The sequence below is a fragment of the Halomonas flagellata genome, from assembly GCF_022487945.1.
GTDB classification, from domain to species: Bacteria; Pseudomonadota; Gammaproteobacteria; order Pseudomonadales; family Halomonadaceae; genus Halomonas; species Halomonas flagellata.
This window is the reverse complement of sequence record NZ_JAKVPY010000012.1, coordinates 56118-113440: the sequence shown is the minus strand read 5'-3', so window position 1 is coordinate 113440 and position 57323 is coordinate 56118. Positions and strand designations below refer to the sequence as shown.

The 57323-nt window shown below is 69.0% G+C and carries 48 protein-coding genes (2 of these 48 cut by a window edge); 16 read left to right on the top strand and 32 right to left on the bottom strand.

The window, feature by feature from the left end; translation table 11 throughout:
• Both MKP05_RS11790 and MKP05_RS11785 read right to left on the bottom strand, forming a co-directional pair.
• On the bottom strand, window positions 1–62 hold the beginning of the coding sequence (locus MKP05_RS11790) for a Na(+)-translocating NADH-quinone reductase subunit A (RefSeq protein ID WP_110283812.1). The gene continues 1288 nt to the left of window position 1, outside the view; the window shows 62 of its 1350 coding nt (coding positions 1–62); its start codon is at window positions 60–62; the stop codon falls past the left edge of the window.
• Window positions 63–379: 317 nt separating this feature from the next.
• The gene (locus MKP05_RS11785; protein WP_240568445.1) at window positions 380–1843 is read right to left on the bottom strand and encodes a glyceraldehyde-3-phosphate dehydrogenase; all 1464 of its coding nucleotides are present in this window, start codon (window positions 1841–1843) and stop codon (window positions 380–382) included.
• 216 nt (window positions 1844–2059) lie between these two features.
• Here MKP05_RS11785 and mfd point away from each other — a divergent pair, with 216 nt between their 5' ends.
• Window positions 2060–5509: a transcription-repair coupling factor gene (gene mfd / locus MKP05_RS11780; RefSeq protein ID WP_240568463.1), complete on the top strand. Its 3450-nt coding sequence runs from the start codon at window positions 2060–2062 to the stop codon at window positions 5507–5509.
• 184 nt (window positions 5510–5693) lie between these two features.
• Window positions 5694–6749, top strand: coding sequence for a L,D-transpeptidase family protein (locus MKP05_RS11775; RefSeq protein ID WP_439108986.1), 1056 nt, complete (start codon window positions 5694–5696; stop codon window positions 6747–6749).
• Window positions 6750–6875: 126 nt separating this feature from the next.
• Here the strand turns inward: MKP05_RS11775 and MKP05_RS11770 are convergent, their stop codons facing one another.
• The 6 genes from MKP05_RS11770 to coxB form a co-directional block, all read right to left on the bottom strand.
• Window positions 6876–7139, bottom strand: coding sequence for an Lpp/OprI family alanine-zipper lipoprotein (locus MKP05_RS11770; protein WP_102626103.1), 264 nt, complete (start codon window positions 7137–7139; stop codon window positions 6876–6878).
• A gap of 177 nt (window positions 7140–7316) precedes the next feature.
• Entirely contained in the window at window positions 7317–7931 is a 615-nt protein-coding gene (locus MKP05_RS11765) for a L,D-transpeptidase family protein (RefSeq protein WP_110284026.1), read from the bottom strand.
• Between the two features lie 79 nt (window positions 7932–8010).
• On the bottom strand, window positions 8011–10293 hold the full coding sequence (locus tag MKP05_RS11760) for a heavy metal translocating P-type ATPase (RefSeq protein WP_240568444.1): 2283 nt from the start codon (window positions 10291–10293) through the stop codon (window positions 8011–8013).
• A 22-nt stretch (window positions 10294–10315) separates the two neighbouring features.
• Window positions 10316–10672 (bottom strand): hypothetical protein, encoded by a 357-nt coding sequence (locus MKP05_RS11755; RefSeq protein ID WP_240568443.1) that lies wholly within the window; start codon window positions 10670–10672, stop codon window positions 10316–10318.
• Entirely contained in the window at window positions 10669–13194 is a 2526-nt protein-coding gene (gene ctaD, locus MKP05_RS11750) for a cytochrome c oxidase subunit I (protein WP_240568442.1), read from the bottom strand. Before ctaD ends, MKP05_RS11755 begins: the two co-directional genes overlap by 4 nt.
• A complete protein-coding gene (coxB, locus tag MKP05_RS11745) occupies window positions 13191–14150 on the bottom strand; it encodes a cytochrome c oxidase subunit II (protein ID WP_240568441.1) in 960 nt (319 codons plus the stop codon). The genes ctaD and coxB overlap by 4 nt, the downstream gene beginning before the upstream one ends.
• Window positions 14151–14243: 93 nt before the next feature.
• On the opposite strand from coxB, the gene MKP05_RS11740 reads away from it, so the two are divergent.
• On the top strand, window positions 14244–14714 hold the full coding sequence (locus MKP05_RS11740) for a DUF2231 domain-containing protein (protein WP_240568440.1): 471 nt from the start codon (window positions 14244–14246) through the stop codon (window positions 14712–14714).
• A gap of 46 nt (window positions 14715–14760) precedes the next feature.
• On the opposite strand, the gene MKP05_RS11735 is transcribed toward MKP05_RS11740, so the two are convergent.
• The 7 genes from MKP05_RS11735 to MKP05_RS11705 form a co-directional block, all read right to left on the bottom strand.
• Window positions 14761–15183, bottom strand: a complete 423-nt coding sequence (locus tag MKP05_RS11735) for a CopD family protein (RefSeq protein ID WP_240568439.1) — start codon at window positions 15181–15183, stop codon at window positions 14761–14763.
• 99 nt (window positions 15184–15282) lie between these two features.
• Window positions 15283–16875, bottom strand: coding sequence for an ABC-F family ATPase (locus tag MKP05_RS11730; RefSeq protein ID WP_110283807.1), 1593 nt, complete (start codon window positions 16873–16875; stop codon window positions 15283–15285).
• A gap of 387 nt (window positions 16876–17262) precedes the next feature.
• The gene (locus MKP05_RS11725) at window positions 17263–17688 is read right to left on the bottom strand and encodes a GIY-YIG nuclease family protein (RefSeq protein ID WP_110283806.1); all 426 of its coding nucleotides are present in this window, start codon (window positions 17686–17688) and stop codon (window positions 17263–17265) included.
• 190 nt (window positions 17689–17878) lie between these two features.
• A complete protein-coding gene (locus MKP05_RS11720) occupies window positions 17879–18352 on the bottom strand; it encodes a LabA-like NYN domain-containing protein (RefSeq protein WP_240568461.1) in 474 nt (157 codons plus the stop codon).
• Window positions 18353–18372: 20 nt separating this feature from the next.
• Window positions 18373–18837: a DUF6586 family protein gene (locus MKP05_RS11715; RefSeq protein WP_110283805.1), complete on the bottom strand. Its 465-nt coding sequence runs from the start codon at window positions 18835–18837 to the stop codon at window positions 18373–18375.
• Complete coding sequence (topA, locus tag MKP05_RS11710; protein ID WP_240568438.1) at window positions 18834–21479, bottom strand: type I DNA topoisomerase; 2646 nt, start codon at window positions 21477–21479, stop codon at window positions 18834–18836. The genes MKP05_RS11715 and topA overlap by 4 nt, the downstream gene beginning before the upstream one ends.
• A 264-nt stretch (window positions 21480–21743) precedes the next feature.
• Window positions 21744–24359, bottom strand: coding sequence for a DUF3141 domain-containing protein (locus tag MKP05_RS11705; protein ID WP_240568437.1), 2616 nt, complete (start codon window positions 24357–24359; stop codon window positions 21744–21746).
• A 306-nt stretch (window positions 24360–24665) separates the two neighbouring features.
• On the opposite strand from MKP05_RS11705, the gene lipA reads away from it, so the two are divergent.
• Window positions 24666–25718 (top strand): lipoyl synthase, encoded by a 1053-nt coding sequence (lipA, locus tag MKP05_RS11700; protein WP_110283802.1) that lies wholly within the window; start codon window positions 24666–24668, stop codon window positions 25716–25718.
• 187 nt (window positions 25719–25905) lie between these two features.
• On the opposite strand, the gene lipB is transcribed toward lipA, so the two are convergent.
• From lipB to MKP05_RS11645, 11 genes are all read right to left on the bottom strand, one after another.
• The gene (lipB, locus tag MKP05_RS11695) at window positions 25906–26619 is read right to left on the bottom strand and encodes a lipoyl(octanoyl) transferase LipB (protein WP_240568436.1); all 714 of its coding nucleotides are present in this window, start codon (window positions 26617–26619) and stop codon (window positions 25906–25908) included.
• A complete protein-coding gene (locus MKP05_RS11690; protein ID WP_110283800.1) occupies window positions 26619–26933 on the bottom strand; it encodes an HP0495 family protein in 315 nt (104 codons plus the stop codon). Before MKP05_RS11690 ends, lipB begins: the two co-directional genes overlap by 1 nt.
• 65 nt (window positions 26934–26998) lie before the next feature.
• Complete coding sequence (locus MKP05_RS11685; RefSeq protein ID WP_240568460.1) at window positions 26999–28141, bottom strand: D-alanyl-D-alanine carboxypeptidase family protein; 1143 nt, start codon at window positions 28139–28141, stop codon at window positions 26999–27001.
• Window positions 28142–28262: 121 nt separating this feature from the next.
• On the bottom strand, window positions 28263–29279 hold the full coding sequence (locus tag MKP05_RS11680) for a septal ring lytic transglycosylase RlpA family protein (protein ID WP_240568435.1): 1017 nt from the start codon (window positions 29277–29279) through the stop codon (window positions 28263–28265).
• Window positions 29276–30343 (bottom strand): lytic murein transglycosylase B, encoded by a 1068-nt coding sequence (mltB, locus tag MKP05_RS11675; protein ID WP_439108985.1) that lies wholly within the window; start codon window positions 30341–30343, stop codon window positions 29276–29278. Before mltB ends, MKP05_RS11680 begins: the two co-directional genes overlap by 4 nt.
• Before the next feature lie 27 nt (window positions 30344–30370).
• Window positions 30371–31531, bottom strand: coding sequence for a rod shape-determining protein RodA (gene rodA, locus MKP05_RS11670; protein WP_240568433.1), 1161 nt, complete (start codon window positions 31529–31531; stop codon window positions 30371–30373).
• 3 nt (window positions 31532–31534) lie between these two features.
• The gene (mrdA, locus tag MKP05_RS11665; protein WP_240568432.1) at window positions 31535–33442 is read right to left on the bottom strand and encodes a penicillin-binding protein 2; all 1908 of its coding nucleotides are present in this window, start codon (window positions 33440–33442) and stop codon (window positions 31535–31537) included.
• 84 nt (window positions 33443–33526) lie between these two features.
• Window positions 33527–33994: a 23S rRNA (pseudouridine(1915)-N(3))-methyltransferase RlmH gene (gene rlmH / locus MKP05_RS11660; RefSeq protein WP_240568431.1), complete on the bottom strand. Its 468-nt coding sequence runs from the start codon at window positions 33992–33994 to the stop codon at window positions 33527–33529.
• Window positions 33991–34368, bottom strand: a complete 378-nt coding sequence (rsfS, locus tag MKP05_RS11655) for a ribosome silencing factor (protein ID WP_240568430.1) — start codon at window positions 34366–34368, stop codon at window positions 33991–33993. Before rsfS ends, rlmH begins: the two co-directional genes overlap by 4 nt.
• A gap of 70 nt (window positions 34369–34438) precedes the next feature.
• Window positions 34439–35068 (bottom strand): nicotinate-nucleotide adenylyltransferase, encoded by a 630-nt coding sequence (gene nadD, locus MKP05_RS11650; protein WP_240568459.1) that lies wholly within the window; start codon window positions 35066–35068, stop codon window positions 34439–34441.
• A gap of 65 nt (window positions 35069–35133) precedes the next feature.
• A complete protein-coding gene (locus MKP05_RS11645; RefSeq protein WP_240568458.1) occupies window positions 35134–36372 on the bottom strand; it encodes a glutamate-5-semialdehyde dehydrogenase in 1239 nt (412 codons plus the stop codon).
• 179 nt (window positions 36373–36551) lie between these two features.
• Between MKP05_RS11645 and MKP05_RS11640 the strand changes: the two genes are divergently transcribed.
• The 3 genes from MKP05_RS11640 to MKP05_RS11630 are packed head-to-tail and all read left to right on the top strand — an operon-like array spanning window position 36552 to window position 39776.
• Window positions 36552–37421 (top strand): hypothetical protein, encoded by an 870-nt coding sequence (locus MKP05_RS11640; protein WP_240568429.1) that lies wholly within the window; start codon window positions 36552–36554, stop codon window positions 37419–37421.
• Window positions 37414–38343 (top strand): GGDEF domain-containing protein, encoded by a 930-nt coding sequence (locus tag MKP05_RS11635; RefSeq protein WP_240568428.1) that lies wholly within the window; start codon window positions 37414–37416, stop codon window positions 38341–38343. Before MKP05_RS11640 ends, MKP05_RS11635 begins: the two co-directional genes overlap by 8 nt.
• Window positions 38344–38372: 29 nt before the next feature.
• Complete coding sequence (locus MKP05_RS11630) at window positions 38373–39776, top strand: bifunctional DedA family/phosphatase PAP2 family protein (RefSeq protein WP_240568427.1); 1404 nt, start codon at window positions 38373–38375, stop codon at window positions 39774–39776.
• A 150-nt stretch (window positions 39777–39926) separates the two neighbouring features.
• Here MKP05_RS11630 and MKP05_RS11625 read toward each other — a convergent pair whose 3' ends face one another.
• Window positions 39927–40559 (bottom strand): flavin prenyltransferase UbiX, encoded by a 633-nt coding sequence (locus MKP05_RS11625; protein WP_110283788.1) that lies wholly within the window; start codon window positions 40557–40559, stop codon window positions 39927–39929.
• A complete protein-coding gene (mpl, locus tag MKP05_RS11620) occupies window positions 40552–41943 on the bottom strand; it encodes a UDP-N-acetylmuramate:L-alanyl-gamma-D-glutamyl-meso-diaminopimelate ligase (protein ID WP_240568426.1) in 1392 nt (463 codons plus the stop codon). Before mpl ends, MKP05_RS11625 begins: the two co-directional genes overlap by 8 nt.
• Before the next feature lie 268 nt (window positions 41944–42211).
• On the opposite strand from mpl, the gene MKP05_RS11615 reads away from it, so the two are divergent.
• Entirely contained in the window at window positions 42212–43471 is a 1260-nt protein-coding gene (locus tag MKP05_RS11615; RefSeq protein WP_240568425.1) for a 6-phosphofructokinase, read from the top strand.
• A gap of 161 nt (window positions 43472–43632) precedes the next feature.
• Here the strand turns inward: MKP05_RS11615 and MKP05_RS11610 are convergent, their stop codons facing one another.
• Both MKP05_RS11610 and MKP05_RS11605 read right to left on the bottom strand, forming a co-directional pair.
• Window positions 43633–43845 (bottom strand): hypothetical protein, encoded by a 213-nt coding sequence (locus MKP05_RS11610; protein ID WP_240568424.1) that lies wholly within the window; start codon window positions 43843–43845, stop codon window positions 43633–43635.
• Entirely contained in the window at window positions 43830–45557 is a 1728-nt protein-coding gene (locus tag MKP05_RS11605) for a bifunctional protein-serine/threonine kinase/phosphatase (protein ID WP_240568423.1), read from the bottom strand. Before MKP05_RS11605 ends, MKP05_RS11610 begins: the two co-directional genes overlap by 16 nt.
• Before the next feature lie 269 nt (window positions 45558–45826).
• On the opposite strand from MKP05_RS11605, the gene ppa reads away from it, so the two are divergent.
• The gene (ppa, locus tag MKP05_RS11600) at window positions 45827–46357 is read left to right on the top strand and encodes an inorganic diphosphatase (protein ID WP_110283784.1); all 531 of its coding nucleotides are present in this window, start codon (window positions 45827–45829) and stop codon (window positions 46355–46357) included.
• 61 nt (window positions 46358–46418) lie between these two features.
• On the opposite strand, the gene MKP05_RS11595 is transcribed toward ppa, so the two are convergent.
• Window positions 46419–47702, bottom strand: coding sequence for a DUF2333 family protein (locus tag MKP05_RS11595; protein WP_240568422.1), 1284 nt, complete (start codon window positions 47700–47702; stop codon window positions 46419–46421).
• Window positions 47703–47895: 193 nt separating this feature from the next.
• On the opposite strand from MKP05_RS11595, the gene dsbD reads away from it, so the two are divergent.
• From dsbD to purH, 7 genes are all read left to right on the top strand, one after another.
• Window positions 47896–49755, top strand: coding sequence for a protein-disulfide reductase DsbD (gene dsbD, locus MKP05_RS11590; protein ID WP_439108987.1), 1860 nt, complete (start codon window positions 47896–47898; stop codon window positions 49753–49755).
• Between the two features lie 248 nt (window positions 49756–50003).
• Entirely contained in the window at window positions 50004–50465 is a 462-nt protein-coding gene (accB, locus tag MKP05_RS11585) for an acetyl-CoA carboxylase biotin carboxyl carrier protein (protein WP_240568420.1), read from the top strand.
• 29 nt (window positions 50466–50494) lie between these two features.
• On the top strand, window positions 50495–51838 hold the full coding sequence (gene accC / locus MKP05_RS11580) for an acetyl-CoA carboxylase biotin carboxylase subunit (protein ID WP_240568419.1): 1344 nt from the start codon (window positions 50495–50497) through the stop codon (window positions 51836–51838).
• A gap of 103 nt (window positions 51839–51941) precedes the next feature.
• Window positions 51942–52853 (top strand): 50S ribosomal protein L11 methyltransferase, encoded by a 912-nt coding sequence (gene prmA, locus MKP05_RS11575; protein ID WP_240568418.1) that lies wholly within the window; start codon window positions 51942–51944, stop codon window positions 52851–52853.
• 268 nt (window positions 52854–53121) lie between these two features.
• Complete coding sequence (gene dusB / locus MKP05_RS11570) at window positions 53122–54183, top strand: tRNA dihydrouridine synthase DusB (protein ID WP_110283778.1); 1062 nt, start codon at window positions 53122–53124, stop codon at window positions 54181–54183.
• Window positions 54180–54524, top strand: coding sequence for a DNA-binding transcriptional regulator Fis (gene fis, locus MKP05_RS11565; protein ID WP_240568417.1), 345 nt, complete (start codon window positions 54180–54182; stop codon window positions 54522–54524). The genes dusB and fis overlap by 4 nt, the downstream gene beginning before the upstream one ends.
• Window positions 54525–54636: 112 nt before the next feature.
• The gene (gene purH / locus MKP05_RS11560) at window positions 54637–56220 is read left to right on the top strand and encodes a bifunctional phosphoribosylaminoimidazolecarboxamide formyltransferase/IMP cyclohydrolase (RefSeq protein ID WP_240568416.1); all 1584 of its coding nucleotides are present in this window, start codon (window positions 54637–54639) and stop codon (window positions 56218–56220) included.
• A gap of 304 nt (window positions 56221–56524) precedes the next feature.
• On the opposite strand, the gene MKP05_RS11555 is transcribed toward purH, so the two are convergent.
• Window positions 56525–57323: the 3' portion of an NAD-dependent succinate-semialdehyde dehydrogenase gene (locus MKP05_RS11555; protein ID WP_110283774.1), read on the bottom strand. It continues 659 nt past the right edge of the window; only the last 799 of its 1458 coding nucleotides appear in the window; the start codon falls outside the window, past its right edge; it ends in the stop codon at window positions 56525–56527.

The following is a 57323-nucleotide window of genomic DNA, read 5'->3' as shown; positions in this document are numbered from 1 at the left end:
TCGATGCGCTGCTCGGGCGCCCCCGTGATGGGGAGATCCAGGCCTTTCTTGACTTCGATCATAGTCTCGCCCAGTTGATGGATCGGATATACGAAGGAAAGGGGTTCGAATGGAATCGAATTCTTGTGGTGTCAGTACGTTACCAGTCAGGCCCGAGGCAAGCTCGGACCACCCCGAAAAATCCTCGGTATTATAAAGACAAGCCTGGGTGATGACCACCTGCCTGAAGGTCGCAGACGATGCCCGGAGGCAAGTGAAAAATTGTCGCAGACTGTGGAATCTGCGTTGAAATCGACGACGAACAGCCGGTTCGGCGGGAGGCAGGAGCGCCCGAGACGGCACGCCGCCCCTTCGCTCGAGGGGGCGGCGCGGTCAGGACTTACGACCGGGAGCGGGGCAGCTTGAGGAATTTCACGTTGGAGACGTGCTGCAGGATGCGCACGACCTGGCAGCTGTAGCCGAACTCGTTGTCGTACCAGACGTAGAGCACGGCATGCTTGCCGTTGGCGATGGTGGCCTTGGCATCGACGATGCCGGCATGGCGGTTGCCGACGAAGTCCGAGGAGACCACCTCGGGCGAGTCGACGTAGTCGATCTGCTTCTGGTAGGCCGAATCGATCGACATGCGACGCAGGTAGTCGTTGAGCGCCTCGGCGTCGGTCTCCTTCTCCAGGGTCAGGTTGAGGATCGCCATGGAGACGTTGGGCGTCGGCACGCGAATGGCGTTGCCGGTCAACTTGCCGGAGAGCTCCGGCAACGCCTTGGCCACGGCCTTGGCGGCGCCGGTCTCGGTGAGCACCATGTTGAGCGGCGCGCTGCGGCCGCGGCGATCGCCCTTGTGGTAGTTGTCGATCAGGTTCTGGTCGTTGGTGTAGGCGTGCACCGTCTCCACATGGCCGTTGGCGATGCCGTACTCGTCGCTGAGCACCTTGAGCACCGGCACGATGGCGTTGGTGGTACAGGACGCCGCCGACAGGATGCGATCGTCCTGGCTGATGTCGCCGTCGTTGATGCCGAAGACGATGTTCTTGACATCGCCCTTGCCCGGGGCGGTCAGCAGCGCCTTGGCGACGCCCTTGCACTGCAGGTGCTGGCCCAGGCCCGCCTCGTCGCGCCAGATACCGGTGTTGTCCACCACCACGGCGTTGTCGATACCATAGGCGGTGTAGTCCACGTCGGTCGGCGAATCGGCGTAGATCACCTGGATGACGTTGCCGTTGGCGGTGATGGTGCGCGCCTCGGGGTCGACCTGGATGGTGCCGTCGAAGGGGCCGTGCACGGAGTCGCGGCGCAGCAGGCTCGCCCGCTTCTCGAGGTCCTTGGCGATGTCGCCGCGGCCCCGCACGACGATGGCCCTCAGGCGCAGCAGGTTGCCGCCACCGGCCTTCTCGACCAGCACCCGGGCCAGGATGCGCCCGATGCGGCCGAAGCCGTAGAGCACCACGTCCTTGGGCTCGCCGTTGCTGCCGTTGGGGTCGTGGGCATCGACGATCTCGGCGAGCTCCTCGCGCAGGAAGGCCAGGGCGTCACCGCCGCCGCGCTTCTTGAAGGCCACGCCCAGCTTGCCCACGTCGACGTGGGCCGGGCCCAGGTTGAGCTGGGTCATCGCCTGGACAAGCGGGAAGGTGTCCAGCACGGAGAGTTCGGTCCCCTCGATCTTCCGCACATAGCGATGGTCCTTCAGGATGCGGATCACCGAGCGGTTGAACAGCGAGCGCCCGTAGAGGGTCGTGACCACGTTGTTGCGACGGTAGAGGCTGCCGATCAGCGGGATCATCTGCTCGGCGGTCGCCTGGTTGTCATGCCATGCCTGGAAGACGGTATCGAGGGGTTGCTCACTCACGGGAAGCCTCTCTGATGGTGTAAAGGGGTCGTCGTCATTATCGGGGGGCCGTCCGCCCGGGGCAATCGCAGTATGGTCGCAGCCGCTGTAGGGGGATTACAGGAAACGGCGTTTGACTACAAGCGCGCGTCATGGGGCTGGTATGATGGTCCCGGAATCCAGCTGAAACCACTGCGGGAGGGGTTCGTGCCTCACCGCCACCCAGCCGAAGAGACCATGCCGAACTTCTCGCCGCTCGACCCCCCGAGGCCACAGGGCCTGCGCGACACCCTCTACTGGCAGACGCCCCCCGGCAGCGCCAGCGCCCTCGCCCTGGCCCGACTGGCCAGCGATGCGCCGCTGCTGGTGGTCACCGCCGACACCGCCCAGGCCCAGCGCCTGGAGAACGACCTGCGCTTCTACGCCCGGCTGCCGGTACTGCCCTTTCCCGACTGGGAGACCCTGCCCTACGACAGCTTCTCGCCCCACCAGGACATCGTCTCGGCCCGGTTGCGGACCCTGCGCCTGCTGCAGGACGGCGAGCACGGCATCGTGCTGGTGCCGATCAATACCCTGATGCAGCGGCTGCCGCCGGTGGAGTACATCGCCGGGCGGGTGCTGACCCTGGAGGTGGGCATGCGCCTCGATCGGGAAGGCTTCCGCGAGAGCCTGTCCCGGGCCGGCTACCGCGCCGTGGAGACCGTCTTCGAACCCGGCGAATACGCCCTGCGTGGCGCCCTGATCGATCTCTTCCCCATGGGCAGCGAGACCCCGCTGCGCATCGACCTGTTCGACGACGAGGTCGACACCCTGCGTCGCTTCGACCCGGACAGCCAGCGCAGCCAGGACAAGGTCGAGCGCGTCGAGCTGCTGCCGGCCCACGAGTACTCGCTGTCGCGCTCGGCCATCGCCTGCTTCCGCGAGGGCTTCGAGACCCTGTTCGACGTCGACCCGCGCCAGTGCCCGCTCTACGTGGACGCCCTCAAGGGCATCCCCTCCCCCGGCCTGGAGCAGTACCTGCCGCTGTTCTTCGAACGGACGGCGACCCTGTTCGAGCACCTGGCCGAGGGCACCCGGGTGGCCCTGCTGCCCGGTGTTCGCGAGGCCGCCGAACACCACTGGGCGTCCATCGAGAGCCGTTTCGAGAACCTCGGCGTCGACCCCACCCGACCGCTTCTGCCCCCCCATCGCGCCTTCGTCCCGGTGGCCGAGGTGTTCGGCGCCATCAAGCGCCACCCGCGGGTGGCGCTGACCGACGACGCCGACCATCGCCATGCCCACCTGCCCCGGGCGAAGGCGGCGCCCGCCGTGGCGGTCGACGCCCGGGCCAGGCAGCCGCTCGCCGCCCTCGAGACCTTCCTCGCCGAGCACGTCGACAGCCGGGTGCTGTTCGTCGCCGAGTCACGCGGGCGACGCGAGGCGATGGAGGAGACCCTGGCCCCGCTGCACCTGGCCCTGCCCCATGTAGAGGGCTTCGACACCTTCCTCGCGGGCGAGACGCGCCTGGCGATCACCGAGGGCGAGATCGACGCCGGCCTGTGGCTGACCGCGCCGGATCTTGCCGTGATCAGCGAGACCGAGCTGTTCGGCGAGGTGGTGCGCCAGAGCCGCCGGCGCGAGAAGGCCACCGACGACAACGAACTGGCGATCCGCCACCTCTCCGAGCTGCGCCCGGGCGCCCCGGTGGTGCACCAGGCTCACGGGGTGGGGCGCTACCAGGGGCTCGAGACCCTCCAGGCCGGCGGCCAGGCCGCCGAGTTCGTCTCCCTGGAGTATGCCGACGGCGCCCGCCTCTACGTGCCCGTCGACAGCCTGCACCTGATCTCCCGCTACGCCGGGGTCGACGACGAGCTGGCCCCGCTGCACCGGCTCGGCTCCGACCAGTGGGACAAGGCGCGGCGCCGCGCCGCCGAGAAGATCCGCGACACCGCCGCCGAGCTGCTCGATATCTACGCCCGCCGCGAGGCCCGCGAGGGCTTCGCCTGTGCGCCGCCGGATATCGAGTACGCCCGCTTCGCGGCCAATTTCCCCTTCGAGGAGACGCCGGACCAGCGCGCCGCCATCGCCGCCGTGCTCGGGGACATGACCGCGCCGCGGCCCATGGACCGGGTGGTGTGCGGCGATGTGGGCTTCGGCAAGACCGAGGTCGCCATGCGCGCCGCCTTCCTCGCCGTGCACTCGGGTCGCCAGGTGGTGGTGCTGGTACCCACCACCCTGCTCGCCCGTCAGCACTTCGAGAACTTCCGCGACCGTTTCGCCGACACCGCGGTGAACATCGAGCTGATCTCCCGCTTCACCGAGGGCAAGGGGCAGGCCGCCTCCCTCAAGCGCATCGAGGGCGGCCAGGCGGACATCGTCATCGGCACCCACAAGCTGCTGTCGAAGTCGATGAAGCTGCCCAACATGGGCCTGCTGGTCATCGACGAGGAGCACCGCTTCGGGGTGGCCCAGAAGGAGCGCCTCAAGAGCCTGCGGGCGGAGGTGGACATCCTGACCATGACCGCCACGCCGATCCCGCGGACCCTGAACATGGCCATGAGCGGCATCCGGGACCTCTCGATCATCGCCACGCCGCCCGCCCGGCGCCTGTCGGTGAAGACCTTCGTCCAGCAGCGCGACGAGGCGGTGATCAAGGAGGCCCTGCTGCGCGAGATCCTGCGCGGCGGCCAGGTCTACTTCCTGCACAACGAGGTCAAGACCATCGAGACCGCCGCCAGCAAGGTACGCGAACTGGTGCCCGAGGCGCGGGTCGGGGTCGCCCACGGTCAGCTGCCCGAGCGGGCACTGGAGCGGGTGATGTCGGACTTCTACCACAAGCGCTTCAACGTGCTGGTCTGCTCCACCATCATCGAGACCGGCATCGACGTGCCCAGCGCCAACACCATCGTCATCGAGCGCGCCGACAAGTTCGGCCTGGCCCAGCTGCACCAGCTGCGTGGCCGGGTCGGGCGCAGCCACCACCAGGCCTACGCCTACCTGCTGGCGCCTCCGCCGCGGGCCATGACCCGGGATGCCGTCAAGCGCCTGGAGGCCATCGCCGGGGCCGAGGAGCTCGGCGCGGGCTTTACCCTGGCCAGCCACGACATGGAGATCCGCGGCGCGGGCGAACTGCTCGGCGAGGAGCAGAGCGGACAGATGGAGGCCATCGGCTACGGGCTCTACATGGAGATGCTCGACCGGGCGGTGAAGGCGATTCGCGCCGGCAAGACCCCCAACATCGAGGCGCCCCTCGACGAGGGCGTCGAGATCGGCCTGAACCTGCCGGCATTGATTCCCGATGACTACCTGCACGACGTGCAGCAGCGCCTGGTGATGTACAAGCGCATCGCGAGCGCCGCGAACGAGGCCGAACTCAAGGAGCTGCAGGTGGAGATGGTCGACCGCTTCGGCCTGTTGCCAGTCCCGGTGAAGACCCTGCTGCGCCAGACGCGACTGCGCCAACGCGCCGAGAAACTCGGCATCGTGCGCCTCGAGGCGGGGCCGGAGAAGGGCCGGGTGATCTTCGGCGGCCAGACCCGGGTCGACCCCCTGACCCTGGTCGAGCTGATCCAGGGCGCGCCCGACCGCTACCGCCTCGATGGCGCCGACACCCTGCGCTTCGAGGCGAACATGGAGAAGGCAGAGGCGCGCTTCCAGGCGGTGGAGCAACTGCTCGAGGCCCTCAACCGCAAGGCCGAGGCGGCCTGAACGAGATTTTCCCGTGGCGAACCGCTGCGCCATAGGGCATTCTATACTGTTAGCCAAGCGGAACATCGCAGCCTGATCCCTGACACTGCCGGCAAGGACACCGGCGTGTCGTGACAACCGTCATGTACGGCAACGGACACTTGGCCGTCCGCCCGGACGACAGCACTACGAGATAATGACGTCGATGAAACCTTCAAGACTGGCCAGCCACTCGGCGATGGGCCTCCTGACCCTGGGCCTGACCGCCGCCCTGGCGGCCGCCATGCTCCCCAGCACCGCCCTCGCCGAGGAGGCGGAGCCGGTGCGCGGCCACTATCCGCTGCCCGAGACCGGCAACGTGATCGGCGAGGTCTATACCGTCACGGTCGAGGAAGGCGACACCCTGATCGACCTAGCCCGCGAGCACAACGTGGGCTACGAGGCGATCCGCATGGCCAACCCGGATGTCAGCCTCTGGGCGCCCTTCGCCGGTACCGAGGTGGTCATTCCGAACCGCCATATCCTGCCCGACGCCCCTCACGAGGGCATCGTGATCAACCTCTCCGAGTTGCGGCTCTACTACTACTCGGGCGAGGACGTGGTCGAGACCTACCCGATCAGCGTGGGCCGTGACGGCTTCGCCACGCCGGTGGGCGTGACGAAGACCACCGTCAAGGTCGAGGATCCGGCCTGGTCGCCGCCGCGCTCCATGCGCGAGGAGGCGGCGGCCAGGGGGGAGCCGGTGCCCAGCGTGGTGCCCCCGGGCCCGGACAACCCCCTGGGCCGTCATGCCATCCTGCTCGGCCTGCCGAGCTACCTGATCCACGGTACCAACAAGCCCGACGGCGTCGGCATGCGCGCCAGCCGCGGCTGCATTCGCATGTTCCCCGAGGACATCGAGTCGCTCTACGAGCGGGTGCCGAGCGGTACCAAGGTGAACATCGTCGACCAGCCCTTCAAGGCCGGCTGGTCGGAGGATGGCGAGCTCTACGTCCAGTCCTTCCCGCAACTGGAGGAGAACGAGGGCACTTTCGAGCCGTTTCTCAACGCCATCGAGGTGGTGACCCGCGCCTTCGGCGAGGAGCAGCCCCCGATCGACTACGCCATGCTGCGCGGCGTGGTGGAGAGCCCCGATGGCAGCGTGGTCTCCCTGCTGCGCGAGGCCGAGGAGGAGCCCACGCCGGCTGCCCCATCGCGCGAGGAGGCCAATGGGCTGTTCCAGGAACTGGAGATCACGGCCCTGGTCGGCCGGCCGAACTGACCACGGCCAGGCAGGTTTCGCCCCCGAGACCGACAGGGCAGCAACGAGAAAACCCCGCCGAGGCGGGGTTTTCTCGTACTGCAGAACCGCCTGCCATCCATGGATGGAGGCGGCACTCCGGCAGAATTACTTCTGCATGGAGCGCTGGAACATGCGGTTCATCTCCTCACGGTTCTGCTCGGACATCTGCAGAGCCGCCTGGGCGTCACGCTGCGCCTGGTTGGCAGTGTTCTGGGCCTGGGTGGCAATGCTACGAGCTTCAGCGGCGTCGGCCTGGGCGGCCTCGGCAGTCTGACGCACTTCTTCCAGAGCGCTGTTGGAAGCACAGCCGGCCAGGATGGCCAGGGAGGCAGCAGCGGCGGTCAGCTTCAGGGTGGTCTTCAGAGTCATGGTGTTCTCCTTGAGTCTTCCTTGGGTAGTGCGTTGGTGATGCCTGAGATCAGGCTTCCTGCTCATGCAGGATTTTCTTGCAGCGACTTCTGCTGCGAAGCACAGGAGTCAAACGCTGTTTTATTATACACAACGGCGCTTGTCCATAGCCAGGAACGTCCCTTGCGCAGGTAAAGCCTAGCGGATCACGACGCGAGTGCCAATGTCGATCAACTCCGCCAGCCGCTCGATCTGGGCATCGGTCACCGCCACACAGCCCTGGGTCCAGTGGAAACGGCTATGGATGTCGGGGTCGCCCTTGCCGATTCCATGGATACCGATGAACCCCCCCAGGGCCGTCTGCTGCGGGGGATGGCCGCGACGGCGATAGTAGTCGAAATAGTCGTCGTAGTCCTGCTGGGTGTAGATCCCCGACTCCAGCGCCATGCGTGCATGGGAGGGCGTCGGATAATCGATACCGATGAAGATGTGCCAGTCGCTCTCGCGGTTGAAACGGTTGACGCGGAATTCACCGAGCGGGGTCGCGTTATCGCCTCTCGTCCGCTGGGTCCTGGCCCCGCCACGACCCAGGGAGATCGGGGCGAAGCGCTCGAGTTGGGCATTGCCACGATAGACGGTCAGGGTGGCGTCGCGGTCGTCGACCAGCACCCAGAGTTCGTCGGGGTACTCCGGCAGATGGGCACGGGACAGCATGGTCTCGATCAGGTCGGCCCGGGCGATATCCGCCCCAAGCAGCGTGAACGGAGCGCTCAGCGCCATCAGGGTGAAGCGGCGGCGAGACAAGGGGGTCATCGGGTGGTTCTCGACAGCGTTGAATGACAGGTCGGGCGGCCAAGCGTGACCGAGCCGAACGAAACGGAAATTGATGTCGTTATAACGCACTCCGCCCTCCCCCTGCCAGGTGTTCTCCCTCAACGCAGCGCCCTGCCCCTGCCCACCCCAGCCGGGCCGCGTTGGCGACCACGCTCAGCGAGCTCAGCGCCATGGCCAGCACGGCGACCTGGGGCGGGATCACCATCCAGGCCGCCAGGCCCAGGGCCAGGGCGTTGTAGAGTACCGACAGCAGCAGATTCTGGCCCATCACCCGGCGAGTGGCCCGAGCGATGTCGATGGCCTCGCGCACGCCGCCGGGGCCCGGGCGCAGCAGCAGGATGGCGGCGGCATCGCGGGCCGCCGTACTGGCTCCGAGGGGCGCCACCCCCACGCTGACGGCCGCCAGCGCCGGGGCGTCGTTGATGCCATCGCCGACATGCAGCGAAGGCCGCGGCAGTGCCGCCACCAGGGCGCGCTTCTGCTCGGGGGATCGCCCGGCGAAGCAGGCCGACGCGGCCAGGCCCAGCTCGGCACCCAGGCGCCGCACCAGGCAAGGACGATCGCCGCTGACCAATGCCAGGAGCACCCCCTCGTCACGCAGGGACGCCAGCAGCGGTGCAGCCGAGGGATCCGGGGCATCGGCCAGCCACAGGCTGCCGAGCCAGTGGCGCCCGCGGGCCAGGTCGACCCGGGTGCAGGCCGGATCGTCGGCCATGTCCGCCGGCGGCGAGATGCCGAGCTCGGCGAGCCAGGCGGGCGAGCCGATACGCAGGGTACGCTCCTCCCCTTCCCCCGGCCTCGGCGGTGCCAGCCAGGCGATACGGCCACGCCCGGCTCGCTCCTCGACCCGCCAGGGCGCCTCGTCCGGCAACACACCCCGTTCCAGCGCCCGGTGGCGAATCGCCCGGCCCGCCGGATGCTCGCTGCCCCACTCCAGCCGGGCAGCCAGCCGCAGCAACGCCACTTCCGTCCCCCCCGGGGCGGGGTGCAGCGCCGTGACCGTCAGCTCGCCCAGGGTCAGGGTGCCGGTCTTGTCGAAGGCCACCGCTTGCAGCCGGCCGGCCAGCTCCAGGGCCGCCGGGTCGCGGAACACCACGCCCCGCTCCAGGCCCCGGGCACTGCCCGCCAGGCTGGCCAGGGGCAGGGCCAGCCCCACCGCACAGGGGCAGGCCACCACCAGCACCGCGAGCGAGCGCACCAGGGCCTCCTCCGCCGGCATACCGGCCGCCAGCAATGCCCCCAGGGTGGCCAGCGACAGCCCGAGGGCCAGCGGCGAGAGCCAGGCCGCGAAGCGCTCGGCCAGCACCCGCCGCTGGCCCTTGGCGGCCTGGTGCCGCCGCATGTCGCGGTAGAGCCTGTCCATGCGACACTCCCCGGCCCGGGCCGTGACCGCCAGGGTCAGGGCATCGCCACGGTTGCGGCCGCCGGCCATCACCCGGTCACCGCGCGTCAGCCGTTGCGGCCGACTCTCGCCGGTGAGCGGCGAGAGATCGAGTCGGGCCCCGGCATCGAGCAGCACGCCATCCAGGGGCACCTGCTCCCCGGCCGCCACCTGGAGCCGCTCCCCGATGGCCACCGCCTCGAGCGGCACGCGGGCCGTACCCGACTCGCGCAGCACCGTGACCTCCACCGGGGTCGGCGCCAGCCCCTCCAGTGCCCTGAGGCTGCGGTAGCGGGCCAGGGTCTCGATCCAGCGCCCGGCCAGCAACAGCAGGATCAGCATCACCGCGGTATCGAAGTAGACCTCTGCCGAACCACGCCACAGCAGCCACAGCGAGACCGCCAGGGCAGCGGCGACCCCCAGCGACACCAGGGCGTCCATGCCGGGCCGGCCGGCACGCAGGGTCCGCCAGGCGGCCACGTAGAAGGGCACGCCGGCATGCAGCACCACGGGCACGGCGAAGGCGCCGGAGACCAGCGCCAGCACCCGCTCGAGCCGCGGCTCGGGCAGTGCTCCCGCATAGATCAGCAGCGACGCCAGCAGGCTCCACATGCCGAACAGCGCCGCCACCAGCAGCCGTCCGGTCAGACGGCGGCTCTCGGCATCCAGGCGCGCCTCGGCATCCTGCACCGATTCCAGCGCCCGTAGCCGGTACCCCAGGCGCGCCACCGGTGGCGCCAGGCGCTCGACGCCGATGGCCTCGGGCGCGCCCGCCACCCACAGGGTCGCACTGGCGTAGTCGATGCCCACCCGCCTTACGCCCGGCAGGCGGCCCAGGCGGTGCTCGATGGCCAGGGCGCAGCCGCTGCACCACAGGCCCTCCAGCGAGTAGAGCGCTTCGTCGCTCGAGGCAACGACGTCGGAGCAAGGAGCGGCCCGGGGAGTGGCGATCGACGGCATGGGGCGTCACCTCGCAGCGGCATCAAAGACAGGGTGGCAGCGCCACCAGCGGCAGGGCGACGACGGCCACCCCCGCCGCCGAGAAGAGGTGCAGCCCGGCGGCCAGGGCCGCCAGGAAGCGCGCGCGGCCTCGCTCGCGGCGTGCCGCGCCCAGGCAGAAGCGCACCAGCCAGCCCAGCAGCCCGAGGGTGGCGAGTGTCATCAGGCCCAGCCAGAGGTTGATGCCGGTCATCGCCCCCTGCCCGGGGGCCGGGGGCGCCGCGGCACAGGCCACCGAGAGCCCGCCGTAGAGCACCACGAACCACAGGCTCCAGAGCGTCAGGCCGAGCATCAGTTGCAGCGGGTGGTCGGCCTCGAGCCAGGGAAAGCGCCGCCTCATGCCCTACCCCCGATCAGCCACGGCAGCAGGCCCAGCGCCACCACCAGGATCCAGTAGACGCCGAGCTGGTAGCGCCACAGCAGCACCACTACCTCGGGCTCGAAGGGCAAGCGGGCACCGACCAGGCCGAGGGCGGCGCGCCACCCCTGCAGGCCGGCCATCACGCTGGCCAGCAGCCCATGTATCAGGGTATAGCCCAGCGCCACCAGCAGCACGGCGTCATGGGCGCTGGCCGTCGGCGCCAGCTCCGCCCGCCACAGCAGTGCGCCCCCCAGCAAGAGATGCAGCCCCCCCAGGGCCGCGATGGCGAACAGCGCGGCCGCAAGGCCGGCGTCCTCACCGCTGCGCAGGGAGCGCAGGCGCCGCTCCAGCCAGAGCGTCCCCAGGGTAAAGGCGGCCCCGGCCGCCAGCAGCAAGGGTAGCGACAGCGGTGACTGGGCCGGCATCTGCCAGCGGGGCGAGACGGTCCAGAGGTAAAACCAACCGAACAGCAGCGAGAGGAAGAAGGCGCCATCGGCGAGCAGCGCCACCCCCATGGCCCAGCGCCCGGGGCCGTCATGGGTGCGGGAGTGCAACGGCGGGGCATCGGGCTCGTCGCCGCCCAGCGGAGCGGCGACGGGGTGGCCACCGTTCTCCCAGGACCAGCGCAACAGCAGCAGCGCCGCCGCCATGAAGGCCATCAGGGCCAGCGGATAGAGGCGCAACAGCAGACTCACGCAGACCACCGCCAGGCAAGTCGCGGCGACCAGCGGCCACCAGCTGTTGGTGGGCAGGTGGATGACCTCGCGCACCCGGCCGGTGAGCGCCTCGCCGCCGAGCAGCTCGCGGCGGCCGTGACGGGCATCCGCCAGGGCATGCTCGCCACGGGCGATCTCGTCGCCGAGGGCCGGGTTCTCCCATAGCGGGTGGCGGGTCTCGACCCGCGGCAGGCTGGCGAAGTTGTAGGATGGCGGCGGCGTGGCCAGGCTCCACTCCAGGGTGTCGGCCCCCCAGGGATTGGGCGGGGCCGGGCGACCGAAGCGGAAGTGCAGCGCCAGGTCGAGCAGCACCATGGCGATGCCCGCCGACATCATGAAGCCACCGACCGACGAGACCAGGTTGTAGGGGGCCCAGCCCATGGCCGTGTCGTAAGTGTAGAGGCGCCTCGGCATGCCGAGCAGCCCCGTCCAGTGCATGATCAGGAAGGTCAGGTTGAAGCCGAGGAAGGTCAGCCAGAAACCCAGCCGACCCAGCCGCTCCGACGGCAGGCGCCCGGAGACCAGCGGCAGCCAGTAGATGAGCCCCGCCATCAGCGGGAAGAGCATGCCGCCCACCAGCACGTAGTGCAGGTGGGCCACCACGAAGTGGGTGTCGTGGACCTGCCAGTTGAACGGCACCAGGGCGAGCATCACGCCGGTGAGCCCGCCGCAGACGAAGATGATCAGGAAACCGAGGATCCACAGCATCGGCAGGGTCATGCGCGGCCGTCCCAGCCACAGGGTCGCCAGCCAGGCGAAGACCTGGATGGCGGTGGGCACCGCCACCAGCATGCTCACCGCCGAGAAGAACGCCTGGGCGAGTTGGGGAATGCCCACGGTGAACATGTGGTGCACCCAGAGCCCGAAGCTGATGAAGCCAGTGATGATGATCGCCGCCACCACCCAGCCGTAGCCGACGATGGGCCGCCCGGCGAACACCGGCAGCAGGGTCGAGACGATGCCCGCCGCCGGCAGGAAGATGATGTAGACCTCGGGATGGCCGAACAGCCAGAACAGGTGCTGCCACAGGATCGGGTCGCCGCCGCCCGACACGGTGAAGAAGGGCATCCCCGCGGCGCGTTCCAGCTCCAGCAGCACGCTGCCCAGTATCAGTGGCGGAAAGCCCACCACGATCATCAGCGCCATGGCCAGGATGTACCAGGCGAACAGCGGCATGCGGTGCAGCGCCATGCCCGGGGCCCGGGTGCGCAGGATCGACACCGTCAGCTCGACGCCGGCCGACAGCGCCGAGATCTCGATGAAGGTGATGCCGAGCAGCCAGAAGTCGGAGCCCGGCCCCGGGGCGTACTCGCCGCTGCTCAGCGGGGTGTACATGAACCAGCCGCTGGCCGGCGCCATCTCCAGCAGCAGGCTCGAGAAGAGGATGATCGCGCCGAACAGGTAACACCAGTAGCCGAAGGCGGTGAGCCGCGGGCAGACCAGGTCGCGGGTCCCGATCATCTTGGGGATCAGATAGATCGCCAGCCCCTCGAGCATGGGAATGGCGAACAGGAACATCATCACCGTGCCGTGCATGGTGACGACCTGGTGGTAGATCGCCGGCGCCATGAAGGCCTGGTCGGGCAGTGCCAGCTGGGTGCGCACCAGCATCGCCAGCACGCCGCCGAGCAGGAAGAACGCGAGCCCGGTGGCCATGAAGCGCAGCCCCAGGGTGCTGTGGTTGACCACCGTCAGGGCTCGCCAGCCGCGGGGATTGGCCCACACCGCCTCGAGCTCGCGGTGCAGGTGCTCGGGTCCGGCACGGGATCGCGGCGTCTCGCTCATGGGGCCAGGGTCTCCAGCCAGGCGCCGAGGGCCTCGAGGGTCTCGGCGTCGACATGGTCATGGGCGGGCATGCGGTTGCCGGGCTTGAGCGCCTGGTGCTCGGCCAGCCAGCGCGCGATGGCGCCCTCCTCCATGGCCAGGACGCCGGCACCCAGGGTGGCCCGGCTGCCGATATCGGAAAGGTCCGGGCCGGTCGTCCCCTGCGAGAGCCCGGCGACCCGATGGCAGCGGGCACAGTGTTCGGCGAAGGCCACTCGGGCCAGGTCGTGCCCCTCGGCCCGGGGTGGCGGCGAGCGCCGCTCGGCCAGCCAGGCCTCGAAGTCGTCGCGCTCCATGGCCTCCACCTGCAGCTGCATATGGGCATGCTGGGCGCCACAGAACTCGGCGCACTGGGCACCGAAGACGCCGGGCTCGTCGGCCTCCAGGCGGATGCGGTTGACGCGCCCGGGGATCATGTCGATCTTGCCGCCGAGCCGCGGTACCCAGAAGGCGTGGATCACGTCGGCGCCGGTGACGTGGAAGTCCACCGGCTCACCGGCCGGCATCGCCAGCCGGTTGGCGGTGATCACCTCCCCGCCGTCGGCCTCCGGGTAGCGCACCTCCCACCACCACTGGTGGCCGATGACCTCGATCACCTGCGGTGCTTCGCCACCGGGGAGCGGCAGGGGCAGCAACCGCTGCCCGGCCGGCACACCGAAGGCGAGCAGCACCAGGAGGGTCACCCCGGGCAGCAGGATGCCGCCGCCGAGGATCCAGGCCAGACCGAGACGACGCTCACGGGCTTCGCCGCGCCGGGGTGACTCACGGCGCCGGAAGGCGGCGAGCCACAGCCCCACCACGCCCAGGAAGACCAGGGTGAAGGCCGTCAGCATGCCCCACCAGAGCCAGGCCACCTCCTTGGCGGCGGGGCCGGCGGGGTCGAGGATGGAACGGTCGCCGCTGCAGCCGACCAGCACGAGCGACAGCAACGCCAGGGTGGCAAGCTTGACCCCTCTGAAGAGGCGGCCTTCAATGCCAGGGAGGACTCCACGACCGACAGGGAAGCTGCCATGCCCAGAGCGCAACTCAGATCGCCACGACGCTCGATCCATAGCCGCGTCGCCCTCGCCGGCCATCCGCTGCACCCGATGATGATCCACTTCCCGGTGGCCGCCCTGATCGCGCTGGTGGCCAGCGACCTGGGCCATCTCTACACGGCTGACCCCTTCTGGGCCCGCGCCTCGCTGTGGCTGGCCGGGGTCGGCGCCTTCGGCGGCTGGGTCGCCGGCCTGGCGGGCCTGGTCGACCTGGTGTCGGTGAAGGAGATCCGGCGCCTGGTCACCGCCTGGAGCCATGCCATGGTCGCCGTGGTGATGCTCTCGCTGGCCTCTCTGAACTGGCTGTGGCGCTTCCTCGGCGAAGCCCTGCTGCCCTGGGGACTGGTGCTGTCGCTTGCCACCGCGGCACTGATCGCGCTGGCCGGCTGGCTGGGCGGCCAGCTGGTCTACGAGTATGCCGTGGGCGTGGACCTCGACGACTGAGTGATGGCGGTTCGGCATTCCCCCTCTCCCTGGTCGGCGGCGTCCCTCACCATGCCGGCTTGGCCAGTACCAGTGTCACCACGGCCAGCATGGCCGTGGCGGCCAGCACGCCGGCCGCCACGGCGCCCCCCGCCACCCCGCGGGGCTGGCCCTGCTCGAGTCGCAGCACCAGCCAGCCACAGGCGCCGTGGGCCATCACCATGCCGGTCACCGCCAGCAGCTTGAGCACCAGCCAGCTACCCGCCAGGCCATGCACCAGGAACAGCAGCGTGCCCGAGACGATGGCGAGCAGGGCGGCGGGCGTGGCCAGGCCGTTGTAGACGAAGCGCGGCATGGGCGGCGAGCTGGACGCGAAGGGGGGCGGGCCGGACGCGCTACGCGCCGACACCATCAGCAGCGCCGGCAAGTAGAGCAGCGCGCCGCACCAGCTCACCAGCGCCACGATATGCAGAAACTTGATCCAGGGCATGGGCGTACTTGCAGCTCGCGTCCGCCGTCGGACCTCTCTCACCCTAGTCGAGCCCCGCGGTGCCGGCCACTGACCGCCGCCATGACACCCGGCGGTGCCTCAGCCGTAGAGGCCCTGGCTTCTCAGGTAGTCGTCGTAGCTGCCGCTGAAGTCGGTGATGCCGGCATCGCTCATGTCGAGGATCCGGGTGGCCAGCGAGGAGACGAACTCGCGGTCGTGGCTGACGAAGATCAGGGTGCCGGGGTAGTGCTCGAGAGCCAGGTTGAGCGCCTCGATGGACTCCATGTCCAGGTGGTTGGTGGGCTCGTCCATCAGCAGCACGTTAGGGCGGGTCAGCGACAGCTTGCCGAACAGCATGCGGCCCTGCTCGCCGCCGGAGATCACCTTCACCGACTTGCCGATGTCGTCGCTGGAGAACAGCATCCGTCCCAGGGCGCCACGGATCACCTGCTCGCCGCCGTCGGTCCACTGGGCCATCCACTCGAACAGGGTGGCGTCGTTGGCGAAGTCGTCGGCGTGATCCTGGGCGAAGACGCCGAGCTCGGCACTGTCGGTCCAGCGCACCGCCCCGGCCAGGGGGTGCAGCTCGCCGGCCAGTGTCCTGAGCAGCGTGGTCTTGCCGATGCCATTGGGGCCGATGATGGCGATGCGTTCGCCGGCCTCCACGGTCATGCCGAGGCCCTCGAACAGCGGCGCCTCGCCGGGATACCCCTGACTCAAGGCCTCGACGTTTACCGCATTGCGGTGGATCTTCCTGCCCTGCTCGAAGCGGATGAAGGGGCTGACCCGGCTCGAGGGCTTGATGTCCTCGAGCTTGATCTTGTCGATCTGCCGCGCCCGGGAGGTGGCCTGCTTGGCCTTGGAGGCGTTGGCCGAGAAGCGGCTGACGAAGGCCTGCAGCTCGGCGATCTGCGCCTTCTTCCGGGCGTTGTCGGCGTGCTGGCGCTCGCGGGCCGCGGTGGCCGCGGTCATGTAGTCGTCGTAGTTGCCGGGGAACAGCCGGATCTCGCCATAGTCCAGGTCCGCCATGTGGGTGCAGACGCTGTTGAGGAAGTGGCGGTCGTGGGAAATGATGATCATGGTGCTGTTGCGCGCGGTCAGCATCCCTTCCAGCCAGCGGATGGTGTTGATGTCCAGATGGTTGGTGGGCTCGTCGAGCAGCAGCACGTCGGGGTCGGCGAACAGCGCCTGGGCCAGCAGGACGCGCAGTTTCCAGCCCGGCGCCACCTCGCTCATGGGGCCGACGTGCTGCTCGATCGGGATACCCAGCCCCAGCAGCAGCTCGCCGGCGCGGGCCTCGGCGGTGTAGCCGTCGAGCTCGGCGAAGCGGACCTCCAGGTCGGCCACGGCCATGCCGTCTTCCTCGCTCATCTCCGGTAACGCGTAGATGCGCTCGCGCTCGGCCGCCACCTCCCACAGCTCGCGGTTGCCCATGATCACGGTGTCGATGACCCGCTCGGATTCGAAGGCGAACTGGTCCTGGCCCAGCTTGCCGAGGCGCGCGCCGGACTCGACCATCACCTGGCCGGACGACGGCTCCAGGTCACCGCCCAGGATCTTCATGAAGGTGGACTTGCCACAGCCGTTGGCGCCGATCAGGCCGTAGCGGTGGCCGTTGCCGAACTTGATGGAGACGTTCTCGAACAGGGGCCTGGCCCCGAACTGCATGGTGATGTTGGCGGTGGAGATCACGTGGGGGTCCAATCGAGGTGCAAAAGTTCGCGATTGTACCGGTTATGGGCGCGAGTCACACGCCGGGAAGGCGTGACACCAAGGCTATCGCTGGCGGTAACGCTCGAGGCTGTTCCGGCGACAGGTCTGCGAGGGGGCGCTGTGAACCCCTCCATGGGCGCTACCGATTCCCTGCTGCGCTTTCGCATCCTGCTTCGCTTGCAGGGCCGGGGTTGGCCATCCATGGCCAACCCGTTCGGCGGGAAGAACATTCACTGGATGTTCTTCTGATTCCGCCTCACCCATGGAATCGGACCCCCTCTTCGACCTGTCCCCGACGCCTCTCGCTTCGGGTAACTGCGATTGCTCTGGGCGTGGTACTGGCCGGGCCACCTGGGGGATGGGAGGTCAGTCGCTCCGCTCGAGGGTGAACATGGAGAGCAGCTTGTCCCGCTTGCCATAGAGGTGAACCGTGGTCTCCTCGAAGGGAAAGCTATCGAGGTACTCACGGTTGAGGCGCGGCTTGTGGGCATGGATCATCGCCGCCACCAGGCGCTCGCGGTTGACGTAGCCGGACAACCCCACGGAATACCAGAGGACCTCTCCCTCCTTCAGGCACTCCTGCCACCTGGGACGGTCCTCGTGATGCTGCAGCCGAAAGCCCACATCGCGATGCTCGCCGATGTAGAGCAGCTCCTGCACCGCCATCTCGCCGCTCTGGGGGTCGGGACCGGCACGGAAGACACAGAAGATGCCGGACTCGTTGGGCACCTCGCGTAGCTGCTCGTCCGTCCAGTAACCGAGCATCTTGGGAGACAGGGTGATTTCCATCATGGGGTCCTCCTCAATAGTCCTCGAGCCGTTGCATGTCCCCGGCGAGGCGCCGCACCTCCGCCTCGTGGCCCGCGGAGCGCGCCTCGAAGCACGTCTTCTCGTCAGTGGCAGCACCGGTTGGCTCTCGTCTACATCCTAGCCAACGCCCGCGGGCCGCGCCTGGCGTGTATCAACGGGGGACGTTGAAAGACTAGAGCAGCAGTGACTCCTCGATGGGCACGAAGTCGCTGGCCGCACGGATCAGGGAATCGGCGGTGAGGCGCGCCACGCCGACCACGGTCACCCCGACACCGTGGCGCTCGCGCAGCCGCTGCACCAGCAGGTCGAAATCGCCGTCACCGGAGACCAGCACCACCCGGTCGACCTGGGGCGCGACCTCGATGGCGTCCAGGGTGATGCCCACGTCCCAGTCGCCCTTGGCGGAGCCGTCACGGCGCTGGATGAAGGGCTTGAGCTTCACACAGAAACCGATGCCGCGCAGGATGTTCTGGAACTGGCGCTGGCGCGCATCGCCGCGCTCCACCGCATAGGCGTTGGCCACCACCACCTCACGCCCGGTGGCGAAGCGCGCCCAGAAGGCGTTGTAGTCGAAGTGCCGGCCGAAGGCCTGACGCGTGGTGTAGTAGACGTTCTGCACGTCAACGAGGATGGCGACGCGCTCCACGGTGGTCTCCTCCACGCGGCTCACCACTCCTGGCTGGTCTCGCGCAACGCCGCGAGCTCCGCCTTGGCCTCGCGCAGACACCAGCGCAGCTCGTCGGCCAGCGCCGCCCCGCTGCCGGTAGCGATCAGGCCCTGGGCGGCGCCGCTAGTGCGCCGGGCCACGCCATCGCTGCCATGCAGGGCCTCGAGCCGGGCCAGCAGCCAGGCCAGCCAGCTGTCCTCCCGGGAGGCCAGCTCGCGCAGCCGCTGCAGTTCGGCCATGGCGCGCCCCTCGGGGCCGAGCAGCTCGCGCCAGTCGTGCCGCTCGAGCAGCGCATGCTCGGTGACTTCGCGCAGCAGCGACTGCAGCGCCAGCTCGGTCAGCGCCAGGGCCGCCTCCTCCACCGCCATGCGCCGTGCCTCGGCATGCTCGTCGTCGCCGGGGACGACGTCGAGCAGCAACTCGGCCTGGTAGAGCAGTTGATTGGTACGCGAACGCGGGGTCACTTGCGCTTGTCCTCCACCTGCCACTTGCCGTTGTCGAAGGTGGCCTTCCAGCCGGTGGCCTTGCCGTCCTCGTCGGTCATCACGAACTGCTCCCTGGCCTTGCGCGAGAAGCGGATCTGGGCCGGACGGCCGTCCGGGTCCTCGCTGGGCGCGTCGAGCAGGAAGCGGTACTTCTCGGGCAGCTCCTCGGCGTGGGCCTTGAGCTCGCGCACCAGCGGCGGTCGGGTCTCGCGGTTCTTGGGGAACTTGCTCGCCGCCAGGAACAGACCGCTGGCGCCGTCGCGCAGCACATAGTGATCGTCGACCTTCTGGCAGGCCAGCTCCGGCATGGGGATGGGGTCCATCTTGGGCGGGGCCACCTCACCACTGCGCAGCAGCTTGCGGGTGTTCTTGCACTCGCTGTTGGTGCAGCCGAAGTACTTGCCGAAGCGCCCGCTCTTGAGCTGCATCTCGCTGCCGCACTTGTCGCACTCGATGGTCGGGCCGTCGTACCCCTTGATGCGGAACTTGCCCTGCTCGATCTCGTGGCCGTCACAGTCGGGGCTGTTGCCGCAGATATGCAGCTTGCGCGTCTCGTCGATCAGGTAGCTGTCCATGGCGGTGCCACACTTGGGGCAGCGGTGCTTGGCGCGCAGCGCCTCGGTCTCGGCTTCCTCGTCGGCGTCGGCGGCCACCGCCTCCTCTCCGGGCAGCAGGTCGATGGTGGTCTTGCAGCGCTCCTTGGGCGGCAGGTTATAACCCGAGCAACCCAGGAAAACCCCGGTGGAAGCGGTGCGGATCTGCATCTTGCGCCCGCAGCTCGGGCAATCGATGTCGGTCGGCACCGGCTGGTTGGGGCGCATCCCCGCCTCGCTCTCGGCGGCCTCGAGCTCCTGGCGGAACTCGGCGTAGAAGGCATCGAGCAGTTCGCGCCAGTTGCGCTCGCCTTCGGCCACCTCGTCGAGGCCATCCTCCATGCGCGCCGTGAAGGAGTAGTCCATCAGGTCGGGGAAGGACTCCTTGAGCCGCTCGGTGACGATGTCGCCGAGTTTCTCGGCATAGAAGCGACGATTCTCCAGCTTGACGTAGCCGCGGTCCTGGATGGTGGAGATGATCGCGGCATAGGTGGAGGGCCGGCCGATGCCGCGCTTCTCCAGCTCCTTGACCAGGCTTGCCTCGGTGTAGCGCGCCGGCGGTTTGGTGAAGTGCTGCTGGGGGTCGAGCGCCGCGAGGGTCATCGGCGTGCCCTCGGCGAGATCCGGCAGGGCCTGGTCCTCGCTCTTGCCGGCCGGCTTCATTACCCGGGTGTAGCCGTCGAACTTGAGCACCCGGCCCTTGGCCCTGAGCTCGTAGCCGTCGGCCTCGACGGTCAGGGTACTCGAGAGGTACTCGGCCGGCGTCATCTGGCAGGCGACGAACTGGCGCCAGATCAGCTCGTAGAGGCGCTCGGCGTCGCGCTCCATGCCGGCGAGGTCGCCGGCCCGGCGGTCGACCTCGGAGGGGCGGATCGCCTCGTGGGCCTCCTGGGCGCCCTCCTTGCTGGAGTAGCGGTTGGGTGCCTCGGGCAGGTAGCGCGGCCCGAACTCGCTGCCGATGAAGTCGCGGACATGCTCCACCGCATCCTTGGAGAGATTGGTGGAGTCGGTACGCATGTAGGTGATGTAGCCCGCCTCGTAGAGGCGCTGGGCCAGGGTCATGGTCTTCTTCACCGAGAAGCCGAGACGGCCGCTGGCCGCCTGCTGCAGCGTCGAGGTGATAAAGGGGGCGTTGGGCTTGGAACGGGTCGGCTTGTCTTCTCTGGCGGTGATCGAGAGACGCGCCTGCTTCAGCGCCGCGATGCGTTCGAGGGTCTCGGCCTCGGAGGTGGGACGGAAGGCCTTGCCATCCTGGCGCACCAGCTCGAAGCGCACCGGTTCGGCCTTCTCCCGGCCCGCCTTATCCCCCGGCACGAGGTCGGCGTGGACGTCCCAGAACTCCTCGGGGACGAAGGCGCGGATCTCCCGTTCACGCTCGACGATCAGCCGCATGGCCACCGACTGCACCCGTCCGGCGGACAGCCCGCGGGCGATCTTGGCCCACAGCAGCGGCGAGAGCATGAAGCCGACGACGCGGTCGAGGAAGCGCCGCGCCTGCTGCGCCTCGACCCGCGGGATGTTCAGGTTGCCGGGGTCCTGGAAGGCCTCCTGGATGGCATTCCTGGTGATCTCGTTGAACACCACCCGACGGTAGCGGCTCTCGTCGCCGCCGATGGTCTCGCGAAGGTGCCAGGCGATGGCTTCCCCCTCGCGATCGAGGTCGGTGGCGAGATAGACGGCATCGGCCTTCTCGGCGAGCTTCTGCAGCTCGGCCACCACCTTCTCCTTGCCCGGCAGGATCTCGTAGTTGGCCTTCCAGCCGTGCTCGGGGTCGATGCCCATGCGCCGAATCAACTGTTCGCGGGACTTGTGCTTCCTGTACTCGGCCTTCTCTTCCGCCGACATCTTGCGGGTCGCGGCGGCCTGGCGTGCACGCTCCTTGGGGTCGGAGGCCGCCTTGCCCGAGCCGCTGGTCGGCAGGTCACGGATGTGCCCCACGCTCGACTTCACGATGAACTCGTTGCCGAGGTACTTGTTGATCGTCTTGGCCTTGGCCGGCGACTCGACGATGACCAGTGACTTGCCCATAGTGCTCCACTATTGTGCATGGCGCACTGGCATCGCAGCGCGCCTGACGGTTCCGTCCACCCGTCTCCCGGGCGGTGAAAAATCCGCTTACCCTACCCCAGCACCGCGCGTCACGCCAGTCGCAGGCGGTGCACATGGCGCGAGGCGGCCTTCTGACCCTAGACCGCCGAGGCAGGCCACGGCAAGGCGCCAGGACCGGTGACACAATGACGAACGCCCCCGCCGGAAGTTCCAGCGGGGGCGTCGCGTCAGGGGCGTGGCGGCTCAGGCCTCGCCATCCCCCTCCGGGGAGCGAGAGGTGCCGGGAGCCGCCTTATCCTTGCCCTTGGCGGTCGATCTGGCGGCCTCAGGCTTCGGCTCGGTGGCCTTGGCGGCCTCGGCTTCGGGCTTCTTCGCCTCGGCGGCCTTGGTGGCCTCGGCTTCGGCTTCGGGCTTCTTCGGCTCGGCGGCCTTGGCGGCCTCGGCTTCGGGCTTCTGCGACTCGGCGGCCTTGGTGGCTTCGGCTTCGGGTTTCTTCGGCTCGGCGGCCTTGGGCTTGTCGGCAGCCTTGCGCACCCGGGTCGCCTTGCCGGAGGCCCGCGACCCGCTACCGCTCGCCGGCGTCCGAGCGGGTGTCGCCTTGGGCACGGCCTTCGCCGATGAGGCGGCCGGGCCATTGTCCAGCGTCAGGGCCGGCGATGGCCGGGCAGGCGCGGCCGGGCGCGCCCGGGCAAACAGCGCCTTGATGCGCTCGAGGCGATCCGCGGCATGTTCGGAGAGCTCGCCGCTGGCGGCCAGCACATGCTCGATATGCGCCAGGTCCTCGTCGATCTGCTCGGCGCTCTGCCCCTCGAGCAGGGTCGGAATCGCTGCCAGTGCCGCCTCGCGGTCGAGCTTGAGAATGAAGAACTGCTCGCGCATCAGGTGCTTGAAGTCGGCCAGCTGAATGCTCGGCTCCAGCTCGGCGCGGGAGGCGCGCAGGCGGTTGAAGTTACGCTCGTCGGTGGCCGGTGCCCCGCCCAGCACGTAGATCATGGCGCGCATCACCGCCTCGTGACTGCCGCCCTCGGCGATATGAGCCCGCAGCTCGGCCTGGCGGCGCTCGACGAAGCGGCGGTGCTCGGGCTCGGCCCCCGGGCGACGACGGTGGACATGGGCATCGCCACCCAGGCCGACCAGTGCCTGCAGCAACGGCTGGCCGTAGAAGTCCAGGAACAGCCGCTCGATGCTGCTGTCGCGCAGGTCACGCCAGGCGTTCAGGCTGCGGGTGAACTGATCGGAGATGGCGCTCTCGATCACCCGGAAGAGGTTGTCCTCACCGAGCGGGTGGCGATCGGCGCGTACCCGCTCGGCCAGCACCGGGACCGGCACCATCAGGGGGTTGCGATCGGAGAGCAGCCGATAGCCCAGGCGGTTGGGGTGCATGCGGCGCAACCACTTCGCCGATTCCGGCGTGGCCAAGGCGCGAACCCAGGGCTGCAGGAACTGCCGGTACAGCCCCAGGTTGATCTCCGAGATCCGCGCCACGGTGGCGAAACGAGTGTCGTCCTCGGGCCGGTGCCGGACCTCCTGGTCGAGCTCCTCGATGGTCCGCGGGGTGAACTCCAGCAGGTAGTCGCGCTCGATCAGCTCGGCGTCGCTGCGTTCGGCCGCCGAGGAGATCGTGGTCTCGTAGAGGCCCGGCGGCAGCACGTCGATGTAGTCCATGTTGGCAGTGAACTCGGCGTGCTCCTTGCGCGAGACGCTGCCCGAGACGAAGATTCCCAGGTGCCCGGTGGTGTCGTGGACGCAATAGACGATGGTCTGCTCGTTGGCGATGATGTCCTCGACCCCCTCGTAGAGGTCGCGCACCCAGCCAAGTGCCTGGGGCGGCGGGGTGATGTCGTCGCCCCGGGAACAAAACACCACCACCGGCGAGCGCACGTTGCGCAGGTCGATGCGACGACCGTCGGAAGTCACCAGCTGGGCGGTGGAGAGCCGGTTGCCGACGAAGAGGTTGTCGACGATGTACTGGATCTCCTCGCCTCCCAGCACGACGTGCCCACCCCACCAGCGCTCGAACTCCAGGTAGCGACTCGCCTCGGTATCGACCCGGGAAAAGAGCTGGTACTGCTTGCGCCACCAGGTGTTCGCCGGGTTCAGGCGCTCGAAGTTCTGGACCAGAAAGGCGCCGTCGAACAGCCCGTCACCCAGGTCGCCGAGCAGCGAGGTCATCCAGCTGCCGCCGGTCAGGCCCCCGGTATAGCGCATCGGCGCGCCGCCGCGCTCACCGGCCCAGTAGGAGAGCGGGGCCCCGGCGATCAGGATGGGACCGAACAGGTCGGGCTCGAGCGAGGCCGCCATCATGACCTGCCAGCCGGCCTGGCAGTTGCCCACCACCATGGGTTTCTCGGACGTTTCCGCATGGCGCTCGCCGACGTGGCGCAGGAAGGCGATCTCGGCCTCGACCACGTCCTCGACGGTCTGACCGAGCGCCGGATACGGCAAGAAGCCGATGAAGTAGCAGGGGTGGCCGGCACGCAGCGCGATGCCGAGCTCGCTGTCGGGCTTGAAGCCGCCGATGCCGGGACCATGACCGGCACGGGGGTCGACCACCACGAAGGGACGCATCTGGGGATCGATGGTGACGCCCTCGGGCGGCATGACACGCAGCAGCTCGTAGTTCACGGGCCGCGGCAGCGTGTGACCGTCCATCAGCACCTCGGTCTCGAAGCCCAGCACGCTGGGCTTGGTCTGCTCGATATGCTCGAGGTACTGGTTGCCACGCAGGCGCATGACATCCATGTAGAGGACACTGCGCTCCAGGACGTCGCGCCAGTAGTCATAGGCCGCGCGTCCGAAGCCGAACGGGTCCAGGAAAGGCAGCGCAGCTGTCAGGGGGGGCGGCATCAGGGAATTCATCTCGGGCTCCAGGCTTGGCGTGGATGAAATGCTGCATTGCAATATAGCGCATATTCTCCGACACGACGAGCGGAGGTTGAATGACAGTTTAATCCCTGTTTCGGAACAGGGCCTGGATCAGCGATGTGGCCCGCGACGCCTCGCCTGTCCAGGGTCGCGGCTCCTGTGGTACCTTTACGCTCCTTGCCAACGTATCATTCGGCGCAGCATGCAGCTTAGTGGCGGCCCCCGGTGCGGTCATTCCGCGGCGGCCTCACCACATCTTCAAGACGTCGACAGCCGACGAGTAGAGAGGCTCAACATCCCATGAGCGATACCACCTCCAAGCGAGTGCCCAGCGGTGAGAAATTCCGCAACGAGCGCGGCATGGCCGTGATCAAGGATGGCATCAAGCAACGCAAGCAGGTCGAGGACAGTACCGCGACCGAGCGCAAGCCTCACTGGTTGCGTGCCCAGATCCCCGGAGGGGGGCGCTTCGATGCGGTGAAGAAGAACGTCGCAACACACCGGCTCAGCACCGTCTGTGCCGAATCGCACTGTCCGAACATGGGCGAATGCTGGAGCAACGGTACCGCGACCATCATGCTGATGGGCTCGGTCTGCACGCGGGCCTGCCGTTTCTGTGCCGTGGATACCGGCAACCCACGGGGCTGGCTCGACGACGAGGAGCCGGAGAACACGGCGAAGTCGGTCGAGCTCATGGGGCTGCGCTATGTCGTGCTGACTTCCGTGGACCGCGACGACCTCCCCGACGGCGGTGCAGCACACTACGCGTCCTGCATCCGCGCCATCAAGACCCACACGCCGGAAGTGGTCGTCGAGGCCCTGACCCCGGACTTCGACGGTGAACCGGCGGCCATCGAGCGCGTCGTCGATTCGGGCCTGGAGGTGTTCGCCCAGAACGTCGAGACCGTCGAGCGCCTCACCGAGCGGGTGCGGGATCCCCGGGCCGGCTACCGAAAGACCCTGGACGTCCTGGCGCATGCCAAGCGGCACAACCCCAAGGTCATCACCAAGACCAGCCTGATGCTCGGCCTGGGCGAGACCGAGGAGGAGGTCCTGGCGACCTTCGACGACCTGCGCGCCATCGGCGTGGACATCGTGACCCTGGGGCAGTACCTGCGCCCGACGCGCAACCACCTGCCGGTCGAGCGCTGGGTCACGCCGGAGGAGTTCGACCGCTACCGCCGGCTGGGCCTCGAGAAGGGCTTCATGGAGGTCCCCTCCGGCCCGCTGGTACGCTCCAGCTACCGGGCCGACCGGGTGTTCGAGAAGAACAACCTGGGGCTCGCCGCCCCCGCCGAGGTACCGGGCCAGGCGGCGGACCCCAACCGCATCGACGCCATCAACGTCGGCTAGTGCCGAGCGCCCGACGACATGGAGCCGTCGGGCGCTGCAGCGAAGCGATATCTACCCGGGAACGCAAGCGTAGTGACCGACGGCCTCCCGAGACCTGAGAACGCGGCTTTCCGGCGACAGGCTTTCGCGGAGGCGCTGTGAACCCCTCCCTGGGCGCTACTTTTCCCTCCCTGGAAAAAGACCTCCGCTACTCCCTGTCCCCGGCGCCGCTCACCTCAGCAGTCACCCGCATCCGCGAGTATTCTGCCGGGCGCTCGGCGTCGACCAGCTTCCGGCCCAGCTCACGGGCAAGACATTCGGCCAGGCGTTCGCCTACCGCCTCGACGCCGGGGCAATCATCGACCAGGTCGGCCAGCCGCGTCATGGCCATGCCGGCATGACCACAGGGGTTGATGCGCTCGAAGGGTGAGAGGTCGCCATCGACGTTCAACGCCACGCCGTGGAAGCTCGCCCCGCGCCGGATACGCAGCCCCAGGGAGGCGATCTTGGCCTCCCCCACATAGACGCCGGGGGCGTCAGGCCGCGCCCGCGACGCCACGCCGTAACCGTCGAGCAGGGCGATCACCGCCTTCTCGAGCGCCGTCACCAGGTCGCGCACGCCGACCCGCGCGCGACGCACGTCGAGCAGCGGGTAGAGCACCACTTGCCCCGGGCCATGGTAGGTCACCTGGCCACCGCGGTCGGTGGCCACCACCGGGATGTCGCCGGGCATGAGCAGGTGCTCGGGCTTGCCGGCCTGCCCCTGGGTGAACACCGGATCATGCTCGACCAGCCAGAACTGGTCGACCGTGGCGGCATCGCGCGTATCGGTGAGCTCGCGCATGGCCTGCCAGACCGGCAGGTAGGGCTGCCGCCCGAGCCGGTGGACGGCGATGGGGGATAGCGCTCCGGCTGCCGGCATCAGACCACCATATGCACGCGGCCGGTGGCCTTGAGGTCGACGAACAACGCCTTGAGCTGCTCTTCGCCGGTGGCGCGGATGCTCAGGCGCACCGACTGGAAGCGGCCATTGCGGCTCGCCACCACCTCGAGCCGGCTGCCGTCGAACTCCGGGTCGTGGCGGCTGACCACCTGGCAGACGGTAGCGGCGAAGTCCTCGGCGGCATCGCCCACTACCTTGAGCGGGTAGCGGCAGGGGAAGGTGATCTTCGGCGGCCGACCGCCGGGCTTGGCGGTCGAGGGCCGGCGCAGGTCACGCAGGGTCTTGTCGTTCATCGTTCACCCCAGAAACACAATACCCGACCATTCTACTCAACCTAAGGCCGTCCACCAAGGTTCGCTCAGTCGAACCAGCCCGCGATCAAGTTACTGAAGAAGCGCCGCACCTGGTCGAAGAGGCGCTTGAACAGGCCACCCTCCTCGATGCTCTCCAGGGCGACCAGCGGCCGCTCGCCGACCACCTCGTCACCGAGGCGAACCTCCATCACCCCGACATTGTCTCCGGCCTGGATGGGGGCTTCGATATCGGCACGGATGTCCAGGCGTGCGGTGAGCTGATCGTTGCGTGCCCGCGGCACGGTCATCTGCACGTCGTCATCGACGCCCACCCGCAGCTCGTTCTTCTCGCCTCCCCAGATCCGCGGGGTGTTGAGTACCGCCCCCTGCTCGTAGAGCTTGAGGGTCTCGAAGTAGCGGAAGCCATAGCTGAGCAGCTTCTGGGTCTCCTGGGCACGCGCCTCTTCCGACTCGGTGCCCATGACCACCGAGATCAGGCGCATCTCATCGCGCTTGGCCGAGGCCACCAGGCAGTAGCCGGCCTCCTCGGTCCAGCCCGTCTTGAGGCCGTCCACGCTGGCATCACGCCACAGCAGACGGTTGCGGTTGGGCTGCTTGATGCCGCCGTAGGCGTACTCCTTCTGGGCGTAGGTGGCGTAGTGCGCCGGATAGTCGTTGATGATGTGTTGCGACAGCAGCAGCAGGTCGCGAGCCGAGGAGAAGTGGTTTTCGTCGGGGAGGCCGGTGGCATTGACGTAGTGGGTGTTGTGCATCCCCAAGCGGGTGGCATGCTGGTTCATCAGGTCGGCGAAGGGGCGTTCGCCGCCGGCGAGATGCTCGGCCATGGCGACGCTGGCATCGTTGCCCGAGACGACGATGATGCCCTGCAGCAGGTCCTCCACTGCGACCAGGGTATCGACCTCGATGAACATCTTGGAGCCGCCGGTGCGCCACGCCCTCTCGCTGATGGGTACCGTGTCGCTGGGCTTGATGTTGCCACGGTCGAGTTCGCGCTCCACCAGGTAGGCAGTCATCAGCTTGGTCAGGCTGGCCGGCGGCAGGCGCTCATCGGCGTTATGCTCGGCCAGCACGCGACCACTGTCGGCATCCATGAGGATCCACGACTTGGCCGCCAATTGGGGAGGCGCCGGGATCATGGTCTGGGGGGCGGGCACGGCCTGGGCCAGGGCCTGGGGAACGACCAGCATCAACAGGACCAGCAATACCGGGAACCAGCGACGGTGGAGCAGCGAGGGGGACACTCTCATGGGGCAAATCTCATCGGGGACATCGGGGACATCGGGGACATCATGATACGGGGGCGCCGACTCAATCGACACCGTTGACGACGAAAGCCTGGTCGAAACCGGCACGACGCAGCTCGTCACGCACCGGGGCGACCTGGCCGGCATGGGCAAGCGGCCCTACCTGCACGCGATGCATGCCGGTGGCACTCGCCACCCGCACCGGATGGGACAGCTCGTCCTGCAGGCGGGCCTTGAGGGCCTGGGCGCTCTCCGCGGAACCGAGGGCGGCAACCTGCAGGTAGATGGGGCGGCCATCCGCAGCACGATGCTCCGTCGCACCGCTGTCGCTGGCGGCCGAGGGCCGTGTCTCGGCTCGCGCCACCGGGGCCGGGGCAACCACGGCGGCGGACTTGCGCGTCGGCTCGGCGACCCGCACCGACGCCGCCTGTCGATCGGCACCGTTGCCCTGCGCCGCACCGCCCGACGGAGCGCCGGCCGAGCCGTTCTCGGCCAGCCAGCGCTCGACGTCGATGGCCTCCACCTGCACTCGCCCGGTGCCGCGATCGAGGATATCGAGGCGCGCGGCGGCGGCGTAGGAGAGGTCGATCTCGCGGTCGCTGTGGAAGGGACCGCGGTCGTTGACGCGCACGATCACCGAGTTGCCGTTGTCGAGGCTGGTCACCCGCACGAAGCTGGGCAGTGGCAGCGACCGATGTGCGGCACTCATCTTGTACATGTCGTAGATCTCGCCATTGGACGTGGCATAGCCATGGAACTTCTCGCCGTACCAGGAGGCGGTGCCCTGGCGGGCATAGCCGCGGGCATCGGGCAGCACCTGGTAGGTCTTGCCCCACACCTCGTAGCTGGGCCGGTTCCCCCCGCGGGAGCGGGGCTCGATACGCGGCACGGCATCGGGCACCTCCCGCACGTCCGGCGGCTCCTCGGGATAGGCGTCACCGGCCATGGCATAACGCTCGCCGCTGCCGGGGGTCGCGGCCGGCGCCGAGGCCGGACGCTCGCCGGAGGGCCGGGCGCCCCCGCCACCGGCACAGCCCGCCAGCTGCAGCACGACAGCCAGGGCAATCCACCGGGCCCTCATGAACGCCCCTCCGCATCATCGCCGGGGGGCACCAGGGGACCCGCCTCGAGCGCCTGGGCCGCGCGGATCGCCTCGGCCAGCTCGGTCACCGCCATGGCGTAGAGGTGGCTGTGGTTGTAGCGGGTGATGACATAGAAGTTGCGGTGGCCGATGCGATAACGATACTCCTCGTCGGCGACATCGAGGGCCAGTGGTACCACCGACTGCTCGTCGTCGAGCTCACCGCGGGGCTGGATGCCCACCCGGCGCAGCGTCCCGACCGGGGCATAGGGCGGCCGGGTGAGATTGAACTCGACACCCTCGGGCAGGGCCTCGGGGCCCTCGGCCTCCTGGTAGATCGATGCGCCCCGACGCCAGCCGTGCTCGGCGAAATAGTGGCCCACGCTGCCGATGGCGTCCACCGGGTTGGTCCAGAGATCGCGAATGCCATCGCCGTCGAAGTCCACCGCATAGGCCCGATAGCTGGTGGGAATGAACTGCGGATAGCCCATGGCCCCCGCGTAGGAGCCGGCGAGGCTGCCGGGGTCGACCCCCTGCTCGCGGGTAATCTCCAGGAAGGCCGCCAGTTCGCCGAGGAAGAAGGCGCCACGCCCCGGATGGTGGAAGGCCAGGGTGGAGAGCGAATCGAGCACCCGGTGGCGGCCGGTGAAGCGACCGTAGCTGGTCTCGACGCCGATGATGGCGGCGATCACCTCGGGGGGCACCCCATACTCGGCCTCGGCGCGCTCGAAGGCCTCGCGGTGCGCCTCGATGAAGGCCACCCCGCGGGTGATGCGCTCGGGCTGCAGGAATATCTCGCGGTACTCGTCCCAGCGCAGGCGCCGCTCCGCGGCTCCCTCCATGGCATCCAGCACGCCCTGCTGGAAGCTGGCATCGCGCATGGCCGCCTCCAGCCAGTCGCGCTCGAGCCCCTTGCCGGCCAGTTCGTCGACCAGCGCCCTCACCTCTTCACGCCGCTCGGGGTCGAAGTCCGGCGCGGCCTGGGTGGCAAACGCCAGCAGCGACAGCCCCGCACCGGCGATCACTGCCAAAGCCCTGGCTCCTTGAAAACGGGACACCACCATGCGCTTGCCCTCTCCCTGATTCGACCGCTAGCGCGGCAGCAGCCGGCGGTGAGCGTGAATGGCCATGAGAATACCGAAACCGGCCAGCAAGGTCACGCTGGAGGTGCCGCCATAGCTGACCAGGGGCAGCGGCACTCCGACCACAGGCAGGATGCCGCTGACCATCCCCACGTTGACGAACACGTAGATGAAGAAGGTGAGGATGATGCTGCCGGCCAGCAGCCTGCCGAAGGTGTCCTGGGCACCGGCGGCCAGCCACAGGCCACGGCTGACGATCAGCAGGTAGAGCACCAGCACCGCCAGCATGCCGACCAGCCCGAACTCCTCGCCCAGCACCGCGACGATGAAGTCGGTGTGTCGCTCCGGCAGGAACTCCAGTTGCGACTGGGTGCCCTGCAGCCACCCCTTGCCGAACAGCCCACCGCTGCCGATGGCAGTGGTCGACTGGATGATGTTCCAGCCTGATCCCAGCGGGTCGCTGTTGGGGTCGAGGAAGGTCAGCACCCGCTGGCGCTGGTAGTCGTGCAGGTTCAGCCACAGCACCGGCAGCGCCGCCGCCGCCAGGCCGGCCAGCACGGCGATGAAACGCCAGGAGAGCCCGGCCAGCAGCACCACGAAGATCGCCGCCGTGGCCACCAGCAGCGAGGTGCCCAGATCGGGCTGCTTGGCGATCAGCACCACCGGCACACCGATGAGCAGGGCACAGACTACCAGGTCCTTCAGCCGCGGCGGCAACTCGCGGCGGCTGAGGTAGGCCGCGACCATCAGCGGCATCGCCAGCTTCATCAGCTCCGACGGCTGGAAACGGATCACCCCGGGGATCACCAGCCAGCGTTGGGCGCCCATGCCCATGTCGCCCACCAGTTCCACCGCCACCAGCATCAACAGGCCGGCGACATAGACGGGCAGCGCCCAGCGCAGCAGCGTGGTGGTCGAGACCTGGGCCAGCAGCAGCATCACCACCAGTGCCACCCCGAAGCGGATGCCCTGGGCGATGACCACCTCGAGCCGCTGGCCGCTGGCGCTGTAGAGCACCACCAGCCCGGCCAGCATCAATACCAGCAGCATGCCGAGAAGCCAGGGGTCCAGGTGCACGCGCTCCCAGACGCCGCGCTTGCGGGCGATGCCGCTGGCCGGAGGGCGCACCGGGTGGCCACGCAGGGGGCGGGGCAGGTCGATCAAGGCCATGGGTCAGTTCCCCGCCACGCGGGCATCGTCGTTCTCCATCTCTTCACGGATCTCCTCGACATCGAGCTCCTCGTCGTCCAGCAGCCAGGCGTCGGTCATGGCCCGCGCCAGGTGCGCGGCATGGGTACTGCCCCCCCCGGCGTTCTCGACGATCACCGACACGGCGATCTGCGGGTCCTCGAGGGGGGCGAAGGCCATGAACAGGGCGTGGTCGCGCAGCCGCTCGGCCAGCTCATCGGCGTCGTAGCGCTGGTCCTGGCCCAGCGAGAAGACCTGGGCGGTGCCCGACTTGCCCCCCATGCGGTACTCGAGCCCCACCCCGGTGCGCCGCGCCGTGCCCTCGCTGCCACTGAGCACCTTCTCCATGCCGGCGAAGACCTTGTCCCACCAGCCGTCGCTGGCCAGGGTGATGTCCGCCGGGGTATCGGGCAGGTCCAGCGGCACCTCCTCCTCACCGATACGGCTGGCCATGCGCGGCTTGACCCACTGCCCCCGGTTGGCGAGCACCGCGGTGGCCGTGGCCAGCTGCAGCGGCGTCACCTGCCAGTAACCCTGGCCGATTCCCACCGACAGGGTCTCGCCGGGATACCACGGCTGGTTGAAGCGGCCGCGCTTCCACTCCCGCGAGGGCATCAGGGCGGAGCTCTCGCCGAAGGCGTCGTGGGCGACCCGCTGGCCGAAGCCGAAGGCACTCATGTTGTCGTGGAGGCGGTCGATGCCCATGTCGTGGGCCAGCGAATAGTAGTAGGTGTTGTTGGAGACGGCGATCGAGCGCTCCATGTCGACCCGGCCATGCCCCCAGCGCAGCCAGTTGCGGTAACGCCGCGAATCGTTGGGCAACTGGTAGTACCCCGGGTCGACGATGGTCTTGTCAGGGGTGATCTCCCCCTCGACCAGGCCGGCCAGGGCCAGGAAGGGCTTGATGGTCGACCCCGGCGGATACTGGCCACGAATGGCGCGATTGAACAGCGGCAGGTCGATGTCCTCCTGCAGCGCCCGGTAGGAGGCCACGTCGATGCCGGTGACGAACTGGTTGCTGTCGAACCCCGGCACCGAGACCATGGCCAGGATCTCGCCCGTCCCGGGCACGATGGCGACGATGGAGCCACGCCGGCCGTCGAGGAGCTCATAGGCCAGCTGCTGCAGCTCCTTGTCGAGGGTCAGGGTCAGGTTCGCTCCCGGCACCGGGTCGGTGCGACCGAGTTCGCGCAGCACCCGGCCACGGGCATTGGTCTCGACCTTGCGCAGCCCCGACTGGCCATGCAGGGCCTCCTCGTAGAACCGCTCGACCCCGGTCTTGCCGATGAAGTGGGTACCGGCATAGCGACCCGCGTCCAGGGTCTCGAGCTCCTCGGCATTGATGCGCCCGACGTAGCCCAGGGCGTGGGCCATGATCTCGGCATCCGGGTAGTAGCGCAGCAACTGGGCCTCGACCTCGACCCCGGGCAGGCGGTGACGATTGACCGCCAGCCGGGCGATCTGGTCCTCGTCGAGGTCGCTCATCAACAGGGCCGGCTGGAAGGGGCGCTGGCGCTGGCGCGAACGCACCCGGAAGGCCTCGGCCTCCTCGTCAGGCAGCTCGAGAAGCTCCACCAGGAGTGCCAGGGTGGCATCCAGGTCGTCGACCCGCTCCCGTACCAGGGTGAGGCTGTAGGTGGGGCGGTTCTCGGCCAGCAGCACCCCGTTGCGGTCGTAGATCAGGCCGCGGGTCGGCGGCAGCGGCTCCACCCTGACCCGGTTCTTCTCCGAGCGGGTACTGTAGACCTCGTGCTGCACCACCTGCAGGTAGACCAGCCGCCCCATCAGCAGGCCGGTCATGGCGAAGACCAGCAGCACCGCCAGCAGCGAGCGCACGCGGAAGGTACGCAGCTCCTGCTCGGGATTCTTCAGGGTCTCGCGTCGCTCACGCATTCTCGGCAATGGCCTCGGCTGACGCCTCGCCCGAAGGCGGGGCTCACGTCGGTTACAGGGACACCTTCGAGGGTCGGAGACGGCTCAACGGTGATAGGGGTGACCCACCATCAGGGTCCAGGCACGGTAGAGCTGCTCGGCGAGCAGGATGCGCACCAGCGGGTGCGGCAGGGTCAGCGGCGACAACGACCAGCGCTGGTCGGCGGCGGCCGAGAGCGACGGCTCGAGGCCGTCCGGCCCGCCCACCAGCAAGGCCACGTCACGCCCCTCGAGTCGCCATGCCTCGGCCTCCCGGGCCAGCTGCTCGGTACTCCAGGCCTTGCCACCCACCTCGAGAGCCACCACGCGCTCGTCCCCCCGGAGCCGGGCGCGGATGCGCTCGGCCTCGAGGGCGATCGCCCGGCCCAGGTCGGCATTCTTGCCGCGCTGTCCCGGGGTGATCTCCTCCACCTCCAGGGCGAAGTCCCGGGGCAGTCGCTTGCGGTACTCCTCGACGCCCTGGGTCACCCAGGCCGGCATGCGACTCCCCACCGCCAGCAGGCGCACCCTCATGCGCTGCCCGCCTCGCCTCCGCTGCGCGTTCCGCGCGCCTCCGCATCACTGGGCAGGTCGGCCCAGAGACGCTCGAGATCGTAGAGCTGGCGGGTTTCGGGCAGCATCACGTGGACCACCAGGTCGCCGAGGTCCACCAGCACCCAGTCGGCACCGTTCTCGCCCTCGACGCCCAGCGGCTGGATGCCGCCGGCCTTGGCCTTCTCGACCACGTTGTCGGCCAGCGCCGCCACATGGCGAGTGGAGGTGCCGCAGGCGATCACCATCAGGTCGGTCACGCTGGTCAGGCGGGAGACATCCATCAGGCTGATGTCCCTGGCCTTGAGCTCCTCCAGCGCGTCCACCGCCAGAGTCTTGAGTGCGTCGATTTGCATAGCCCTTCGTGTCAGCCCCTCGTTGAAGCGAAATCGTGGTTACCGTCATTGTACCGGGTTGCGGCGGCTCTCAGGAACCGGAATAGAAGCCATGCGCCAGGATGCGCGCCTCCACCGCCTCGGGCAGCAGATAGCGCACGCTGCGCCCCTGGGCCAGGCGCCGGCGCACCTCGGTGGCCGAAATCGCCATGCGCGAGGGCAGCGACAGGCGCAGCAGCGACCCTGCCGGCCGGGCCATCAGCGTCTCCGGGGCGTCAACCTCGCGCCCGGCGAGCAGCGCCACCAGCGCCGCCGGCAGCGGCGCCTCGAAGTCGGGACGGTCGATCACCACCACATGGGCCAGCTCGAAGAGCCGCTCGGGCTCGTGCCAGTCGGCCAGGCGCCGGAAGGCGTCGTGACCCAGCGCCATCACCAGGCGGGCCTGCTCGCCGACCTCCTCGCGCAGCGAGGCCAGGGTGTCGGCACTGAAGGAGGGGCCGTCCCTGCGCAGCTCACGGGGGTCGGCGACGAGTCCCGGGGTGTCGCCTATCCCCAGGCGCAGCAGTTCGAGGCGCTCGGCGGGCGCGACATGCGGCTCGCCCCGCAGCGGCGGCATGCTGGCGGGAATCATGTGCACCCGGTCCAGGGCAAGCGCCTCGCGGAGCTCCACGGCACTGCGCAGGTGCCCCAGGTGCACCGGATCGAAGGTGCCGCCGAGCATGGCGAGGCGCGGTGGTGACGGCCTGTCCTCGCCCCGCGCCGGCAGACCGCGCTGCGGATCGGCAGTCACCGGCGAACCTGGCCATCACCGAGGACGATGTACTTGCGCGTGGTGAGCCCCTCGAGGCCCACCGGCCCCCGGGCATGGAGCTTGTCGGTGGAGATGCCGATCTCGGCGCCCAGGCCGTACTCGAAGCCATCGGCGAAGCGGGTCGAGGCGTTGACCATCACCGAGCTGGAGTCCACCTCGGCCATGAAGCGACGCGCCAGCCCGTAGTGCTCGGTGACGATGGCGTCGGTATGGTGCGAGCCGTAGCGCTCGATATGCGCGACCGCCGCGTCGATGCCGTCGACCACGCGAATCGCCAGTACCGGCGCCAGGTACTCGGCTTGCCAGTCCTCCTCGGTGGCGGGGGTCGCCTCGGGGAGAATCGTGCGGGTACGCTCGCAGCCGCGCAGCTCGACACCGTGCCCGGCATAGGCTTCGGCGAGTCTCGGCAACAGCGCCTCGGCCACGGGGGCATCGACGAGCAGGGTCTCCATGGTATTGCAGGTGCCGTAGCGATGGGTCTTGGCATTCACCGCGATGGCCAGGGCCTTCTCCGGGTCGGCGGTGGCATCGAGGTAGACGTGGCAGACGCCGTCCAGGTGCTTGATCACCGGCACCCGCGCCTCGCGGGAGATGCGCTCGATCAGTGACTTGCCGCCCCGCGGGATGATCACGTCGACATACTCGGGCATGGCGATCAGCCGGCCCACGGCGGCGCGGTCAGTGGTCGCCACCACCTGCACCGCGCCCTCGGGCAGGCCGGCATCGAGCAGGCCGGTGCGAATGCAGGCGGCGATGGCGGCGTTGGACTCGCGGGCCTCGGAACCGCCGCGCAGGATGCAGGCGTTGCCGGACTTGAGGCACAGGCTGGCGGCCTCCAGGGTGACGTTGGGCCGCGACTCGTAGATGATGCCGATCACCCCCAGGGGCACGCGCATCTGCCCCACCTGGATCCCGCTGGGGCGCGAGCGCAGGCCATCGATCTCCCCCACCGGATCCGGCAACGCCGCGACCTGGGCGAGCCCCTCGATCATGGCGTCGATGCGCCCGTCGTCCAGCGCCAGCCGCTCGAGCAGCGCGGCGTCCAGGCCGCTCTCCCGCCCCCGCGCTAGGTCGCGGGCATTGGCGGCGAGCAGTTCGGCGCGCGCGTCGGTGAGCCGCTCGGCCATGGCCAGCAACGCGGCGTTCTTGGGGCCGGTGGCGGTGCGGCGCATCGCGGTGGCCGCGGCGCGAGCCGCCTGACCGAGGCGTTCCATGTAGGTATCGACATCGCCGACGTTCTCGGCACCGGCGGCCAGTGCGGCGGACGAATCGGAGTGGGAGGCGTGAGCAGTCATGCCGTAGAGTGTCTCCTGAGGCCGGGGTCGCCGCGTACAGGGGCGACGCCGACGTTATACTGTGCGGAAAACCGGGAAGGGATTCATAGTAAGCCACCATGCAGAGCAAGTACAAAATCGGCCTGCTGCGGGGCAACCTGCTGGCCGCGGCCCTGTTGCTGGCACTGCTGGCCCCCGCCGCGCCCACCCTCCCCGAGGCGCTACTCCTGTGGCTGGCAACGGGCTGGCTCGGCGTGACCGCCGCGCTGCTGGAGTTCAGCCATCGCCGCCCGGCCATGGTGCCGTGGCAACTGCTGCCCAGCCTGTTGCTGGCCGCCCTGCTGTGGGTGGCCCCCGAGCGTTACCTGATCTGGTTGTGGGCCTGGGCGGTGCTGATCATGCTGCCCCAACCCGCCTGGATGACGGGGCTCAACGTCCTGCTCGCCGGCCTGACCTGGTGGTCGCTGCAGGACAGGATGAGCCTGGAGCAGGCCGCCCTCTCGGGACTGGTACTGGCCGGCCTGTTGCTCCTCGGCCTGGTCCGCAGCCGTGAGCTGCAGCCGCTGCGCGGCCCGGCCCGTCGCCGCATGCGCCTGATCCCGGGGCTGCGTCTCTGGCCCCGGAGCCAGCTCTCTCACGACCTGGTGCGCGAGCGGGTCCGCGCCCGGCGCGAGGGCGTGCATGCCGAACTCTTGCTACTCCGGACCTCCCCCGGCCAGCTCTGGCCTCTGGCCCGCCGGCTCTGTCGGTTCACCCGCAGCTTCGAGAACTGCTACCGTCTCGACCGACGCACCCTGGCCACCCTGCTGCTCAGCCGCGACGCCGAGCAGGCCGAGCAGCGCCGCGACCGCCTGCTGCAGGCCCTCGACACGCCTGCCCGACTGCGCGTCGCCGCCCTGCCCCGGGTCGAATCGCTCGACGACGAGTGCCGCGCCCTGGAACGACAGCACAGCCCCATGACCGTGATCCGGGAGCTGGAGCATGATTGAACCCCGCGCCGCCCGACTGCACGCCCTGGTCTACGGCACCGGTGCCCTGCTGCTGTTGGGCCATGCCCTGTGGCTCTACCTGATGGGCGACTATCCGAGCATCCTGCTCCCCGTGCTGCTGACCCCGCTGATGCTGCTCGCGGCCCTGCTGCGCCTGGGCCAGGACGACCATGCCCGACTGTCGGCCTACCTGGTGCTGATCTGCGGCTACCTGTTGATCGCCGTGGAGCTGCCGCAGCAGGCCTCGCTGGCACCGCTGTGGCTGGGCCTGCCGGCGGTGCTCACCCTGCTGCTACTGCCACTGGGGCCGGCCATGCTGCTCAACGTCATGCTGGTACCGGTCTGGCTGATCCTGGTCGGCGGGGAGCACCTCGATCGCGACCTGACGCTGAGCTACCTGGCGCTGATCGTGGTGGCCGGCCTGACGCCCTGGGAATTCCTGCGTCAGCAGGCGCTGTTGCGGGCCACCGACCCCCGTGACCCGGAATGCTCCGCCATCAACCGCGAGACCCTGCACGACCGGCTGAGCAGCGAGTGCGAACGCGCCGAACTGCTGGATCAGCGCCTGGTGGTGCTGCTGCTCCACCTGCCTCAGCTCGACATGGCCGGCGAGCAGTTCGGCCCCAGGGCGCGTCAGGCCCTGCTCGACGCCGTCTGCATCGAGGTCGACAAGCGCTGCCGCGACCACGACCTGCTGGGCCGGGAGGGACAGGCCGACTTCTGGCTGGTGCTGCCCGACACCAGCGAGAACGGCGCCATGCTGGTGTGCCAGCGCCTCGAACAATCGCTGCAACGGACGGTGCTGCTGGAGACCGGCCCGATCGAGACCCGCCTGGCCCTCTGTCTGCTGCAGCCGCGGGAGACACCGGAGCACTTCGAGCAGCGCCTGCAGGCCCGGACCCAGCGCCTGGCCGATATCTGATCCCCTGCCGCCGACCACGGAGCGCCCTCTTGAGCCTCGCCGACACCCTCTACCAGTTGACCCCGCCCCCTACCCTGCTGCTGCTGATCATCACGGCCATCGCCCTGGTGGAGTCCCTGGCACTGGTCGGTCTGCTGGTGCCCGGCGTGGTGCTGATCACCGCCGCCGCCTCCCTGGCCGGCCACCAGGAGATCGCCCTGACGACGGTCATCGCGGCCGCCTGGGTCGGCGCCGTGGTGGGTGACGGCGCAAGCTTCCTGCTGGGCTACACCCAGCGCGAGAGGGTCACCCGCCTGTGGCCCCTCTCGCACCATCCGGAGTGGCTGGCCCGGGGCGCCCGCTTCTTCCAGCGCTATGGCAGCCTGTCGGTGTTCTTCGGCCGCTTCGTCGGCCCGGTGCGCCCGATGGTACCGGTGATCGCCGGCATGCTGCACATGTCGCCTCGTGCCTTCCTCTGGGCCAATGTCGCCTCGGCGGTCCTGTGGGCCCCGGCCTATGTGCTGCCCGGCTATCTGCTGGGGCGCACCTGGCAACAGCTGCTGGACCTGCCGGAGGGCATCGAGACCTGGTTGATCGCCCTGGCCGTGCTGCTGGTGGCGCTGGCGGTGGTGTTCTCCTGGTTACGCCAGCAGGTCACCCGCACCGGGCGCCTCTATCGCCTGGCGGCCAACGGCGCGCGGCGCCATCCGGTGATGCGGCGCTTCTGGCTGGCCCAGAGCTGGCGGGGACAGGGCGAGGTGCCGCTGGCCAGCTGGCTGCTGCTGATCCTCGCCCTGGGCACCCTCTCGGGCTGGACGCTGATGGTGATCCAGCAGCATGGCCCCCTGGAGATGGACCTGCGCGTCAACGCCCTCTTCGCGGCCTTGGCCTCCCCCGCCCTGGCGGGTGTCGGCCAGGCGCTCGCACGAGTCGGCGACACCTACGGGGTACTGGCCCTGGTGCTGCCCTGGGGCCTCTGGCTGCTGTGGAAGCGCCATCTGGCGGCCTTTCTGCACATCGCGGCCGGGCTCGGCGGCATCGCCCTGCTCAACACCCTGGGCAAGGCGCTGGTCGGTCGCGACCGCCCCGATGCACCGGACTACCTGACCGGCTCCCTGGCCTATCCCAGTGCCCATGCCTCCACCGCCGTGGTCGTGGCCGGCCTGGCCGCCGCCTTCATCGCCCGGGAACTGCCCCACCGACAGCGCCACTGGGTCTACTGGGGGGCGATTCTGCTCGTCGTTCCCATGGCGCTCTCGCGGCTGGTGATCGGCGTGCACTGGCTCAGCGATCTGGTCGGTGGCGCCCTGCTCGGCCTGGTGGTCTGCGCCCTGGTGCACCTGACCTGGCAGCAGAAGCCCCATCCGCCGCTCGCCCCCTGCCCCTGGTGGTGGCTCGCTGCCGCTTCGCTGGTCCTGGTCGGCGCCCGGGTGGCCTGGCTACCGCCCGTCTGAGCTGGAAGCTGGAAGCTGGAAGCTGGAAGCTGGAAGCTGGAAGCTGGAAGCTGGAAGCTGGAAGGCAGTATGTCGCCACCAGCGTCCAGATCAAGGGGTTTCTTCCAGCTTATAGCTTAAGGCTTACAGCTCCGGGCGAAGCCCGGCTCTTCAAGCTCCCGGCGAAGCCGGGTCACCCCAGCGCGGCATCAGGCGGTGTTCGATCCCCAGTTGGTTGAGGATGCGCGCGACGATGAAGTCGACCAGGTCGTCGATGCGCTTCGGCTGATGGTAGAACCCCGGCGCCGCCGGCAGGATCACCGCCCCCATGCGGGTCAGGCTCAGCATGTGCTCGAGATGGATCGCCGAGAAGGGCGTTTCCCGGGGCACCAGGATCAGCCGGCGACGCTCCTTGAGCGCCACGTCGGCGGCCCGCTCGATCAGGTTGTTGCTGGCGCCGGTGGCCACCGCCGAGAGGGTGCCGGTGGAGCAGGGACAGATCACCATCGCCGAGGGTGCCCCCGACCCCGACGCCACCGGCGCCATCCAGTCCTCGCGGCCGAAGCAGCGGATCTGGCCGGAAGCCGCGCCGGTGCGCTCGGCCAGCACCTCGGCCAGCCGCTGCGGGCGGGCCGGCAGGTCGATGTCGGTCTCGGTACTGATTACCAGATGAGCGGCCTTGGAGACCATCACCCACACGGCATGGTCGGCCGCCACCAGGGCCTCGATCAGGCGCAGGCCGTACTGGGCCCCGGAGGCTCCAGTGATGGCCACCGTCACCGGTTCGTGCAGGCGGTCAGCCATGAGCGGCCTCCAGGGCGGCCAGCAGCTTCTCGTGGATGCCGCCGAAATCGCCGTTGGACATCACCACGATGCGATCGAGCGGCCGCGCCTCGGTCACCAGGGCATCGACCAGGGCGTCGAGGTCCTCGTGCAACTGGGCCGCCACGGGGCTCTCCGCGAGCAGCGGCGCCAGCGACCAGTCGAGCCCCGGCGGCTGGTACCAGAAGGCGGCGTCGGCGGCGCCGACGCTCGCGGCGAGGCGAGCGCGCAGGGTGCCCAGGCGCATGGTATTGGAGCGCGGCTCGATCACCGCCAGCAGCCGGCCGCGGGCGGTGGCGGCGCGCAGCCCCTCCAGGGTGGCGGCGATGGCCGTGGGGTGGTGGGCGAAGTCGTCGATCACCTGGATTCCGGCCACCTCGCCGCGCAGCTCCTGGCGCCGACGGGGGGACTCGAAGCGCGACAGCGCCGCACAGCCCCGCGCCAGGTCGACCCCGCAGGCGTGCGCCGCCGCCAGCGCGGCCAGGGCGTTGCGGGCATTGTAGGCCCCGGTCAGCGGCCAATCGACCACGGCGTCCTCGTCGACGCTTTCCTCACCCTGGCCCTCCTGATGGATCACCCGGAAGCGCGAGGCGTCCTCGCGCTCGAGTTCCAGCCGCCAGGGACTGGCCGCCTCGCTGCCGAAGCGGACCACCGGCGTCCAGCAGCCCTGCTCGAGCACCCGGCCCAGCGCCGGCTCGCCGTCGGCCACCAGCAGCCGGCCGCGCCCGGGCACGGTGCGCACCAGGTGGTGGAACTGCCGCTCGATGGCGGCGAGGTCGGGAAAGATGTCCGCGTGGTCGAACTCGAGATTGCCGAGGATGGCGATCTCGGGACGGTAGTGGACGAACTTGGAACGCTTGTCGAAGAACGCCGTGTCGTACTCGTCGGCCTCGACCACGAAGGGCGCATCATGAGCCCCGAGGCGTGCCGAGACGCCGAAGTTGCGCGGCACCCCGCCGATCAGGAAGCCCGGCATCAGGCCGGCGGACTCCAGCAGCCAGGCCAGCAGGCTCGCCGTGGTGGTCTTGCCGTGGGTCCCGGCCACGGCGATCACCCACCGCCCGGCCAGGACATGCTCGGCGAGCCACTGGGGCCCCGAGACATAGGGCAGCCCCCGGTCGAGCACCGCCTCCACCTCGGGGTTACCCCGGGAGAGGGCGTTGCCGACCACCACCAGGTCGGGACGCGGCACAAGATTGGCGGCCGCATAGCCCTCGGCCAGACGGATGCCGGCCTCCTCGAGCTGGGTACTCATGGGCGGATAGACATTGGCATCCGAGCCGCTAACCGTGATGCCCAGTTCGCGGGCCAGTAGCGCCAGGCTGCCCATGAAGGTGCCGCCGATGCCGAGAATGTGAAGGTGCATGCTGTCTCCGACTGCATCGTGCCGCCGCGGGCCGCGGCGCGGTCACGGGAGACTAGCATGGCGCCCGCGGCACGCTCCAGCGGGCACCGTCGCGGGCGGGACACAAGCGCGTTTGGGCGCCACGCCGCGGCAGATGCAGCCCCTGCCACTTTCGGCTAGAATCAGACCCTTTCAAACCCCCGAAGGAATCACTGAATAGAACGGCGTGCGGTCGCCCGACCCTCTATTCAGTGATTCCTGGACGCTACCCAGGAGCAGGAAAGCCCCCATGGCCCAGCACAACGCCTTCTACGCCCAGTCCGGCGGCGTCACCGCCGTGATCAATGCCAGCGCCTGCGGCGTGATCGAGGCCTGCCGCCGCCACCCGGAGCGCATCGGCAAGGTCTATGCCGGCCACAACGGCATCATCGGCGCCCTGACCGAGGATCTGATCGACGTGAGCCAGGAGTCCGACGAGACCATCGCCGCGCTGCGCCACACCCCGGGCGGCGCCTTCGGCTCCTGTCGCTACAAGCTCAAGGACATCGAGAGCCACCGCGCCCAGTACGAGCGCCTGATCGAGGTCTTCAAGGCCCACGACATCCGCTACTTCTTCTACAATGGCGGCGGCGACAGCGCCGACACCTGCCTCAAGGTCTCGCAGCTCTCCGAGCGGCTGGGCTATCCCCTCACCGCCATCCACGTGCCCAAGACCATCGACAACGACCTGCCGATCACCGACAACTGCCCGGGCTTCGGCAGCGTGGCCAAGTACATCGCCACCTCCACCCTGGAGGCCTCGCTGGACATCGAGTCGATGTGCGCCACCTCCACCAAGGTCTTCGTGCTCGAGGTGATGGGACGCCATGCCGGCTGGATCGCCGCCGCCGGCGCCCTGGCCGGCAACGGCGAGGGCGAGCCGCCCCACCTGGTGATCTTCCCCGAGGTACCCTTCGACCGCGCCGCGGTGATGGCCCGGGTCGAGGAGGCGGTGCAGAAGTACGGCTACTGCGTGATCGTGGTCTCCGAGGGCGCCCGCTACGAGGACGGCACCTTCCTCGCCGACTCCGGCAACACCGACGTCTTCGGCCACCGCCAGCTGGGCGGCGTGGCGCCGACGCTGGCCGGCATGGTCAAGCAGGACCTGGGCTACAAGTACCACTGGGCGGTGGCCGACTACCTGCAGCGCGCCGCCCGCCACCTGGCGGCCAAGACCGACGTGGAGCAGGCCTACGCCGTCGGCGAGAAGGCCGTGGAACTGGCCCTCGACGGCAAGAACGCCATGATGCCGACGATCCAGCGCGTCGGTGACGCCCCCTACCAGTGGCGCATCGAGGCCGCCCCGCTGGCCGAGGTCGCCAATCGCGAGAAGTTCATGCCCCACGACTTCATCCGCGAGGACGGCTTCGGCATCACCGAGGCGTGTCGCCAGTACCTCTCGCCGCTGATCCAGGGCGAGGACTTCCCGCCGTTCGAGAACGGCCTGCCGAAGGTCGCCCGCCTCAAGCGCGCCAAGGTCGAGCGCAAGCTGCCCGAGTTCAAGCTCTAGGCTGCGGGCTGCGGGCTGCGGGCTGCGGGCTGCGGGCTGCGGGCTGCGGGCTGCGGGCTGCGGGCTGCGGGCTGCGGGCTGCGGGCTGCGGGCTGCGGGCTGCGGGCTGCGGGCTGCGGGCTGCGGGCAGCAGTTTGGCTCGTGGCTCGGGCCCTAGGGGGTCAGACCCCGGCGGCGTCGAATCCGCTCGCAAGACGCACCATGACGGGCTTCGCGATTTGGCTGGGGTCTGACCCCATAGGGGCGGCCTCGGCGCCTTTTTCGGCGAACAAGCTATCAACGTCGAGAAAAATGTGGGGATTCGACAGGGTCTGACCCCATAGGGGCAGCCTCGGCGCCTGCATCAGTGCACGCGGCATCAGCGCAACAGCCATGACAGCACCAGCAACAGCAGCAGGATACCGGCCACCCCCTGCCAGAAACGGGCCGGCTCGCGCAGCACCCGCGGGCTGGTGCGCGAGCCGTCGCGCTCGGCGCCCAGCGGCTGGCGCAGGGCATGCAGGAACTCCGACATGCGCCGGTAGCGCAGCGAGCGCTGCGGGTCCAGGGCCCGGCGCAGGGCGTCGTCAAGCACCGGCGTCACCTCGGGATTGAGGGTGCGGGCACTGCGATAGGCGAGCTGCTCCAGGTCGGTGTGGCCGCGCAACCGGTTGGGGGCCAGGGCGTAGGGCAGCTCGCCGGTCAACAGCCAGTAGACGGTGGAGGCAAAGGAGTACTGGTCGCTGCGCCGCCCCACCGAGTCGTCGAGGGCGTACTCCGGGGCGCTGTGCTCGGTGAGCCCCACCTGGCGCACCAGTTCCCGGGAACGCTTGTGACCGTCCACGTCGCGCAGGTGGCAGGCGCTGAAGTCGGTCAGCACCACCTGGCCATGGGTGTCGATCAGCACGTTGCCGGGATGGATCTGCTGGTGCAGCAGGTCGCGGTGGTGCAGTGCCTGTACCGCCTTGCCGAGCTGGTTGGCAATATCCAGGCGCTGCACCAGGCTCGCCTGGGGATGCCGGCGCGCCCACTCGGTCAGGGTCTCGCCCTCCACGTAGGCCATCAGGTAGTAGAGATAGTGGCGCGGCCGCGAGGACTCCATGATGCGCACCACGAAGGGCGACTTGACCCGCTCCACCACCCACTGCTGGAGCAGGAAGTGCTCCAGGTAGGCGTTGCGGTTCGAGAGCTCGGGGCTCGGCGCCTTCATCACCATCTCCCGCTCGGTGTGCACGTCGCGCACGCGATAGACCCGCGACTGGGCGGTACGCGACAGCACCGCCTGCACCTCCAGGCCGTCCAGGCGCTCGCCGGGGGCGAGCTCCGGGGGAATCGGCAGGTCGCCGTAGACCCGTCCCGGCGTGTCCTGCTCCTCGTCGGGCAGCTGATCGATGCGCACCAGCTGGAAGCAGAACTGCTCGGCACCATAGCCGCGCTCCTGGGCCCGCGCGACCGCCGCCTCGCCGAGGCGCTCGCAAGCGGCATCCAGGTCGCTGGCGTCCTGGCGTATCAGTTGCACGTACTCCGAGGGCATCAGGGTGCCCTGCGCCACCTGGGTGGTGAACAGGAAGAGGTCGCCCTGCTTGAGGGGCATGCGCAGGTAGTCGATGTCGATGCTGTTGTCCATGCCGAGCGCCCGGGAGGGGTAGCGATAGCCGCCCAGGTCGGTGACATGATCGCGGGAGAGCTGCTCGAACTCGGCGCCGCGCAGCCGGAACACCAGGGTGTCGCCCATATGGAAGAGGTGTGCCTCGCGGCCTCGGTAGACCACGGCCGAGAGCGAGGAGACATAGCTGCCCTCCTCGAGGTGCTGGCTCTGGCTGTAGCACCAGCAGTTGAGGGCGCGCAGCACCCGGGTGGCCGAGGTCTTGACGTCCCAGTGGTCAGGGGTCGAGATATAGTCCGCCAGGAAGCTACGAACGCTGAGGTCGCCCGCCTGCTTGGCGATGGCGTTGCGCGAGGTGGAGTCGCTGATCACCGCACAGGCACCCTTGGCACGCAGGAGCGCCTGCTCGGGAACACGGACCGACATCGAGCTGCGATGCCGGCGCAGGTCCGGGGCCACGAAGGCCTGTCCATAACTCAGTGACAGCTGGGCGGATGCCAAGTTGCTCTCCTCAGGGTCGAACCTCGGGGTCGAAACGGCACGTCGTCACGGGCCAGGGGTTCATCGGGACACCATGATACACTCATGGCGGTGTCGCCGGGGTGTCAACCACAGCCGAAGACGGCCCTCCCACCCCGCAAGACCGCCACGGTTCGGCCTGCGGCCCCGTGTCACGACACCTATGTCGCATTGGTAATCCCCTCTCCGGCTCCGTATAATTCGCCGGATTTTTCGCCTATCCGGATTTTCGCCAACCGAAGGAAGCGACGATGAACTTCGACAACATCCCCGCCGGCAAGGAACTCCCCAACGACGTCTATGTGGCGATCGAGATCCCGGCCAACCACGCGCCGGTCAAGTACGAGATCGACAAGGACATGGGAGCGCTGCTGGTCGACCGCTTCATGGCCACCCCGATGTTCTATCCGGCCAACTACGGCTTCATCCCGCACACCCTGGCCGACGATGGCGACCCCCTGGATGCCCTGGTGGTAACGCCCTATCCGGTCCAGGCCGGAGCCGTGATCCGTGCCCGTCCGGTCGGCATCCTCAACATGACCGACGAGGCCGGCGAGGACGCCAAGCTGGTCTGCGTGCCGCACCCCAAGCTCTCCACCCTCTACGACGACGTCCAGGAGGTCACCGACCTGCCCGAGCTGCTGCGCCAGCAGATCGCCCACTTCTTCGAGAACTACAAGGATCTCGAGAAGGGCAAGTGGGTGAAGGTGGAATCGTGGGAAGGGGCCGAGGCCGCCCGCAAGGCGATCGAGAAGTCCGTGGCCGCCTACCAGAAGGCCTGAGCACGCCGCGCGCACATGCAAAGGGGCCGCCCGAGGGGCGGCCCCTTTGCATGTCGGGTGATCACTCCTCGTCGGGATCACCCTCTGCCGGCGAGGCCGGCGCCTCGTCCTGATCTGCCTCCGGGATCGTCGACTCGTCCTGATCCGCTTCCGGAACGGGCGCCTCGTCCGGCTCCGACAGCGGGGCCGGCTCTCCCGTCCGCTCGTCCTCCCGAGCCTCCTCGGGCGACGCCAGGGCCGGCGGCGGGCTCTCGCCCCCGGCATCCTCGCTGCGTTCCACCGCTTCCACCGGCGGCTCGACGGGCTCCTCGTCCTCGAGCGCCTCGGGGGCCGCCAGCCCGGCCGGCGGCGCCTCGAGTGCCGCGACCAGGTCCCGCGCCAGGTCCCGGGCGCGGATCACATGGTTGGCCATCACCAGCGAATGGTTGGCGAAGATGCCGAAGCCCGACCCGTTGAGCACCACCGGGCTCCACAGCCGGCGCTGGGTCCGCTCGAGCTCGGCGACGAGCATCTCCCACTCACCCGACACACCGGCCCGCTCGAGCACGTCCGCCTGGTCGCGACGCACCGCCTCGAGCAGACGGGAAAGCGCCCAGCCGGTTCCCCGCGCCTCGAAGAAGATGTCGTCGACCCGGTACCAGGGGGTACGCGGGGGCAGATCGCCGGTAGCGATGTCCAGGTCGCGCAATCGCTCGCGGCTACCGACGCTGGCGGAGAGCCGCAGCCCCAGGTCGTCGAGTCGCCAGGCGACCTGCTCCAGCCAGGCCGCCAGGCCGGCGCCGGCGGCGAAGCCGGCACCGCCCGACTCGCCGAGCGCCACCAGATACTCGTCCAGGGCCACCAATGCCTGCTCGAGGCGCTGCTCGGTGGAGGGATAGAGCCAGTCGCGGCTGCTCCCGTCCAGCCGCTCGACGACCTCCTCGAGCACCGGATGGTCGCCCTCCTCCATGGCCGGCAGCGCACGGGAGAGGTCACGAGCCTGGTTCAGCACCCCCAGTTCCCACTGGGGCATGTTGTCGAGCCACAGGCCCGGCGGTGCGATGTCATTGCGCAGGTAGCCACCGGGCTTGTCGAGCAGGGTACTCACCACCGTCATCAGGCTGGTGGTGGTGACGGCGCCGCGGGCCGCCGGGCTGGAGGCCGCCTCGCCGCGCCGCTCGGCGGTGGCCTGCTCGACATCGAAGGCGGCCGGCGGCCGGCTCCACCAGATCCCCAGCGCTACGGTGACCAGCAGGTAGATCACCACCAGCGCCAGCAGCGGCTTCCATATCCAGCCGTAATCCGGGCGCTCGAGCGCCTCGACCCTCCTGCGGCGCCTGGCGGCGCCCTTTTCCGTCAAAGCCATGGTCCTGATTCCCTGATGGTGGCAAAGGCAGCGGCGCGACAATGGGGCGCAGCCGAAACCGGCATCATGTGATCCACTGTGCCGGCTTCCTGGGTTATCCTAACAGCTGATCCTTCTCGCGGCGCCTGGTGCGGAACCCCGAGTGGCCGCCGGAGTCCTAGTCGCGATCACCTGGATAAGGAAGACCGTTTTGATCTTCAGACGCCTGGCCTGCCTGATCGCCCTTGCGCTGCTACCGCTCGTCGGTCACGCCCAGTGGTTCTCCTCGAGCAGCTCCAGCGGTGACTTCCTGCCGGTGCTGGAGGCCTTCCAGCCCAGTGCCTGGCATGACGGCGAGACCCTCTTCGTGGGGGTCGAGAATGCCGACGGCTACTACCTCTACCGTCACCGGTTCGCCGTCGAGGCCAGGGACGCGACACACGCACTGGGCGAGCCCCGGCTGCCCCCGGGCGAGTTCAAGAGCGACGAGTTCCTCGGCGACGTTCATGTCTTCTACGACCGGGTGGTCCTCGAGGTTCCGCTGGAGAATGGCGCCCGGGGGCCACTGGACCTCACCCTGACCTTCCAGGGCTGCGCCGATGCCGGCCTCTGCTACCCCCCCGAACGGGTCGACCTGCAGGCCCCCGAGAGCTCGGCGCCGGCGGCCTTCGCCAGCTGGCAGGCCGAGGATGGCGACAACGACGGCAACGATGCCGGCATCCCTGCCACGCCCCCCCCCGCCCCCCAGAGCCCGGACGGCCGCTTCAGCGCCCTGATGAGCGATGCCAGCCTGCCGCTGGCCCTGGGCCTGTTCTTCCTCGCCGGGCTGGGGCTCACCTTCACCCCCTGCGTCCTGCCGATGGTGCCGATCCTGTCGTCGATCATCGTCGGCCAGCACCCGACCCGCCCCCGCGCCTTCGCCCTCTCGGCCAGCTACGTGGCCGGCATGGCCCTGACCTACGCGGCGGTCGGCGTGCTGATGGGACTGTTCGGCGCCGGGCTCAACTTCCAGGCGCGGCTGCAGTCCGCCCCGGTACTGATCGGCTTCGCGGTACTGTTCGTGCTCTTCGCCCTGGCCATGTTCGGCGCCTTCAACCTGCGCCTGGCCCCCGGGCTGGCCGGACGACTCGACGCCTGGCAGGCTCGCGCCCAGCGCAGCGGCCCTGGCGGCCTGGCGCTGGCCGGTGCGCTCTCGGTACTGGTGGTCTCGCCCTGTGTCTCGGCGCCCCTGGCCGGGGCCCTGGTGTTCATCTCCACCACCGGCGACGCCCTGCTGGGCGGCGCCGCCCTGCTCGCCCTGGGGCTCGGCATGGGCGTGCCGCTGCTGCTGGTCGGCACCTTCGGCACCACCCTGCTGCCGCGCACCGGCGCCTGGATGAACGGGGTCAAGGTCGCCTTCGGCATCCTGCTGCTGGGTGTGGCGATCTGGCTGGTCGAGCGCCTGCTGCCACCCGCCATGGCCCTGCTGCTGTGGGCAGCCCTGGCCATCGGCAGTGCCGTCACGCTGGGGGCGCTGACCGTCAACCAGGCCCAGGGCTGGCCCCGGGTGCGCCAGGCCGCCGGCATCCTGCTGCTGGCCTGGGGCGTCGCCCTGGTGCTCGGCGCCGCCCGCGGCGCCCACGACCCGCTTCGCCCCCTGGCCCCCACCGCCACGGTGTCCCCCACCGCCACGGTGTCCCCCACCGGGCAGGCGGTCGAGGTCACCACCGTGCATAGCCTCGACACCCTGGAGGCGGCCCTGCGGGCTGCCAGCGACGAGGGCCGCCCGGCCTTCGTCCACTTCACCGCCGACTGGTGCATCTCCTGCAAGCAGCTGGAGCGCCAGGTCTACCCCGACCCCCGGGTCGCCGCGCCGCTCTCCTCGTTCGCCCGCATCAATGTCGACGTCACCGAGACCGACGACACCTCCCGCGAGCTGCTCGACAGCTTCGGGTTGTTCGGCCCGCCGAGCCTGCTGTTCTTCGACGACGTCGAGGAGATCCGCGCGGCGCGTATCCAGGGCGAGGTGCGCGCCGCCGCCCTGGCCAGCCACCTGGACGGGGTGCTGGAGCGGCTGGAGGCCCGCCGGGGCTGAGCCTGCGCGGCCGGGCGGGGGCCGCGAAGCTCGCCGAACAGGTGCTCGAATCTCGTGATCGAACGCTGTTCTCCTGCTCGCTGGACATCCACGCCGATTTTCGGCACACTCCGGCGTCAATGCCTTATCACGGCCGATAGAGGCGGGAAGAGTCGCCATCTTGCCGCGATCTATTGCGAGTTGGCCCGGGTTGACAGCGTCGCCGGGGCTGCCGCCACCCACCGATACCAATCGATCGAGACAGAGTCATGGATATCCGCAAGGTCAAGAAGCTGATCGAACTGCTCGAAGAGTCCAACATCAGCGAAATCGAGATCCAGGAAGGCGAGGAATCGGTCCGCATCAGCCGACACCCCAACGGCACGAACTGGCAGCAGCCCATGCCCCAGGGCTATGCGCCCCCGGCACCGGCGGCCGCCCCCCCGGCCGTGGCGGCGCCCGCCGAGCCCGCCGGCGAAGCGGCGCCCGCCTACCAGGGCCACGCCGTGACCTCGCCCATGGTCGGCACCTTCTACCGCTCGCCGGCACCGGGCGCCAAGCCCTTCTTCGAGGTGGGCTCCAGCGTCAAGAAGGGTGACACCGTGTGCATCATCGAGGCCATGAAGATGATGAACCAGATCGAGGCCGATCGCGATGGCGTGATCGAGGCGTTCCTGGTCGAGGACGGCGAGCCGGTCGAGTTCGACCAGCCGATGCTCGTCATCTCCTGATCTTCCCACACACACTGGCGGACCCCATCATGCTGGACAAGGTTCTCATCGCCAATCGTGGCGAGATCGCCCTGCGCATACTGCGTGCCTGCAAGGAGCTGGGCATCAAGACCGTCGCGGTCCACTCCAAGGCCGACCGCGAGTTGATGCACGTGCGCCTGGCCGACGAGGCCGTGTGCATCGGGCCGGCGCCCTCGGCCCAGTCTTACCTGAACATCCCGGCGCTGATCAGCGCCGCCGAAGTCACCGATTCCAGTGCCATCCATCCCGGCTACGGCTTCCTCTCCGAGAACGCCAACTTCGCCGAGCAGGTCGAGCGCTCCGGCTTCGTCTTCATCGGCCCGCGGGCCGAGACCATCCGCCTGATGGGCGACAAGGTCAGCGCCATCGAGTCGATGAAGAAGGCCGGCGTCCCCACGGTACCCGGCTCCGACGGCCCGCTGCCGGAGGACGACGAGGGCGAGATCATCGCCGTCGCCCGACGCATCGGCTACCCGGTGATCATCAAGGCCGCCGCCGGTGGCGGCGGTCGCGGCATGCGCGTGGTGCATACCGAGGCCCACCTGCTCTCCGCGGTCACCGTCACCCGCACCGAGGCCCACTCGGCCTTCGGCGATGGCACCGTCTACATGGAGAAGTTCCTCGAGAACCCGCGCCATGTCGAGGTCCAGGTGCTGGCCGACGGCCAGGGCAACGCCATCCACCTCTATGATCGCGACTGTTCGCTGCAGCGCCGTCACCAGAAGGTGATCGAGGAGGCCCCGGCCCCGGGCATCGACCCCGATGCCCGCGCCGAGGTGCTCGAGGCGTGCCGGCAGGCCTGCCTCACCATCGACTACCGAGGCGCCGGCACCTTCGAGTTCCTCTACGAGGACGGCCAGTTCTTCTTCATCGAGATGAACACCCGGGTCCAGGTGGAGCATCCGGTCACCGAGATGGTCACCGGCGTGGATATCGTCCGCGAGCAGCTGCGCATCGCCTCGGGGCTGCCGCTGTCGGTTGGCCAGGAGGAGGTGCAGCTCAACGGCCACTCCTTCGAGTGCCGCATCAACGCCGAGGATTCCCGCACCTTCATGCCCTCCCCCGGCAAGGTGACCCTCTACCATCCGCCGGGTGGGCTGGGCGTGCGCATGGACTCCCACGTCTATACCGGCTACACGGTACCGCCTCACTACGACTCGCTGATCGGCAAGCTGATCACCTGGGGCGCCGACCGCGAGACGGCGCTGATCCGCATGCGCAACGCCCTGGACGAGCTGCTGGTGGAAGGCATCAAGACCAACACCGACCTGCACAAGGACCTGGTGCGCGACGGCTACTTCCAGCAGGGTGGCGTGAATATCCACTACCTGGAGAAGAAGCTCGCGCAGTAACCGCGCAGCGCTTCGCGGGGTGGCCGACGCCACCCCGCATTCGTTATCCGATGTCCGTCACCCCGGCGAGCCGATCGCCCCCTGACGCCTCATGGAGCCCGCCATGCCCTGGCTGCAACTGAAGGCCCGTATCGCCCCCGAGCAGGCCGAGACCCTGGAAGAGCTGCTGCTCGCCGAGGGCGCCACCGCCATCACCCTGCAGGACGCCCACGACGACCCGGTGTTCGAGCCCGAGCGAGGCACCACCCCGCTGTGGCACGAGACGGTGCTCACCGGGCTCCATGACGACCTGGAGGGCATCGAGGCGATGCTCGAGCGCCTGGCCGCCACCTGGGCCGAGACGATGCCCGGCGAGCCGTTCCCCGAGGTCGAGGTCGAACTCCTTGCCGACCGCGACTGGGAACGCGAGTGGATGGACGACTTCGCGCCCCTGCGCATGGGCCAGCGGCTATGGATCGTGCCGAGCTGGCACGAGCCCCCCGAGCCCGGCGCGGTGAACCTGCATCTCGACCCGGGGCTCGCCTTCGGCACCGGCACCCACCCCACCACGGCGCTCTGCCTGGAGTGGCTCGATGGCCTGGCGGTGGCCGGCGAACTCGCGGGTCGCGAGGTGCTCGACGTCGGCTGCGGCTCCGGAATCCTGGCCATCGCCGCCCTGAAGCTGGGTGCCGCAAGCGCGGTGGGCACCGATATCGATCCCCAGGCGCTGCAGGCCAGTCGCGACAATGCCGAGCGCAATGCCATCGCCGAGGCCGACTTCCGGCTCTGCTACCCGGAACAGCTCGACGCCGGCGGCTATCCGGTCGTGCTCGCCAATATCCTCGCCGGCCCGCTGGTCGAGCTGGCAGCGACCATCGCCGGCCATGTCGCTCCCGGGGGCCGGCTGGCGCTCTCCGGCATCCTCGAGCCCCAGGCCGAGGAGGTCCTCGAGGCCTATCGGGCGGAGGGCCTGCTGATGGACGAGCCGGTCGTGCGCGAGGGCTGGGTGCGGCTGAGCGGGTACCGGGCGACGTGAACAGCGGACGTGGCCCGCCCGACCCACAGGGCTATCGCAGATAGCAGCATTGCTCGGGGCTGATCCGCCGGCAGGCCTGCGAGGAGGCGCTGTAAACCCCTCCATGGGCGCTACCGACGCCATCCCTGGCGTAGGACCTCCTCTTCGGCCTGCCCCCGGTGCCCCTAGCTACAGTCAACTGCGATATCCCTGGCCCGACCAAAGATCGCCTTCACCATCAACGACCGGGGGCGTATGATATGCCCCCTTCGAGCCAGCAGACGCCATCATGCCCGAGACCCGCTCCTCACTGCCCCGGATCGGCCGCTTCGAGTTGCCCAACAGGGTGATCCTGGCGCCCATGGCCGGGGTCACCGACCGCCCCTTCCGGCAGCTCTGCCGTCAGCTGGGGGCGGGCCTGGTGGTGGGGGAGATGGTCACCTCGGACCCGGGCCTGTGGCACACCCGCAAGTCGCGGTTGCGCCTGGACCACCGCGGCGAGCCCGGCCCCCGGGCGGTGCAGATCGCCGGCGGTGACGCCGCCATGCTCGCCGAGGCAGCACGGCTCAATGCCGAACAGGGCGCCGAGATCATCGACATCAACATGGGCTGCCCGGCGAAGAAGGTGTGCAACAAGGCCGCCGGCTCGGCGCTGCTGCGCGACGAGGCGCTGGTGGCCGAGATTCTCGAGGCGGTGGTGGCCGCGGTGGAGGTGCCGGTGACGTTGAAGATTCGCACCGGCTGGTGCGCCGAGAGCAACAACGGAGTGCGTGTGGCCCGGCTCGCCGAGGCCGCTGGCATCCAGGCCCTGGCGGTGCACGGCCGCCACCGCCAGCAGCGCTACTCGGGCGAGGCCGAGTACGACACCATCGCCGGGATCAAGGCCGCGGTGAAGATTCCGGTCTTCGCCAACGGTGATATCGATTCTGCCGAGAAGGCCGCCCGCGTCCTCGACTATACTGGTGCGGATGCAGTCATGATCGGCCGCGGCGCCCAGGGCAATCCCTGGGTCTTCCGCGAGATCGACCACTACCTGCGCCAGGGAGAGCATCTCGCTCCCCCGGCCGACGAGGAGCGCGCCAGTGTCCTGCGCGCCCATCTCGCGGCCCTGCATGATTTCTATGGTGAGCACCTGGGTGTGCGCATCGCACGCAAGCATGTCGGCTGGTACCTGGCCGGTGATGGCCGTCTCGACGAGGCGGACCGACGTGCCCTGCGGGCCACCTTCAATGGCCTGGAGTGCCCGACAGCCCAGTGCCGCTTCATTGACGAACTGTTTCGTCACGACCCTGCCGCGGCCCCGGGCCGCCTGGCCCGGGCCGTGGCATCGGATGGAATCTGTGCCGCATGACCAGCCAAGCCTTTCCCCAGAATCCCGAGCTGTCGGGGCCAGATGACGCCCGACCCTCCCGTGATCTCGCCGGCAGGGCCGCCGGGGACGCCTCCCCGGCCGAGCCGGCGTCGCAGCAGCCGTTGCGCGAAGCCGTGGACGCCGCCATGCGACGCTACTTCGATCATCTGGACGGCGGTGATGTTACCGGGCTCTACGCCATGGTCATGGCCGAGGTCGAATCGCCGCTGCTGGCCTCCGTGCTCGAGCATACCCAGGGCAACCAGACCCGTGCCGCGGAGATGCTCGGCCTCAACCGCGGCACCCTGCGCAAGAAGCTCAAGCAGTATGGCCTGATCTGATGCATGCAGGGAGCCCCGCCGGGCTCCTTCCGCCCTGTCGCCGCCCGCTTCGTGGCCCGCTTTCCGTGACCCGACTTTCCACCCACCCACTGCCAGCCAGAGAGTGACCCCCATGGCCCAATCCTCCTCCGGCGCGGTTCGCCGCGCGCTGATCAGCGTTTCCGACAAGACCGGCATCGTCGATTTCGCCCGCGGTCTCACCGAGCACGGCGTCGAACTGCTCTCCACCGGCGGCACCTTCCGCCTGCTCCAGGAGAACGGCATCAGTGTCACCGAAGTCTCCGAACACACCGGCTTCCCGGAGATCATGGACGGCCGGGTCAAGACCCTTCATCCGAAGATCCACGGCGGCATCCTCGGCCGTCGCGGCCAGGACGATGCGGTGATGGCCGAGCACGGCATCGACCCCATCGACATGGTGGTGGTCAACCTCTACCCCTTCGCCCAGACCGTGGCGAAGCCGGACTGCACCCTGGAAGACGCCATCGAGAACATCGACATCGGCGGCCCCACCATGGTGCGCGCCTGCGCCAAGAACCATGCCCACACCAGCATCGTGGTGGATGCCGACGACTATGCCCGGGTGCTGGACGAGATCGCCTCCGGGAACGGCGCGGTGAGTGACGCCACCCGCTTCGACCTGGCGGTCAAGGCCTTCGAGCACACCGCCGGCTACGACGCCGCCATCGCCGACTACCTGGGCCAACGGGTCCCCGGCGGCGAGGACGGTTTCCCGCGCACCTACAACCTGCAGTTCGTCAAGAAGCAGGCCATGCGCTACGGCGAGAACCCCCACCAGGGCGCGGCCTTCTACGTCGAGGCCGATGCCCGCGAGGCCAGCGTGGCTACCGCGACCCAGCGGCAGGGCAAGGCGCTATCGTTCAACAACGTCGCCGACACCGATGCCGCCTTCGAGTGCGTCAAGGCCTTCACCGAGACCGCCTGCGTGATCGTCAAGCACGCCAACCCCTGTGGCGTGGCGGTGGGGATCACCCCCTGCGAGGCCTACGAAAAGGCCTTCGCCACCGACCCCACCAGCGCCTTCGGCGGCATCATCGCCTTCAACGAACCGCTGGATGCCGAGACGGCCCGGGCCATCATCGACCGCCAGTTCGTCGAGGTGATCATCGCCCCCGGGGTCGAGGACGACGCCCTGCCCATCGTCGCCGAGAAGCCCAATGTGCGCCTGCTCGATGTCGGTGAAGAGCGCTGGCCCGGCAAGCGCGAGCACGCCCACGACTTCAAGCGCGTCACCGGCGGGCTGCTGGTGCAGGACCGCGACCTGGGCATGGTCGGCCGCGACGAGCTGACCGTGGTCACCGAGCGGGTGCCCAGCGAGCAGGAGATGCGCGACCTGGCGTTCGCCTGGAAGGTCGCCAAGTACGTCAAGTCCAACGCCATCGTCTACGCCAAGGCCGGCCAGACCATCGGCGTCGGCGCCGGTCAGATGAGCCGCGTCTACTCGGCGAAGATCGCCGGCATCAAGGCCGCCGACGAGGGCCTCTCGGTGCCCGGTTCGGTGATGGCCAGTGACGCCTTCTTCCCCTTCCGCGACGGCATCGACGCCGCGGCGGCGGCCGGCATCACCGCGGTGATCCAGCCCGGCGGCTCGATGCGCGACCAGGAGGTGATCGATGCCGCCAACGAGGCAGGCATCGCCATGGTGTTTACCGGCATGCGGCATTTCCGGCACTGACACCTGCTGGAAGCAGGGCTATCGCAGATGGCGGTAACGCTCGAGGCTGTTCCGGCGACAGGTCTGCGAGGGGGCGCTGTAAACCCCTCCCTGGGCGCTACCGATTCCATCCATGGAATCGGACCCCCTCTTCGACCTGTCCCCGGCGCCTCTCGCTTTGGGTAACGGCGATTGCCCTGCTGCTGGAAGCTGGAATACAGCCTGATCTCAGTCAGTAGAGAAAACACCCCTGCCGGTAGCCCCGGCAGGGGTGTTTTTCTTCCAGCTTCCAGGCGCGAAGCGCCGCTCTTCGAGCTTCCAGCTCTTACCCCAGGTCGATGCAGAGGTACTTGGTCTCGAGGAACTCATCCAGCCCCTGGTGGCCGCCCTCGCGGCCCAGGCCCGAGGCCTTGACCCCGCCGAAGGGCGCGGCGGCGTTGGAGATCAGCCCGGTGTTGATGCCCACCATGCCGTACTCCAGGGCGTCGGCCACCCGCCAGACGCGGCCCAGGTCGCGGGAGTAGAAGTAGGACGCCAGACCATACTCGGTGTCGTTGGCCATGGCGATGGCATCCTCCTCGTCCTCGAAGGGGAACACCGCCGCCAGCGGACCGAAGGTCTCCTCGTGGGCCACCTTCATGCTGCTGGTGGCGAAGCTGATCAGGGTCGGGGTGAAGAAGTTGCCGCCCAGCGGGTGCGGGTGCCCCCCCAGCAGCAGCTCGGCACCGTGGTCCACGGCATCGTGGACATGCTCGCTGACCTTGGCGACGGCGTTGTCGTCGATCAGCGGCCCGATATTGATGCCGGCCTTGGTGCCATCGCCCACCTTGAGCTCGCTGTTCATGGCCACGGCGAGCTTCTCGCAGAAGGCGTTGACCACGCTGGACTGCACCAGGAAGCGGTTGGTGCAGACACAGGTCTGGCCCGCGTTGCGGAACTTGGCCGCCATGGCCCCTTCCACCGCGGCATCGAGGTCGGCGTCCTCGAAGACGATGAAGGGCGCGTTGCCGCCGAGTTCCAGCGAGATCTTCTGGATATGCTGCGAGGCCTGGGCCATCAGCTGACGCCCCACCTCGGTGGAGCCGGTGAAGGTGATCTTGCGCACCAGCGACGACTCGGTCATG

What these genes read in the sequence shown, in the direction of transcription:
- MKP05_RS11595 (WP_240568422.1), bottom strand. Translation starts at nt 47,702, where the DNA reads ATGGCTTTGACGGAAAAGGGCGCCGCCAGGCGCCGCAGGAGGGTCGAG.
- prmA (WP_240568418.1), top strand. Translation starts at nt 51,942, where the DNA reads ATGCCCTGGCTGCAACTGAAGGCCCGTATCGCCCCCGAGCAGGCCGAG.
- nadD (WP_240568459.1), bottom strand. Translation starts at nt 35,068, where the DNA reads ATGCTCGGCGGCACCTTCGATCCGGTGCACCTGGGGCACCTGCGCAGT.
- MKP05_RS11770 (WP_102626103.1), bottom strand. Translation starts at nt 7,139, where the DNA reads ATGACTCTGAAGACCACCCTGAAGCTGACCGCCGCTGCTGCCTCCCTG.
- mfd (WP_240568463.1), top strand. Translation starts at nt 2,060, where the DNA reads ATGCCGAACTTCTCGCCGCTCGACCCCCCGAGGCCACAGGGCCTGCGC.
- mltB (WP_439108985.1), bottom strand. Translation starts at nt 30,343, where the DNA reads ATGGTGGTGTCCCGTTTTCAAGGAGCCAGGGCTTTGGCAGTGATCGCC.
- rlmH (WP_240568431.1), bottom strand. Translation starts at nt 33,994, where the DNA reads ATGAGGGTGCGCCTGCTGGCGGTGGGGAGTCGCATGCCGGCCTGGGTG.
- MKP05_RS11640 (WP_240568429.1), top strand. Translation starts at nt 36,552, where the DNA reads ATGCAGAGCAAGTACAAAATCGGCCTGCTGCGGGGCAACCTGCTGGCC.
- MKP05_RS11635 (WP_240568428.1), top strand. Translation starts at nt 37,414, where the DNA reads ATGATTGAACCCCGCGCCGCCCGACTGCACGCCCTGGTCTACGGCACC.
- fis (WP_240568417.1), top strand. Translation starts at nt 54,180, where the DNA reads ATGACCAGCCAAGCCTTTCCCCAGAATCCCGAGCTGTCGGGGCCAGAT.
- rsfS (WP_240568430.1), bottom strand. Translation starts at nt 34,368, where the DNA reads ATGCAAATCGACGCACTCAAGACTCTGGCGGTGGACGCGCTGGAGGAG.
- ctaD (WP_240568442.1), bottom strand. Translation starts at nt 13,194, where the DNA reads ATGAGCGAGACGCCGCGATCCCGTGCCGGACCCGAGCACCTGCACCGC.
- MKP05_RS11645 (WP_240568458.1), bottom strand. Translation starts at nt 36,372, where the DNA reads ATGGAACGCCTCGGTCAGGCGGCTCGCGCCGCGGCCACCGCGATGCGC.
- MKP05_RS11625 (WP_110283788.1), bottom strand. Translation starts at nt 40,559, where the DNA reads ATGGCTGACCGCCTGCACGAACCGGTGACGGTGGCCATCACTGGAGCC.
- mpl (WP_240568426.1), bottom strand. Translation starts at nt 41,943, where the DNA reads ATGCACCTTCACATTCTCGGCATCGGCGGCACCTTCATGGGCAGCCTG.
- lipB (WP_240568436.1), bottom strand. Translation starts at nt 26,619, where the DNA reads ATGCCGGCAGCCGGAGCGCTATCCCCCATCGCCGTCCACCGGCTCGGG.
- MKP05_RS11760 (WP_240568444.1), bottom strand. Translation starts at nt 10,293, where the DNA reads ATGCCGTCGATCGCCACTCCCCGGGCCGCTCCTTGCTCCGACGTCGTT.
- topA (WP_240568438.1), bottom strand. Translation starts at nt 21,479, where the DNA reads ATGGGCAAGTCACTGGTCATCGTCGAGTCGCCGGCCAAGGCCAAGACG.
- mrdA (WP_240568432.1), bottom strand. Translation starts at nt 33,442, where the DNA reads ATGCGTGAGCGACGCGAGACCCTGAAGAATCCCGAGCAGGAGCTGCGT.
- MKP05_RS11775 (WP_439108986.1), top strand. Translation starts at nt 5,694, where the DNA reads ATGAAACCTTCAAGACTGGCCAGCCACTCGGCGATGGGCCTCCTGACC.
- MKP05_RS11755 (WP_240568443.1), bottom strand. Translation starts at nt 10,672, where the DNA reads ATGAGGCGGCGCTTTCCCTGGCTCGAGGCCGACCACCCGCTGCAACTG.
- accB (WP_240568420.1), top strand. Translation starts at nt 50,004, where the DNA reads ATGGATATCCGCAAGGTCAAGAAGCTGATCGAACTGCTCGAAGAGTCC.
- MKP05_RS11725 (WP_110283806.1), bottom strand. Translation starts at nt 17,688, where the DNA reads ATGATGGAAATCACCCTGTCTCCCAAGATGCTCGGTTACTGGACGGAC.
- dusB (WP_110283778.1), top strand. Translation starts at nt 53,122, where the DNA reads ATGCCCGAGACCCGCTCCTCACTGCCCCGGATCGGCCGCTTCGAGTTG.
- MKP05_RS11690 (WP_110283800.1), bottom strand. Translation starts at nt 26,933, where the DNA reads ATGAACGACAAGACCCTGCGTGACCTGCGCCGGCCCTCGACCGCCAAG.
- MKP05_RS11680 (WP_240568435.1), bottom strand. Translation starts at nt 29,279, where the DNA reads ATGAGGGCCCGGTGGATTGCCCTGGCTGTCGTGCTGCAGCTGGCGGGC.
- MKP05_RS11740 (WP_240568440.1), top strand. Translation starts at nt 14,244, where the DNA reads ATGCCCAGAGCGCAACTCAGATCGCCACGACGCTCGATCCATAGCCGC.
- MKP05_RS11610 (WP_240568424.1), bottom strand. Translation starts at nt 43,845, where the DNA reads ATGGCTGTTGCGCTGATGCCGCGTGCACTGATGCAGGCGCCGAGGCTG.
- MKP05_RS11685 (WP_240568460.1), bottom strand. Translation starts at nt 28,141, where the DNA reads ATGCTGGTCGTTCCCCAGGCCCTGGCCCAGGCCGTGCCCGCCCCCCAG.
- purH (WP_240568416.1), top strand. Translation starts at nt 54,637, where the DNA reads ATGGCCCAATCCTCCTCCGGCGCGGTTCGCCGCGCGCTGATCAGCGTT.
- MKP05_RS11615 (WP_240568425.1), top strand. Translation starts at nt 42,212, where the DNA reads ATGGCCCAGCACAACGCCTTCTACGCCCAGTCCGGCGGCGTCACCGCC.
- MKP05_RS11765 (WP_110284026.1), bottom strand. Translation starts at nt 7,931, where the DNA reads ATGACCCCCTTGTCTCGCCGCCGCTTCACCCTGATGGCGCTGAGCGCT.
- lipA (WP_110283802.1), top strand. Translation starts at nt 24,666, where the DNA reads ATGAGCGATACCACCTCCAAGCGAGTGCCCAGCGGTGAGAAATTCCGC.
- accC (WP_240568419.1), top strand. Translation starts at nt 50,495, where the DNA reads ATGCTGGACAAGGTTCTCATCGCCAATCGTGGCGAGATCGCCCTGCGC.
- MKP05_RS11735 (WP_240568439.1), bottom strand. Translation starts at nt 15,183, where the DNA reads ATGCCCTGGATCAAGTTTCTGCATATCGTGGCGCTGGTGAGCTGGTGC.
- rodA (WP_240568433.1), bottom strand. Translation starts at nt 31,531, where the DNA reads ATGGCCTTGATCGACCTGCCCCGCCCCCTGCGTGGCCACCCGGTGCGC.
- ppa (WP_110283784.1), top strand. Translation starts at nt 45,827, where the DNA reads ATGAACTTCGACAACATCCCCGCCGGCAAGGAACTCCCCAACGACGTC.
- MKP05_RS11705 (WP_240568437.1), bottom strand. Translation starts at nt 24,359, where the DNA reads ATGAATTCCCTGATGCCGCCCCCCCTGACAGCTGCGCTGCCTTTCCTG.